The sequence below is a fragment of the Nocardia acidivorans NBRC 108247 genome (assembly GCF_001625085.1).
GTDB lineage: Bacteria > Actinomycetota > Actinomycetes > Mycobacteriales > Mycobacteriaceae > Nocardia > Nocardia acidivorans.
This window is the reverse complement of sequence record NZ_BDAW01000017.1, coordinates 1-57,671: the sequence shown is the minus strand read 5'-3', so window position 1 is coordinate 57,671 and position 57,671 is coordinate 1. Positions and strand designations below refer to the sequence as shown.

Genomic DNA, 57,671 nt, shown 5'->3' with positions numbered 1-57,671 from the left:
TCCCGCAATCGTTCCCGCCGCTATTGCAGCACCGCGTGCGGCAACCGCAATGCGGTGGCGGCGTATCGGGCCCGTCAGCGCTGAAAAGGCTTATCCCAGCGGGGGAATCCACCCGGGCGCGGTCGTCGCGGGCGACCCGATCGGCCACGGCGGCGAAGGACGGCAGCGGGACAGCCCTCGGCAATGCCTATCGGGCGGCCGCCCGCGCGGCGGCCAGTCCGACCACCCCGTGCACGTAGGTGTCGACGCCCAGCTGGATGAACGATTCCCGGGAGGTGATGTCGCCCAGGTCATTCCACGCGGCGAGGATATTGGGATACCGCTCGGCGGGGAGCTGGGCGTGCAGCGCCTCGGCCTGGGCGAGCAGGACCGCCCGGCGTTCGGGTTCGAGGGTGACGCCGGTGAAGAGCGGTTCATTGACCAGGCTCATGGCCGTGCGCGCGCCCTGGCGCGCCAATTGCGTCGCCTCGCCGATGTCGAAGCCCGCCCCGCGCAGCAGGCCGATGAGCCGCTCCATGAATTCGCGGCCGGTCTCGGAGTACACCACGCGGGGAATGATGATCGGCGCCGCACCCGGATTCTTCTCGATCATGCGCACGAAATCGGTGATGAGCGAACGCAATTGGCGATCCCACGGATCGTCCGGATCGGCCGTTATTCGCAGGTCGCGACATGCCCTGTCGCCCATGGCATTCAACAGTTCGTCTTTGTTCTCCACATGCCAGTACAGCGCCATCGGTGAGACGTCGAGTGCGTCGGCGAGCCGCCGGAAGCTGAGTCCGTCGAGGCCGCGGCGGTAGGCCAGCTCGAGCGCGGCTTCTATCACGGCATCGCGGCTGAGGCGTTGCCTGTTGATTTTCTCACGTCCGGCCATCGCTCAACTATACGCATGTACAGGCGAGTGTTAGCGTGCCCCTACGCTTTACGAGTCCAATGGGGGTCTCCGGAGAGATGACTATGAATACGCAAACGACCCTGCGTCCCTACGATGTGGTGCTGGTCGGTGGCGGGATCATGAGCGCGACGCTCGGTATCCTGCTCAAACACGTCGAACCGACCTGGTCGATTGCGGTCTACGAGCGCCTCCCCGAGCTCGCCGCGGAGGCCTCGGCGCCCTGGCACAATGCCGGAACCGGGCATGCCGGACTCTGCGAACTCAACTACACGAGTGAAAGGGCGGACGGCGGTATCGATATCGCCAGGGCGGTCGCCGTCAATGAGCATTTCCAGCAGAGCAGACAATTGTGGGCCTCCCTGGTGGAGGCCGAAATCCTGGGCAAGCCGGATACTTTCATCAATCCGGTCCCGCATATGACGCTGGTGCACGGCACCGACGATGTCGACTATCTGCGCCGCAGACATGAAACCCTCTCCGCGCACCCCCTTTTCAGCGCCATGCGGTTCAGCACCGAATCCAAGACCATCGAGGGCTGGGCGCCATTGCTGACCGAGCGGCGCGGCCTGTACGAACCATTCGCCGCCACCCGCGACACCACCGGCAGCGATGTCGATTTCGGTTCGCTGACTCGGCAGCTGTTCGCGCATCTGGAGGCTTCCGGGGTGGAGATCCACCGCCGCTCCGAGGTGCGCGGAATGCGCAAGAACAATGACGGCTCTTGGCAATTGCGCATTCACCACTTCACCGACAATGATCGCATCACCCGCTGGGTGGACGCGCGCTTCGTCTTCGCGGGCGCAGGCGGCTGGGCATTGAAACTGCTACAGGGTGCGGGTGTGCCGCAGGTGCGGGGTTACGGGCTGCTACCGGTGAGCGGCCGCTTCCTGCGCTGCGACAATCCGGCCGTGGTGGAGCGGCACGATGCCAAGGTGTACGGCAAGGCCAAGGTCGGCGCACCGCCGATGTCCATGCCGCACTTGGATACTCGCGTCATCGACGGGAAGCGCGCACTGCTCTTCGGCCCGTATCCGGGTGCGAATCCCAAATTCCTCACGCGCGGGTCGGTATGGGACGCGCCCGCCTCGCTGCGTTCGCACAATGTGGGTCCGGTGGCGTCGATGATCAAGGAGAATCCGGGCCTCATCTGGTTGCTGCTGTCGCAATTGACCGCCACCCGGGGCCGGAAGATGGCCGCGCTGCGCGAATTCGCGCCCGCCGCCGTCACCGGTGATTGGACCCTGATCAAGGCCGGTCAGCGCGCCCAGATCGTGAAGCGGGACGCGAGCGGCCGGGGCGCACTGCACTTCGGCACCGAGGTGGTGTCCTCCTCGGACGGGACCATCGCGGCGGTGCTGGGCGCGTCACCGGGCGCCTCCACCGCGCCCGCCATCCTGCTGGATGTGCTCGAGCGCTGCTTTCCGCGCTATCGCGGCCTGTGGGCCGAGCGGCTGCGCGAACTGATTCCCACGCTCGGCCTGAGTCTGGCGACCGATATGCGCCTGGCCCGGCAGACCATGTCGCGGACGGCGGAGATTCTCGGTCTGGTGGCGCCCGACAATCTGTCCTGACAGGAAGTGGACATGGACAATGCGCCCTCGCACCCGGTATGAAATTGGAACAGGTTTCACTTTTCTCAGGAGATGCGATGGACAGCGCCACCATGGGCGATCTGGTGATGGCGGGCTTCAAGAAGCTGGGCTTCATCCAATTCACCGGTATCGAGGCGGTCGATTTCGCCAGCGGCCGCAATGTGGTGAGCATGGCGCCCAAGCCCGAACACCTCAACCACAATGGCGATATGCACGCGGCGCTGCTGTTCGGCCTGGCCGAGACCGCGGCGATGGGCGCGTCCATCTCCGGCATCGTGGATTTGATGGGCGAGACCTTCATTGTCGCGCGGGACGGCCAGATCACCTATCTGGCGCGGGCCAAGGGAGAGCTCGGCCCGTTCATCGCGACCTCTGAACTCTCCGCCGAGCTCATCGCCCGGACGCGCTCGGATATCAAGGCGCGGAACGAGATCGAGCTCGAGGTGCCGGTGCTCATCGCGGACAGCACCGGAAAGGCCGTGGCCTCGGCGGCTTTCACCGCGGTGATCCGCCCCCGGCGCGAGTAGTACGACCACGGGAACGGGCCCGGCATTCGATGTCGGGCCGTTTTCCGTTGTGGCCGTTCAGCGTTCGCTGTCGAGCATGGCCATCTGCGCGTCGGCGTAGCGGCCGCCGGCGACCTGATCGGCGGGTACGGCCGCCTCGATGGCGGCCAGCTCCGCCTCCGAGAGCCGAATATCCACGGCGGCAAGGGCTTCGGCCCAGCGGTCGGGACGGCGCGCGCCGATGATCGGCACGATATCCGCACCGCGCGACAGTGCCCAGGCGATGGCCAATTGCGCCACGCTCACCTGATGTTCGGCCGCGATGGCGGCCAGCGCGTCCACCAAACGCAGGTTGGCGGTGAGGTTCTCACCCTGGAAGCGCGGGCTGTGCGCCCGGAAGTCGGTGGGTGCGAACTGTGCACCGCCGCGCAGTGAATCGCTGAGCAGTCCGCGCGAGAGCACCCCGTACGCGGTGATGCCGATGCCGAGTTCCCGTGCGACGGGCAGGATTTCGGCTTCGATACCGCGCGAGATCAGCGAGTATTCGATCTGCAGATCCACCACCGGGTGGACGGCTGCGGCGCGCCGCAGGGTCTGCGCGCCGACCTCGGAGAGCCCGATATGGCGGATGTATCCGGCTTGGACCAGTTCGGCCAGTCCGCCCATGGTCTCCTCGATGGGGATATTCGGGTCAAGTCGCGCGGGCCGGTAGATGTCGATGTAATCGGTGCCGAGCCGCTGCAGCGAGTAGGTCAGGAAATTGCGGGTGGCCGCGGGCCGGGTGTCGACCCCGACGAAGCCGCCATCGGGTCCGCGCATGGCCCCGTACTTCACGCTGAGCAGCACATCCTCCCGCTTGCGCTCGGTGAGCGCCTGCCGGATGAGCAGTTCGTTATGGCCCATGCCGTAGAAATCGCCGGTGTCGATGAGGTTCGCGCCGGAGTCGATGGCGGCGTGCACGGTCGCGATGGAGGTTCGCTCATCGGCGGATCCGTACATACCGGACATCCCCATGGCTCCGAGGCCGATCCGGGAGACGGCGGGCCCGGTCTTGCCGAGCTGGACGGTGTGCAGGTTGTTGGTCATGGGATAAACGATGCGCCGCCGCACCGGGGTCCGGGAGAGGACCGTTCATCCGGGGATCGCCGATCCCTGGATGCGGTGGCAGATACCTGGCCGGTGCTACGGACCCGGTGGGCGGCTCGACGGCGTGCCCGCTCCGGCTGATCGCACCGGACGCCTCGGAGACCGGTGCGCGGCCGGACGATCGGGCCGGTCGGGAGCCGGGGACCGGTAGTACCTGGATAGCTCGGCCCGGAGGCGGGAAACTGGTCTGGTGAACCGCGACGAACTCGCCGACTTCCTGCGCCGGCATCGGGAGGCCCTGCAACCGGCCGCCGTCGGCCTGCCCGAGGGGCCGCGCCGGCGTACGCCCGGCCTGCGCCGCGATGAGGTGTCCATGCTCGCGGGCATATCGACCGATTACTACACCCGGCTGGAGCAGGCGCGCGGTCCTCGGCCCTCCACGCAGGTGCTGGCCGCGCTCGCGCGGGCGCTGCGCTTCACCGACAACGAACGCGATCATCTCTACCATCTGGCAGGGCAGCAGCCGCCCGCGCGCGGCGGCGATACCCATGTCAGCCCGGCCATCCTGCACGTGCTCACCAAATTGGACGACACCCCCGCCTGCGTCATCTCGGATCTGGGTGAGGTGCTGGTGCAGAACCGCATGCACACCCTGGTCTCCGGCGATTTCTCCCAGCGCACCGGCCTGGACCGCTGTGTGCCCTGGCTCTGGTTCACCAGGCCCGCCGAGCGGGAGCGTTTCGCGGCGCAGGATCGGCCCGGCATGTCCCGGCATCATGTCGCCGGGCTGCGCGCCACCGCCGCGGCCCGCGCCGGCGCCGCCGATGTCACCGAGCTGGTGGCCCGATTGCGCGCTGTCAGTACGGAATTCGAGGAGCTCTGGAGTGCGCACGAGGTACGCCCCGAAGCCGGTCACGGCAAGCGCATAATCCACCCCGAGGTGGGACTGCTGGACCTGCTCTGCGAACCCCTACTCACCCCCAGCGCCACCCGCCAGCTCCTGGTCTACTACCCCCGCTCGGGCACCGACACCCAGGACAAACTGGACCTGCTCCGAGTGATCGGCACCCAAACCCTCACGCCGTGAAGCTCATTCGTGCGGGACTCCGCAGCGGCGTTTACGGGGTTTCAGGTGCAGGGGCGGGAGCGGGGGCGCGGGGATGCGCTGATCCGGGGTGTGCCCGGCGATATCCGGGAAGCGAGTGAGATCGTGTGCCTCCCAATCGTTTCGGGCCGCCTCGATCTCTTCGTGGCTGCGCGCCACGAAGTTCCACCACATGACCAGATCCTCGTCGAACGGCTCGCCGCCGATCAGCAGGGCGTGCGCGCCCGCGGTGCTGGTGATCGGGAGTTCGGCGCGGTCGCTGCCCAGGTAGAACAGGCTACCGGGGGCGGCGGTATGGCCGTCGGCGGTGAGTTCGCCCTCGATGACCAGGATGGCGTGCTCGAAATCCGGGTTCAGCGGCAGTGTCACCGCGGTTCCGGCATCCACCCGCAGATCCGCGCCGACGATCGGGGTGTACGCGGTGGCCGGTGAGGTCTGCCCGTCGAGCGAGCCGATCAGCACCGTGCCGCGCAGCCCGTCGCGCTTGAACTCCGGCAGCTCCCGGTGCTGTTCGAAATGCGGTGGGATGGCGGCGGTTTCGCCGGGCAGCGCGATCCACAGCTGGAGTCCGGCCCCGGATTCATGATCGGGCACCCGGTACTCCGAGTGTGCGATACCGCCCCCGGCGGTCATGATGTTCAGCTGTCCCGGCCAGATCTCCACATCCGACCCGACACTGTCGCGATGCCGGATGCGCCCGTTCAAAGGCCAAGTGACGGTTTGCAATCCGATATGCGGATGCGGATCGATATCGCTGCCGTGCGGTCGCGCGGTCGAGCCGGAGCCGAAATTGTCCAGGAAGCACCAGGCGCCCACGGTGGGCAGATCGCGCTGCGGCAGCGTCCGGAAGACGGTCACCCCGCGAACACCGCCGAGCGGTACCTCCCGGGCGGGGAAGCGCTCCGCGCGCCGTCCCGGCCGCCCGGACGATTCACACAGCGCCTCTTGGGGATTCGCCTCCAGATCGCTCATCGTTTGATGCCCTTTCCGACGACGTGCTCGTCATAGTCCGGGTGCTTGTCCAGCCAGGCCTTGATGAACGGGCAGCGGGGCACGATGGCCCGTCCGCGCGCGATCACATCCTCCACGGACTGCCGGGCCAGCGCACTGCCCAGTCCCTTACCGCCGAACGCCTTGTCCACCTCGGTGTGGATGAAGGTGGTGTCGCCATCGCGCTCGCGGTATTCGGTGAACCCGGCGAGCGAGTTGCCGTACCAGACTTCATAGCGGTGCTGCGCGTCATTGCGGACGACGGTCGCCACCACGGTTTGTTCGCTCATTGTTCAGTTCTCCTTCCGCACCCGCACCGGATGTCCGCTCAGGATCGAGACGCGATTGAACGCGCCGATGGTGGTCGCGGCCCAGATGAGGACCGACAGCTGGTCATCCGACAGGTGTTGCCGCGCAGCGGCGTACTCGCGCGCGATGCACTGTTCGTCCGGTATCGCGGTGACGGTTTCGGCGATGATGAGCGCGGCCCGCTCCTGGTCGGAGTACAGCTGCGGACTGCGCTGCCAGGCGTCCAGCACCGCGAGTTGCTGGGTGCTCACCCCGGCCTCCCGGGCGGCCCGGAAGTGCACGTCGAGGCAGAAGGCGCAGCCATTGAGCTGGGAGACGCGAACATTCACCAACTCCATCACCGCCCGCCCCAGATCGACTGCGGCAGCGGCGGTTCGGACGGCGGTGGCCACGCTGTTGAGCGCGTGATAGACCTCGGGTGTCTGCTTGTCTATCCAGACACGGTCATGGGATACGAGCGACTGCATAGTGGAGGCATAGTAAGCCGCCGAGATGAAACCCGCCCTCCGGTTCGCCGCGCGCGGCGTATTTTCTGAATCGAACCGTGTTCGGAATATCGGGCGGGTTGCCGGAGTTGGCAACCCAGCAGTATGTCGATCACGATCTCGGAGCGGCCATGAGCTCAACAGCGAGCGCCGGTGCGGTTGTCCGCACCCGCGTGCGAATTCCGCTGACCTTCGCAGACGGGTACGCCACCATCGCCGAGGCTGTCACCTTCGACGGCCTGGCCGACGGGCGCGAACACGTCGCCCTGGTGCTCGGCGAGCCCGCCGGCACCCCGCTGGTGCGGCTGCATTCGGAGTGTCTGACCGGTGATGTGTTCGGCTCGGCCCGCTGCGACTGCGGCCCGCAATTGCGCGAGGCCGTCGAGCTGATCAGCGAGGCCGGTGGCATCCTGCTCTATCTGCGTCAGGAGGGCCGCGATATCGGCCTCTACAACAAGCTCGACGCCTACGCGCTGCAGGACGGCGGCCTGGACACCTATCAGGCCAATGCCGCGCTCGGCCTGCCCGAGGACGCCCGCGACTACACCGCCGCCGCGCAGATGCTCACCGCGCTCGGCGTGGACGAGTTGGACCTGCTCACCAACAACCCCGAAAAGGCGCGCCAGCTCACCGGACTCGGCGTTCAGGTGGCGAGCATCGTACCCACCGGCGTGCACGCGACCCCGGACAATCTGCGCTACCTGCGCGCCAAGGTCGAGCACACCGGCCACACCATCAGCCTCGCGGGCTGACCGGGCGGTCCGGGAGGGTGTGCGAAAGGGCCTGTGGCGCTACGGTTTCACCACCGTGCGCCAGTCCGTCGCGTTCGGATTGCCCTCGTAGTGCGCGATCTTGCAGTCGAGGACGGCGATGGTCTGCTCGAGTTCCCTGATCTGGGCGAGCGCCTCCGCGCGGGTGCGATAGAACATCTCCAGGCGTTCGGGATAGGTGTGGTCCCCGGCGCGCACGAGTTCGGCGTAGCGCACCATATCGGCCACGGACATGCCGGTGCGGCGCAGTTTTCCGATGAGCGTGAGCCAGTCCAGGTCGCGATCGCAGAACCGCCGCTGCCCGGCGTGGTCGCGACCGACGGAATTGAGCAGGCCGATGCGCTCGTACCAGCGCAGGGTGTCGCGGGTGAGCCCGCTGCGCTCGGAGACCTCACCGATCGAATATCGCGGCAGGTCGTACTCGGCGCTCTGTGACGCGGACGGTTGGACGGGTGCGACCGCTGTGCCCATCGGCTCGCCTTTCTGTGCGGAGATACCGCCGACGCTAACTACCTGGAGTGCACTCCAAGCAAGCCCATTCTGCCGAAATTCGCTCCGGCGTGCCGGGGTGCGAGGTTGCCTCGACCCGGGACTCGGTGACCGGACGCGCCTACTCTGGGTGGCATGGCAAAAGAGATTGATCGGAATCGGGCGCGGTCGGCGCTGGAAACCGTGAAGGAACAACCGGTCATCGCCGCTATCGCGGCTCTGCCGGTGCTGGTGGTGCTCGGCGTGGTGTGGGCGCTGCTCGGGTTCTTCCCCGCGCTGCTCCTGCTGCTCGTGGCCGGGGGCGTGGTGGTCTGGCGGGGCAAACTACTCGGCTGAACCCCGTGGGTCGCGGGAGTCCGCGGTCCTAGCGCGGGACGTGGAAGGTGACCAGTTCACCCGTGCCCGGGTCGATCTCCGCCCACGGTCGATCGAACTCCAGGACGGCCAGCGCCGAGGTGGGGAATTTCGCGCTGAGTTCGTCCGCCGCCGCCGAATCCCGATTGGCGGCCAATTCCCATGCGGTCCACGGCATTCCGGGGGAGTGCCCGACCATCAACAGGGTCCGCACCGAATCATCGGTCAGCTGCGCCAATTCGATGAGCGCGTGCGGCGACGCCTCGTACATGGACTTCTCGTAGGTCACCGGTGCGGTGATGCCGGTCGCCGCGAGCGTTTCGCGCGTGCGGGTCGCGGTGGAGCAGAGCACCGCGTCGATGGGCGGCTGGGTCTCGCGCAGCCAGTCCCCGGCGAGTCCGGCCTCGCGCAGCCCGCGCGGCGCGAGCGGCCGTTCATGGTCCGCCACGCCGTCTGGGTAGCCGGATTTGCCGTGGCGCATCAAGATGAGAGTCCGAGCCATGTGCACTACGTTATGCTGCACCGCTCCACCTGCCGAGACCGGTCTCACAGCAAGCGATCCCGCTCCCGGCAGGAGACCCGCCTCACACTCGAGGCACACTGAAAGGTGCTGCCACACCTGCGTGCTGTGAGGTGCCGGAGCGCCGATATATTAGAACGTGTTCTACCGCCCTGCTCGAACCCCGAGCGGAGTAGCACCACGCGACTGTTTCGAGGATCTGCGAGATATGGCCTATGTGATCACGCAGCGTTGTTGCAACGACGCCAGCTGCGTACCCGAGTGTCCGGTCGATTGCATTCGTCCCACTCCGGAGCAACGCGAGTTCTCCACGACGGAGCAGCTCTACATCGATCCGGATACCTGCATCGACTGCGGCGCGTGTGTCGATGCCTGTCCGGTCGACGCGATCTTCTCCGAGGACGATCTGCTCGCCTCGCTGGCGCGGTTCAAGGACATCAATGCCGCGTACTTCGTCCGGCATCCGCTCGAATCCAACTTCGAGCCGCTGGTTCCGCCCACCCGCGCGCCCAAGGAGCTCGGCACGCTACGCGTGGCCGTCGTCGGCGCGGGTCCGGCGGCCTGCTACGCCGCCGAGGAGCTACTGCGCCGCGCCGATGTGGAGGTGGAGCTGTTCGACCGGCTGCCCACCCCCTACGGCTTGGTGCGCGCGGGCGTCGCCCCGGATCATCCGGGCACCAAATCGGTGTCGAGCCTGTTCGAATCGGCCTTCCGCCGCGACGCGCTGCAGTTCCGGCTCAATGTCGAGGTGGGCAAGCACATTTCGCATGAGGAACTGCTCGCGCACCACCACGCGGTGGTCTACGCGCACGGCGCCTCCACCGACCGCAGGCTCGACGTGCCCGGTGAGGATCTGCCCGGCAGCCACTCCGCCACCGAGTTCGTGGCCTGGTACAACGGCCATCCGGACTTCGCCGATCGCGAATTCGACCTGTCGGGTGAGCGGGCCGTCATCGTCGGCAATGGCAATGTGGCCCTGGACGTGGCGCGCGTGCTGACCGTCGATCCCGAGGAACTGGCCAAGACCGATATCGCCGATCACGCCCTGGATGCGCTGCGCCGCAGCAATATCCAGGAGGTCGTGGTGCTGGGCCGTCGTGGTCCGCTGCAGGCGGCCTACACCTCCTCGGAGTTCCTGGCACTCGGGCACCTGAAGGGCGTCGATGTCATCATCGATCCCGCCGAGCTGGAGCTGGATCCGGCCGGTCGGGCCGAACTGGACGATCCGGAGGTGGAGCCGTCGCTGGCCCTCAAGTACACCCTCGCCCGGGAGTACTCGGGCACCACGCCGACGCCGGGCAACAAGCGCATCGTCTTCCGCTACCTGGTCTCGCCGACCGCCCTCACCGGTGACGGCAAGGTCGAGACGGTCGAGTACGTGCACAACGAACTCGTCCAGGAGAACGGCAACACCGCCGCCCGCGCCTCGGACCGCACCGGCAGCCTGGACGCCTCGCTGGTGCTGCGCTCGATCGGCTACCGCGGTCAGCCCGTCGCCGATATCCCGTTCGACCAGAACCGGGGTGTGGTGCCGAATGTGGCCGGACGCGTCGTGGACGTCAATGGCGATCCGGTGCAGGGCGTGTACGTCTCGGGCTGGATCAAGCGCGGCCCGCGCGGCGTGATCGGCTCCAACCGCGTCGATTCGCAGGAGACCGTCGATCATCTGATCGAGGACTTCACCGCGGGCAAACTCGCTGCCCCGCAGGCGGATCGGGCCGCGCTGGACGCACTGCTCACCGAGCGTCAGCCCGATATGGTCGGCCGCGACGGCTGGAAGGCCATCGATCAGGCCGAGCGCACCGCGGGCAAGGCGGCCGGCCGCCCCCGGGTGAAGTTCACCAGCCTCGAGGACCTGCTCAAGGCCGCCAAGGGCTAGCCCCGGCGGTGCAACGAACCGTGGCCCACCCGAACCGGGTGGGCCACGGTCGTTTTCGCGGGTGCCGGGGTTACCGCGCGAGCAGGTTGATCAGCAGCCCGTCCTTGGCGCAGGCGGACGGCGCCTGGGCATCGGGCTGGGCATTGCAGCTCCAGCCGTCGATGGTGGCGACATCGGTATCGCTGACCGATCGCACGTACCGCGTCGCGACATCGATGGCCTCGGTGCAGCCGACGCGCCCGGCCGGGGTGCCGACGGCGATGATGGTGCGGGTGCCGCCGCCCGCATCGGTGACGGTGCCGCAGTCGGCATTGTCGACCGGGCCCGCGGTGATGGTCGGCGGGTTGGTCGTCGTGGGCGGGACCGGCGGATTCGGGGCGGCCGTACCGCGCAGGCCGATCAGGAACCCGTCCTTGAAGCAGATATGCGGAACGGTGTTGTCCGGCTGCGGTTCACAGGTCCAGCCGTCGACCTGCACGGCATCGCCGCCGCGGGTGGCGTTCACATAGTCGCCGGCGACCGTGATGGCCTCGGTACAGCCCGGAACACCGGCCTGATTCGAGTACGCGATCACATTCGCCGAAGCGCCGTTGGCCCCGGTGATCGGCCCGCAGTCGACGTCGGCGGGCGTGGGCGCGGGCGGAATGGGCGGCCGGGCCGGATTGGGGGACAGGGTCGGGCGCGCGGTCGGCAGCGCGGTCTGGCCCGAGGTGGTGGCGGTCGTGGTGGCCGACTTGGCGGTCGTGGTGGTGCTGCTCTTCGCCGAGTCCGAGGAGCCGCCGCAGGCGGCCAGCCCGGCGATCAGCAGCGGCGTGACGGCGAGCAGCGCATAACTGGCGGGTTTCATCCGGCGATCTCCTGTTCTCGACCACCTCGCGGCGATCGGCCTGTGCAGAGTGTGCCAGGCAAACATTCAGCGATCGCGATTTGCGATGGGAATGTCCGGCGAACAAGCGATTTCGAACCCGCGACTCACTCCGTGGGCAGCGGTCCGATTCGCACCGTCGTGGTGGTGATGCCGCCGACCACGAACCACAGCCGCAACACCGGATGCCCGGTCCGGTCACCCGGTTCGTACCGGCTGCGCACAGTTACGTGCTGCCGCGCCAGCACCGGTGCGATGTACTCGATGACCGCCCGGTGCGGTCCGGCCACCAGCTTCGGATAATCCACCAGGTACTGCTCCACGGCCTGCCAGTAGGCGGCATTGTTCACGTGGTTGTACTGGTCGATATCGGTGGCGCGCACCGGATAGGTCAGATCCGTGTCCGACTCCGGGGGCGTGTGATCGGTGAGCATGGGCCGCCAGCGCAGCCGGTGCTCACTGGTGGTGCGGGCGAGTTCGGCCAGGCCCTCATCGCTGATGCGGGTCGGCATATTGGTGAACTCGTTGATATTGATCCAGAAGCCCTCGGTCTCGATGAGACCGCCGTTCTCGCTGGTGATCCGCACCCGCATATTGGTCCACCGGGTCGACATGGCCGAACACCAGCGGGTCAACTCCACCCGCTCGGGCCAATGGATCGGGCGGACCACGTCCACGATGGTGCGCCGCACGATCCAGGCCGGGTCGGTGCGGTGGAAGAACCCGGAATGCATTTCCTCCCAGGCAATATCCTGCAAATAGCGGGCTACGGCATCGAACCGCAGCCGCTGATAGGGATCCACGTCGCCAGCCCGGACTGGCCACGCCGAGGCGAAGCCCATGCCCTCCTGGGGAAGCGGGGCGAGTGGCTGATCGACTGACACTTGGTGCTCCTCGCGCTGCACGGTGTGCCGCGTTTCGTGCGGTGCTTGCTGTGACATGACTTTACGGGGCGTGCGTCACACACTCGCGTCGAGTCGACTCATACTCCTATCAGTCCGGCCGACTTCTTCCCGGGGCATGACAGGGGAGAGTGTGGCCCGTAACCTTTTCCCGTTGCAAGACAGCACCATGGGAGGGTCGCGGGTGGCCAACGGGGACAGGGCCGGCTCGCGGTTCGGACAGTGCGAATTGCGGCGATTACTCGGCGTGGGCGGTATGGGGAGCTCTACGAGGCCTACGACTCCGTCCGCGATCGCGCGGTCGCGCTGAAACCGCTCGATATCGAACTCGCCAAATCCGCCACCTATGTGGAGCGCTTCCGCCGCGAATCCCGCACCGCGGCCCGCCTGCAGGAACCGCATGTCATGCCGGTGCACGACTGGGGTGAGGTGGACGGGGTGCTGTACATCGATATGCGCCTGGTCAACGGGTGCGACCTGCGTGAGCACCTGGCCGGGCGGGGCCCGCTGGAGCCGCGCCGGGCGGTCGAGGTGGTGGAGCAGGTCGCCGCCGCCCTGGACGCCGCCCACCAGATCGGACTGGTGCATCGCGATGTGAAACCCGCCAATATTCTGCTGACCGGCGAATTATTCGCCTATCTGGTCGATTTCGGTATCGCACACCGAATCCGACGCCCAATCGACGAGTACGGGCAGCGCCATCGGATCATTCGGATATATGGCGCCCGAGCGTTTCGAGCACAGTACGGCGGTCGCGCCGAGCGCGGATGTGTGCGCGCTGGCGTGCGTGCTCTATGAAAGTCTCACCGGTACGCCGCCTTTCAGGCCGACAACAATCTGTCCACCATTCGCGCGCACATGATGTCCGAGCCGCCGCGGCCCAGTGCCCGGCGTTGCCTCCGGGGTCATGACAGGCGGGCTCGCGGGCCGTAGCCTTTTCGGTGGGGCGGGACTCACACAGGGGAGGCGGCGCGACGTGGCCGCAGGAGACAGGGCCGGTCAACGGTTCGGACAGTACGAATTGCGACGCCTGCTCGGCGTCGGCGGCATGGGCGAGGTCTACGAGGCCTACGACACCGTCCGCGATCGCACCGTCGCGATCAAACTCCTGGATGTGGAGCTGGCCAAATCGCCCACCTATGTGGAGCGGTTCCGGCGCGAATCGCATTCCGCCGCCCGCCTGCAGGAGCCGCATGTCATCCCGGTGCACGACTGGGGTGAGGTGGACGGGGTGCTGTTCATCGATATGCGCCTGGTGCTCGGGCGGGACCTGAAGGCGTATATCGCCGCCGAGGGGCCGATGCCGCCGCAGCACGCGGTCGGCGTGGTGGAGCAGATCGCCGCGGCCTTGGACGCCGCACATCGGATCGGGCTGGTGCACCGCGATATCAAACCCGCGAACATCCTGCTCACCGGTGAACTCTTCGCCTACCTGGTGGATTTCGGGATCGCGCACACGGAATCGGATGCGCAGCTGACCAGTATGGGCAGCGCCATCGGATCGTTCGCGTATATGGCGCCGGAACGCTTCGAACACGACAGTGCCGCGTCGGCGAGCGCGGACATCTACGCGCTGGGCTGTGTGCTGTACGAAAGCCTCACCGGCGAAATACCTTTCAAGACCGACAGCAATCTCGCCACCATTCGCGCCCATATGATGGCCCCGCCGCCGCGCCCGAGCGCGCGCACCGGCGTGCCCGCCAGCTTCGACGACATCATCGCGACCGCCATGGCCAAGGATCCGGCCCGCCGCTACGGCACCGCCGGGCAGCTCGCCCGCGCCGCCCGGGTGGCCCTGCTGCACGCCGACGGTCAGGTGACCCGCACCTCGATCGGGCCGACCGTGGTGGTTCCCCCTGCGGGGCAACCATTTCCGCCGCGAAGCCCGCAGGCATCCGGCCCGTCCGGCTCCTCGGGTCCGGTCGGCCCCGGCGAGCACCCGTCGAGTTCGCTCGGTTACGGCGAATACCGTTCGGGTCCTGTCAATTACGGCGAGCACCCGTCGGGCACTGTCGGGTACGGCGACCATCGGTCCGGGCAGGTGGACTATCAGGCGTCGCAGCCGACCAGGTACGGCATTCCCACCATTCCGCCGCGTGAACATCCCTCCGCCCCACTGCCGCTGCCGCCCGCGCGGGAGCGCAGCACACTGCCCATACTGGTCGGTGCGCTCATCGCCGTGGTGCTCATGCTCGGCGGCACTCTGGGCTGGCTGTTGTTGTCCGGCAAGGATAATGGCGGTACCACGGCCGGGCCCGGAACAAGCCGCCCGGTGCCGAGCGGGCTGACCGCGAGCAATGTCACCACCGTGAACACCACCCACCCCGGCGCGACCACCGCGCCCGCCACCCCGGCGCTGCCCGCCTTCATCGGCTCCGTATCCGGCACGGACGCACAGGGTTTCGCGAGCAATCCGCGCTGCGATGCCGATAATCCCGCCTACGCCATCGGCCGCACCGCCGCCTCCCGGGTGCTGATCTGCCGCACCGGGGTGGGCCGCTACTACTACAAGGGCGTCCGCAACAGCGATGGCGCGGGCATCGAACTCGACGATCCGGTTCCGGACGGTTCGGGCGGCTTCCTGATCACCAATCCCGGCGACGGCACCCGCTACACCGTCACCGCCGCGGCGCTGACCATCGTCTCGGGTGGCAAAGTCGTCGCCGATGAGGCCATGATCGAATACGCGCACCGCTGACCCGCCGTGCTCGGTCGGCACGCCAACGGTGACACGCCGCCTGTGCATGGGTTACGTTCGGCGGAGTATCCAAAGCTGGGTTGATCGGAGTGATGGCATGCGTGCAGCCGTGGTGAGCAAGCTGGAAGGCCCCGAGAGCATCGAGGTGCTCGATATGCCGGAGCCCGCGGCTTACCCCGGCGGGGTGGTCATCGAGGTGCACGCGGCCGGTATCGCCTTCCCGGATGTCCTGATGACCCGCGGGCAGTACCAGATGAAGCCGCAGCTGCCGTACATCGTCGGCGGTGAGGTGGCGGGCATCGTCCGTGAGGCCCCGGCGGACGCGCACGTGCGGGCCGGTGACCGGGTGGTCGCGCTGACCCTGCTCGGCAATGCCGTCGCCGAAGTCGCGGTCGCCCCCGTCGACATGGTCTTCACACTGCCCGACAACGTCTCCCTGGAGGCCGGTGCGGGTGTGCTCTTCAACGATCTCACCGTGCACTTCTGCCTGACCAAGCGCGGCCGCCTGGCACCGGGCGAGACCGTGCTGGTGCACGGCGCGGCAGGCGGTATCGGCACCTCCACGCTGCGCATGGCCAAGGCGCTCGGCGCGGGCCGCGTCATCGCCGTGGTGAGCACCGAGGAGAAGGCCGAGGTGGCCCGCGCCAACGGCGCCACCGATGTGGTGCTCACCGACGGCTGGCTCGCCGCGGTCAAGGAGCTCACCGGTGGGCGCGGGGTCGATATCGTGCTCGATCCCGTCGGCGGTGACCGCTTCACCGACAGCATTCGCTCACTCGCCTCGGCGGGCCGGGTGCTGGTGGTCGGCTTCACCGCGGGTGATATCCCGACCGTGAAGGTGAATCGCCTGCTGCTCAACAATGTCGAGGTGATCGGCGCGGCCTGGGGTGAATGGGTCATGTCGCATCCGGGTTATCTGCGGGAGCAGTGGGAGCAGGTCGCACCGCTGCTCGCCAATGGCGATATCGCCCCGCCGGAGCCGGTGCTGTACAGCCTGGCGCATACCGCGGAGGCGGTGTCGGCGCTGGACAAGCGCACCGCCACCGGCAAGGTCGTGGTCACCCTCCGCTGAGCCGGATATCCCGTAGCGTGGGCGAATTGTGAAGCTCTCCAACCGGGTTCTGAACCGTACGCTGCTCGCGCGCCAGCACCTGCTGGCGCGCGGCACGCTCGGCGCGGCGCAACTCTGCGATCACCTGATCGGTCTGCAGGCGCAGGATATGCTGCCGCCCTTCCTCGCATTGTGGAGCCGCACAGTCGATTTCGACCCGGCCACCGTATCGGCGGCGCTGGACGACCGGTCCCTGGCGCGAATCACCCTGATGCGCGGCACCATTCACCTGGTCACCCCGCCGGACGCGCTGCGCATCGCACCGCATATCCAGCCGGAACTCGAAAAGATCCCGTTCCGTAAGGGATTCAACTACGGGGCCATGGTCGGCCTCGACCCGGACGAGGTGCGCGCGCACGGGGAGCGGGTGCTCGGCGACGAACCCATGTCCGCCGCCGAACTGCGCGCCCGGGCCGCCGAGCTGTACCCCGACCGCGATCCCGGCGCGGTACTGCAAACCTGGCTCTACCAGCTACCGGTCCTGCAGACCCCGCCGCGCGGTCGCTGGCGGGACAGCAGCCGCCCGGTGTGGTCCCGCGTCGAACCCTGGCTCGGCGCGCCCCTGGACCACACCTACCCCCTGGAAGAGCTGCTGCTGCGCTATCTGCGCGCCTTCGGCCCGGCCACCACCATGGATATGCAGACCTGGTCCAAGCTCACCGGAATGAAGGCCGCCGTCGCGAAACTCGGCGACCGCGTCCGCACGTACACCGACGACCGCGGCCGCACCCTGTACGACGCCGCCGACGCCGAACTCGCCGATCCCGAACTCCCGGCCCCGGTCCGGCTGCTCGGCTGGTACGACAATCTCCTGCTCTCCCACCAGGACCGCGGCCGCATCATCCCGGACGGCGTGGCCCCGCCACTACAGTCCTTCGCCGCCCAGGTCTCGCCGGTCCTGGTGGACGGCTACCTCTGCGGCATCTACAAGATCTTCACCACCGGCGACACCGCCCGCCTGCGCATCAGCCCGCGGCGGAACTGGACCGGGACAGAACAGGCCGCCGTCGAATCCGAAGCGCGGGCCCTGCTCAAGTTCGTCGAACCCGATCGCACACCCACCGTGGAAATCCTGCCCGCAGGCACGAACCTCAAGCCCTGAACCCTCCTCGTCAGCCTGAAGCCGCTTCGGCGCGCCCCGTTCGACGTTGCCCCTTCGGCGCGGCCCTCTCGACTCAGCCCTCTCGACTCAGCTCTCTTGTCATCCCGGCGCGGTTTTGGCCGGGATCCACCCGACCGGCTGGCACGCCGCAGGTGCGGATCCCGGCCAAAAGCATGCCGGGATGACGAGGGGCTGGTGTCGGGATGGCGAGGGGCTGGTGTCGGGATGACGGGATGGCACTGGATGCGGTCGGGGCGGTGGGCTGGGCCGAGAGGGTTAACTCCCATGCAACATCGGGTGGTTAGGCTCGGGCCACGGCGTTCATGGCTGCAACGGACGCATGTGCACCGCCTGGAAGGGGTGGGCGAACCAGCCGCATTTCCCGGAGGAATGCCGCATGGTGCCCGCAACAGCTCTGTCCGCAGTCATCGGTGACGTCACCGTCTACGCCGCCACCGACCAAGGCCCGCAATGGGTTTCGGGTCAGGATGTGGTGATCGAGGACGGTCGAATCGTCGCGATCGGTCCCGGCGCGGCCGATACCGGGAGCGAGAGTCCGCGCGCGGACGGTCGCGTCGGCCATCTCATTCCCGGATTCGTGAACACCCACACGCATTTGCAGCAGTCGATACTGCGCGGGGCGGGGGAGGGGCTGCCGCTGCTCGAATGGTTGCACTGCGTAGGCGAATTCACGGTGGCGGCGACGCCGCAGCAGACCTACCTCGCGGCGCTCGCGGGTGGTCTGGAACTGCTGCGCAGCGGGGTCACCACCGTGGTCGAGCATATGTGGCCGAGCCCGTCGGATCGGGTGCACACCGCCGCCCTTCGGGCCTTGCGCGAGTTGGGGATTCGGGTCGTCTTCGGCCGCGGTGTCGCCGATCGCCCCGACCCGACCCGCAAGTGGGGAATGGATCCCCGTCTGGTGCAACCGCTTTCGGAGGTCTTCGCGCATATCGACCAGCTGGACAAGGATCTCGCGGGCTCCCGGATCAGCACCGCGCTGGCGGTGCCCAACCCGCGCTGCCTGACCCCCGAGGGTATGGCGGCCGTGCGCGAGTACGCCGACGCCACCGGCAAGACCATCTCCATCCATCTGCTCGAGACCGACACCGATGAGGATATGTGCCGACTGCACGCGGACTGCTCGGCCGTCGACTACCTGGACGCCGGTGGTCTGCTCGGCGAGCGCACCCTCGCCGTGCACTGCGTGCGACTCGACGAATACGGCCGTGCCCGCCTGGCCGAACGCGGAGTCTCGGTGTCCTACAACCCGTTGAGCAATATGCGACTCGGCAGCGGCGTCGCCCCGATTCCCGACATGCTCGCCGCCGGAATAGGTGTCGGCCTCGGCGTGGACGGCGCGGCCTCCAATGACACCCAGGACATGCTGCTGGCCCTGCGCATGGGCGCGTATCTGCAACGCGCACAACATAAGCGGGCCGATCTGCTCGGTTTCCACGACATGATGCGCCTGGCCACCCGCGGTGCGGCCCGCGCGCTGGGCGATCCCGCGACGCATTCCGGTCTGGCCGTCGGTGACCGCGCGGACCTGACGCTCATTCGCTTCGACCGTGACTTCGCCTGCCTGCCCGCGCGTGATCCCGGGGCCATGCTGCTCACCACCGGTTCACCCCGGGTGGTGGACACGGTATGGGTGGACGGTGAACCGGTGATCCGCGACGGCCGCAGCACTCGGGTGGACGAGCGGGAGCTGGTCCGGCAGCTGACAGGCATGCAATAACAGTTAATTAGCTGGAAACAGACGCGCGATTGCATGTAATCGACATCTACAACACTGATCTCACGCACGAAGTGCACGCAATATAAGTGAGAGAAGGTGAGTGCGGTGGTCCTGCACGACACGGTGCGCATCCCGGCCGGGACAACGGCAACCGAACCGCCCGATACGGAGATCTCCTTCAGCGGCATCGGAAAGCGCTACGCGGACACCGGCTCCGGTGCGGTCGTGGCCCTGGCCGATATCGATCTGGCGGTGCGGCGCGGTGAATTCGTCGCCGTCGTAGGACCCTCCGGCTGCGGTAAGTCCACCCTGCTGCGCCTGGCCGCCGGTCTGGAACCGCCGACCTCGGGAACCATTGCGGTGCAGACCGATTCGGTCGGCTTCATCTTCCAGGAGGCCACCCTGCTGCCGTGGCGCAAGGTGCTGCGCAATGTGGAGCTCAGTGCCGAACTGCGCGGGATCGGCCGCACCGCCCGGCGCGAACGCGCCACCCGCGCCCTGGCCGCCGTCGGTCTCGCCGATTTCGCGGGAAAACTCCCCGGTCAGCTCTCCGGCGGTATGCGCATGCGGGTCTCGCTGGCCCGCGCCCTCACCCTGGAACCCGAGCTCATGCTGCTGGACGAGCCCTTCGGGGCATTGGACGAGATCACCCGGCTGGGCATGCAGGAGGAACTGCTGCGGCTCTACCGCGACAACGCCTTCACCGCGCTGTTCATCACCCATTCGGTCTCGGAGGCGGTCTTCCTGGCGGGCCGCGTGGTGGTCATGTCCGTCCGCCCCGGCCGGGTGCACGAGGTCATCGATGTCGACCTGCCGTATCCGCGCGGCCGGGAACTGCGCTTCGAGCCCGCCTTCACCGAACTGGTGGCGCGGGTCTCCCGATCCCTGAAGGAGGCTTCGTAATGGTCGGTCTCGCCGTCTCCGCCCCGGTGCTCACCCGGCCCGCGTGGCGCATTCCCTATCGCCTGCTGCGCAAAGCCATTGTGCCGCTGGTCTGTACGGGTCTGGCGCTGGGCGCCTGGTACACGGTCTCGCTGGTGCTGCTGGCCCCGGACCGCCGCTTCCTGCTGCCGCCGCCGCATCGGGTATTCGCCGAATCCCTCTCCGATCCGGCGAAATTGGAGGTGATGCTGCGCGCGCTGGCGGTGACCGCCCGGGTCGCGGTCACCGGACTGTTCTTCGCCACCCTGATCGGTGTCGCCCTCGGCGTGCTGATGAGTCAGGCCAAGGTCGTCGAACGCGTCGTTTACCCCTACGCCGTTGTGCTACAGGCAATTCCGGTGCTGGCCGTGGTGCCGCTCATCGGCCTCTGGTTCGGCTACGGACTGACCGCTCGCACCATGGTCTGCGTACTCATCGCGGTACACCCGATCATCGCCATGACCCTGTTCGGCATTCAATCCGTCGACAGGAACCTGCGCGAACTCTTCATCCTGGGCCGCGCGAATCGACTGCGCCGCTTGATTTCCCTGGAACTCCCGGCCGCGCTGCCGTCCATCATGGCGAGCCTGCGCACCGCCGCCGGGCTCTCGGTGACCGGTGCGGTCATCGGGGACATGTTCTTCGCCAAGGGAAAACCCGGTATCGGCACCCTGCTCGACACCTACCGCTCCCGGCTGCAATCGGAGGATCTGCTCGCCGCCCTGCTGCTGGCCGCCCTCTTCGGTGTCGCGGTCTTCGCCCTCTTCACCGCCGCCCAGCGCCTCACCGTCGGCCGCTGGCACGCCTCCGGCCGCTGAATCATCAACACCCTGTGGAGAACTCATGCACAACTCGCTGCGCGCGCTGAGCCTGGCCGCCCTCGCGACCGTCGTGGTCGCCACCGGCTCGGCCTGCTCCGATTCCGAAACCGATTCCGCGGCCGTACAACTGCCCGCCGCACCCGCCGAACAACAGCTCGCCGGAGCCTGCCCGGCCACCGTGGTGGTGCAGTTGCAGTGGGAACCCGAGACCGACTCCGGCCCCATCTTCGGCCTGCTCGGACCGGGCTATCACGTCGACTCCGACAACAACAAGGTCACCGGCCCGCTGGTGGTGGACGGTAAGGATACCGGCGTCAAGCTGGAGATCCGGGCGGGCGGACCGGCCATCGGCTTCCAGACCGTGCCCTCGCAGATGTACGTCGACTCCTCGATCACCCTGGGGCTCACGCATTCCGAACACGCCATCGCCGCCGCCGGCAAACAGCCCATTGTCGCGGTCACCACGCTGCTGAAGGGCAGCCCGCAGATGCTGATGTGGGATCCCAAGACCCACCCGGACTGGCACGGTATCGCCGATATCGGTAAAGCCGGTGTGCCCGTGGTGGTTTCCCAGGGACAGTTGTACCCGGACTGGCTGGTGTCGCGCGGACTGCTGCACGCCGGGCAGATCGACAACTCCTACGACAACGGCCCCTCCCGCTTCGTCGCCGACCCCAGCTTCGCCCAGCAGGGCTTCGCCAACTCCGAGCCGTACGTCTACGAGCACGAGGTGCAGGCGTGGAACAAGCCGGTCGGCTACCAACTGCTACGCGATGTCGGCTACGAGGGCTACGCCCGGACCGTGAACGTGCGCAAGGACAAGCTGAACGAACTGCGGCCCTGCCTGCTCAAGCTGGTCCCCATGATCCAAAGGGCCACAGCGCAATTCCGCGCCGACCCGGCCCATGTCAATGAGGTCGTCGTGGATGTGGTCGCCAAGAGCGCCAACTTCACCCCCTACAGCGCGGGCCAGGCCGCCTTCGGCTCCAAGACCCTCATCGACAGCGGGCTCATCGGCCCCGACGCCGACGGCGTGATCGGCAGCTTCGACGAGGCCCGGGTGCAGCGTGTGATCGACGAATTCGCGCCCATTCTGCGCAAGGGCGGTGCGAACGTCCCCGCCGGGCTCAGCGCCCGCGACCTGGTCGACAAGGAGTTCCTCGACACCGCCGTCACCGCCGGCTGACCACCGAAATCATCTACCGGACAAGGATTCCCATGAGCAACGACACCGCCGAAGTCGCGCGCGAGAAGCAGATGGGCGGACTCGGGGCCGAGGCCGCCCGCGATATCGCCATTATCGACCTCACCGACTTCGACGAGCGCCGCGCCGAGATCACCGACCAGCTCTGGACCGCCGCCACCGAGATCGGCTTCTTCCAACTCTCCGGCCACGGCATCCCGCGGGAACAGATGGACGCCGTATTCGCCCTCACCGCGGACTTCTTCGCCCTGCCCGAACCGGTGAAAGCGCAGTATCCGCTGGTCAAGGCCGACAATGCCGGATGGGAGAGCCTGAGCCAGGTGCGCCCCTCCATCGGCGTCCCGGACCAGAAGGAGTCCTACCAGATCACCCGCCCGCATATGACCGGTCGCTGGCCCAGCGAAGCCGAACTGGCCGGATTCACCACCGCCATACTGGATTTCGAATACCGCTGCTGGCAGGTCGCCATGCGGGTGCTGTCCTGTTTCGCCGACCGGCTCGGCCTGCCGCGCGAACACTTCACCGCCGCACACGATCCCGGCTCCGAGCAGTACCAATCCACCCTGCGACTGCTGCACTACTTCGCCGTCCCGCCCGAGCTGCGCGATGTCCCCGGCCGCTGGCGCGCCGGCGCGCACACCGACTTCGACTGCCTCACACTGCTTTTCCAGCGCGACGGCCAGGGCGGGCTCCAGGTCTGCCCCGGTAAGGAGATGGCCGAACAGCAGTGGACCTCCATCACTCCGTCGTCGGCGCTCATCACCTGCAATATCGGCGACATGCTCACCCGCTGGAGCGATGACCTGCTGCCCTCCAACTTCCACCGGGTGCGCAGTCCGGGCCGGGACGAATACCAGGGCGACCGCTACAGCATCGCCTACTTCGCACAGGCCGACCGCGATGCCGTCATCCAGGGCCCGCGCGGCGCCTACCCGCCCGTCACCGCCGCCGACTTCCTCGCCGAGCGCGTGCGGGCCAACTACCGGCCGCAAGGGTAATTTCGTACCGATCAGGAAAGGACCGCTATGACCGAACCGGACAGTGAGCTGCTCGGCCCCTCCGTACACCGGCAGCTGCGCCAGCTCGTGCTCTCCGGTGAACTGGCGCCGGGCGCACCGCTGAGCGTGCTGGCCCTGTCCGCACGGCTCGGGGTGAGCCGCAGTCCGGTTCGAGAGGCGGTACAGCAGCTCATCTACGAGGGGCTGGCGGTGAACGTCCCGCACGCGGGCGCACGCGTCGCCGTGGTGGACGACGACCAGATCCGCGATGTGCTCGCCGTCCGCTCGGTCCTGGACGGTCTGGCGGCAGCCGGAGCCGCCACCCGGGTCACCGAATTCGACCTCGGCAAACTCACCGCCATGCTCTCGGCCCAGGACGACAATCTGCGCGACAACGCCGATCCGGCCCGGGACACCGTGCTGGACTTGGAATTCCACACCTTCATCCGCGAACGCTCGGGCAATCGCACCCTCGCCGACGAACTCTCCCGCCTCGAGGCCCAGGCCCACCTCTACCGCGGCGACCTGTGGACCCACCCCCGCAACCGCCGCACCGCCCTGCGCGAACACCGCCGCATCCTCGAAGCCCTCGAATCCGGGCATCCCGGCGACGCCCGCGCGGCGGCCGAGGCACACGTCTGCGGGTTGATCACCCGCATGGATCGCCTCTGATCGCGGAGCGTTCGGGGTTCGGGGCGAAGCCCCGGAACCTGGCGGCGGCGTGCCGCGGGGATTTGGGGGCGCAGCCCCCAAGGCCCAGCGTCAGCGTCACTACACCGTTCTCAATGTGAATTGCGGTATGCCGGAGCCTTACTCGACCCCGCGGGGGTGAGGGTGCGCAGCAATGGCAGCGTGCGCTGGGTGACCACCGTCGACAGCACGATCACACTGTGCGACCGCGAGATCGACGCGCTGCGATCGATGCTCAACAGCACACTCTGCAATCCGGCATGCGAATCCGCGCCGATCCGGCACAGCACATCGCTGGATCCGGTGGTGGCATAGGCCTCGAGGACGCCGGGAATCGCCTCCAGATCGGTGGCGACCGCGTCCAGCGCACCCTGGGTTATCTCCAGTGTCACGAAGGCCTGCACATCGAATCCCGCTGCGGTGACATCGATCTGCGGATCGTAGGAGGCGATCACACCCGCCTCCTCCATGCGCGCGATCCGGGACTGCACCGTCGCGCGCGCGACTCGGGTGCGCCGCGACAGCTCCAGAATCCCAGCCTTCTGGTACTCGTGCATGGCGGTCAGGATGGCCAGGTCAAGTTCGTCCAGCTTGGCGGGCGTGCGTGCCATGGCGGGACCTCCGCTCCGGGTGATGAGGTATTCAAATTGTCCAGCACCAGCCCGGAAATGGTGGCGTAATTCACCAGGGTGTCTACGAGAAATCGCCGATATTGCTCAGCTGATCGCACGACGATTTCCTGGACACATGAGCATCGAGGTTGCTGGACAAGAGACCGAGGATCTCCGCCGACTGGTCGGGCTGATCGATCACGACGCCACCGCCGACCCCTTCCCCGTCCTCGGCTGGGACGCCCTGGTCTGGACCGTCGGCAATGCCACCCAGACCGCCCACTATCTGGAATCCGCCTTCGGCATGCGCCTGGAGGCGTACTCCGGCCCCGAGACCGGCAACCGCGATCACAAGGCCTTCGTACTGCGCAGCGGCGGCGCGCGTTTCGTGGTTCGCGGTGCGGTCGACCCCGGCAGTTCCCTGATCGCCCACCATGACCGGCACGGCGACGGCGTCACCGATATCGCCCTCGAGGTCCCCGATGTGGACCGCTGCATCGATTGGGCGCGCACGCACGGCGCCACCATCCTGGTCGAACCACATGACGAGACAGACGATTTCGGCACCGTCCGCTCCGCCGCCATCGCCACCTACGGCGAGACCCGGCACTCGCTCATCGACCGCTCCCGCTACGACGGCCCCTACCTGCCCGGATTCATCACCCGCCGTTCGGGATTCGAGCCGCGGGCCGGTGCGCCCAAGCGCGTGTTCCAGGCCATCGACCATGTGGTCGGCAATGTGGAACTCGGGAAGATGGACGAATGGGTCGAGTTCTACCGCCGCGTCATGGGTTTCGAGAATATGGCCGAATTCGTCGGCGACGATATCGCCACCGACTACTCCGCGCTCATGAGCAAGGTGGTGGCCAATGGCAACCACCGGGTCAAGTTCCCGCTCAATGAACCGGCGGTGAGCCGCAAGAAGTCTCAGATCGACGAGTACCTGGAGTTCTATCGCGGCCCGGGCGTCCAGCACATCGCACTGGCCACCGGCGATATCCTCACCGCGGTCGACACCCTGCGCCGCGAGGGCGTCGAATTCCTGGACACCCCCGACACCTATTACGAGGACGCCGAACTCCGTTCCCGCATCGGCCACGTCCGGGTTCCGGTGGCGGAGTTGCAGCGCCGTGGCATCCTGGTCGACCGCGATGAGGACGGCTATCTGCTGCAGATCTTCTGCAAGCCCATCACCGACCGCCCCACCGTTTTCTTCGAACTCATCGAACGGCACGGCTCGCTCGGCTTCGGCAAGGGCAATTTCAAGGCGCTGTTCCAGGCCATCGAGCGCGAGCAGGAGGCCCGCGGAAATCTGTGAGCCGCTGTTCACGGTCGCGTCGCGCCCTACCGCGCACGCGTCGGTAGAGTCTGCGGCATGCGGATGACATCGGCGATTGTCACGGGGTCGATCCTCGCGCTGCTGCTGTCGGCCTGTGGGGGAAATAGTGATTCGGGCACCCCGAGCGGACCTCTGCGCCCACCCCCGAAGGTGGCCACGCTGGGTCCGTTCGTGGGCGAATGCGGCCACCTCACCGACGACGAAGTGCGCGATCTCGGCGGGCTCGGCTCCGTCTCCACGGTCTTCAAGAACGCGGTCGGCTGCAATTGGCAGGCCGCCGGAATGACCTCGGCGAGTGTGACTTTCGCCTCCTATCGGGGCAGCCCCATCGATCGGGAGAAGGCGTGGGTGGCCAGCGTCGGCCGCAATCCGCAGACCATCGACGTCGGCGGGAAGAAGGGCTTCCAGGCCCTGGACCCGCGCGGCAGCGTCTGCGATCTCGCGGTGCAACTCGACGACGACTTCTTCGAATGGTCCATGTCCTACGGCGTCTTCGGTGCGGGCAATCTGGGCAATCCCTGCGACCGCACCCACAAGATGGCCGAACTGACCGTGCAGAGGCTCGGATGAACCGGCGACTTCGCGGCGGCGCCGCCGCGCTCGCGGTGCTGGCGGCGGGCACCCTGCTCAGCGGTTGCGGCAAGACCGTGTCCGGTACCGCCCTGCCCGCGGGCGGCACCACCGACGGCGGCGGCAAGATCAATACCAATTTCGACAAACTGCTCCGCGAATGCGAAGTGGTCTCGACCGACGACATCGGCAAGACCGTCGGTGAAGGCACCTACGTGAGCCCCTCCTTCAACGGAGCGGTCTGTATGTGGGATCTGGCGGGCGGGACCGCCGGAAGCGGCATGGTGACCCTCAGTTGGTACGAGGAGGGCTCGCTCACCAATGAGAAATCCAATAACGACAGGCTCGGCTATATGACCAATGACATAGCCGTGCAGGGCCGCCGTTCGCTGGAGACCCATCGCCCCAATGACCCCGATTCGTGCGGCGTCAGCGCACCCGCCGCGGACACCGGGATCGTGGGCTGGTGGGTGAATTATCGGGCCGGTTCCAGCCATGGCGATCCGTGCGAAGCAGCCCGCAAGCTGGTGGAGTTGACCCTCAACCTTGCGCGATAACCGCTCTACCAGGCTCGGTTCCCGGACCCCTTTTTGCCCCCTGTAAAGGGTGCGGGTATCGTGGACCGCTGTGCCCGGAAGCATTCGGGCAGGTTTGTGCGCAGTACGTAGGCCAGCGAGAGCGGCTGACCGTTCCAGCGTGCCCGGATTCCGGACACCGCGCTGCGCATGACACGCCCGACCTCGTGGCGAGGAAATACCACGGGAACTGGGCGAAAAGCTCGAATGACAAAGACATGAAGTTCCAGACACCTGGTTACTAATAAGGAAAGCCGGTCTATGCCAACCATCAACCAGCTGGTCCGCAAGGGTCGTCGCGACAAGGTCGCCAAGACCAAGACTGCGGCCCTGAAGGGGAGCCCGCAGCGTCGTGGCGTGTGCACTCGCGTGTACACCACGACCCCGAAGAAGCCGAACTCCGCGCTGCGTAAGGTCGCGCGTGTTCGCCTGACCAGCGCGGTCGAGGTCACGGCGTACATCCCCGGTGAAGGCCACAACCTGCAGGAGCACTCGATGGTGCTCGTGCGCGGCGGTCGTGTGAAGGACCTCCCCGGTGTGCGCTACAAGATCATCCGCGGTTCGCTCGACACCCAGGGCGTGAAGAACCGCAAGCAGGCTCGCAGCCGCTACGGCGCCAAGAAGGAGAAGAGCTGATATGCCACGCAAGGGCCCCGCACCCAAGCGTCCGCTGATCAACGACCCGGTCTACGGGTCCCCGCTGGTCACTCAGCTGGTCAACAAGATCCTGCTGGACGGCAAGAAGTCCACCGCCGAGCGCATCGTCTACGGTGCCCTCGAGCAGGCGCGCGAGAAGACCGGCACCGATCCGGTCGTCACCCTCAAGCGTGCGCTGGACAACGTCAAGCCTTCTCTCGAGGTGAAGCCCCGCCGCGTCGGTGGCGCCACCTACCAGGTGCCGGTCGAGGTCCGTCCGGGCCGCGCCAACACCCTGGCGCTGCGCTGGCTGGTCAACTTCTCCCGCGCCCGTCGTGAGAAGACCATGGTCGAGCGCCTGGCCAACGAGCTCCTCGATGCCAGCAATGGCCTGGGCGCTTCGGTGAAGCGTCGCGAGGACACCCACAAGATGGCCGAGTCCAACCGGGCGTTCGCGCACTACCGCTGGTGATTGGGCGCCTGGCCCCTCCTCGTGGATGGTCCGGGCGTCGAGTCACAGTCCGGCGCGGCACGCATGCGCCGCGCCGGGCGTTGACACAGTGATGACCGCTGGAGAAGCCAGGGTCGTTCCCGAAGATCCCAACTAGCTACGAGCGGGGAAGATTTCCGTGGCACAGGACGTGCTCACCGACCTCAACAGGGTCCGCAACATCGGCATCATGGCGCATATCGATGCCGGTAAGACGACGACCACCGAACGCATCCTCTTCTACACCGGCATCACGTACAAGATCGGTGAGGTGCACGACGGTGCAGCCACCATGGACTGGATGGCCCAGGAGCAGGAACGCGGCATCACGATCACGTCGGCCGCGACGACCTGTTACTGGAACGACAACCAGATCAACATCATCGACACCCCCGGGCACGTCGACTTCACCGTCGAGGTGGAGCGTTCGCTCCGCGTCCTCGACGGCGCCGTCGCGGTGTTCGACGGTAAAGAAGGCGTTGAGCCGCAGTCCGAACAGGTGTGGCGTCAGGCCGACAAGTACGACGTCCCGCGCATTTGCTTCGTCAACAAGATGGACAAGCTGGGTGCGGACTTCTACTTCACCGTCCAGACCATCAAGGACCGCCTGGGCGCCCGCCCGCTGGTGATCCAGCTCCCGATCGGCGCCGAGGACACCTTCGAGGGCATCGTCGACCTGGTCGAGAACAACGCCAAGGTGTGGCGTGGCGAGACCAAGCTCGGCGAGCAGTACGAGGTCGTCGAGATCCCGGCCGACCTCAAGGAGCGCGCCGAGCAGTACCGTCAGGAACTGCTCGAGACCGTCGCCGAGTCGGACGAGGCGCTGCTGGAGAAGTTCTTCGGCGGTGAGGAGCTCTCGATCGAGGAGATCAAGGGCGCCATCCGCAAGATGACCGTCAACTCCGAGCTCTACCCGGTGCTGTGCGGTTCGGCGTTCAAGAACAAGGGCGTTCAGCCCATGCTCGACGCCGTCATCGATTACCTGCCCTCGCCGCTGGATGTCGAGTCTGTGTCGGGCCATGCGCCCAACAAGGAAGACGAGATCCTGGTCCGCAAGCCGTCCGTGGACGAGCCCTTCGCGGCCCTGGCGTTCAAGATCGCGACGCACCCGTTCTTCGGCAAGCTGACCTACGTCCGCGTCTACTCGGGCAAGGTCGACTCCGGTGCTCAGGTCGTCAACGCGACCAAGGGCAAGAAGGAGCGTCTGGGCAAGCTGTTCCAGATGCACTCCAACAAGGAGAACCCGGTTCCCGAGGCCGTTGCCGGTCACATCTACGCGGTCATCGGCCTGAAGGACACCACCACCGGTGACACCCTGTCCGACGCGCAGAACCAGATCGTGCTCGAGTCCATGACCTTCCCGGACCCGGTCATCCAGGTCGCGATCGAGCCCAAGACCAAGGCCGATCAGGAGAAGCTGGGCGGCGCGATCCAGAAGTTCGCCGAAGAGGATCCGACCTTCAATGTGAAGCTGGATCAGGAGACCGGCCAGACCATCATCGGTGGTATGGGCGAGCTCCAGCTCGACATCTACGTGGACCGCATGAAGCGCGAGTTCAAGGTCGAGGCGAACATCGGTAAGCCGCAGGTCGCGTACCGCGAGACGATCACCAAGGCCGTCGAGAAGTACGAGTACACCCACAAGAAGCAGACCGGTGGCTCGGGCCAGTTCGCCCGCGTGATCATCGCTCTGGCCCCGCTGGTCGATGCCGAGGACGGCGCGACCTACGAGTTCCAGAACAAGGTCACCGGTGGTCGCGTTCCGCGTGAGTACATCCCTTCGGTGGACGCCGGTATCCAGGACGCCATGCAGTACGGTGTGCTCGCCGGCTTCCCGCTGGTCAACGTGAGTGCCGCACTGCTCGATGGCGCCTACCACGAGGTCGACTCCTCGGAAATGGCGTTCAAGATCGCCGGTGCGATGGCCCTCAAGGAAGCGGCCCGCAAGGCCGGTCCGGTGATTCTCGAGCCGCTCATGGCGGTCGAGGTCATCACGCCCGAGGATTACATGGGCGAAGTGATCGGCGACCTGAACTCTCGCCGTGGCCAGATCCAGGCCATGGAGGAGCGCAGTGGTGCCCGTGTCGTCAAGGCGCTGGTTCCGCTTTCGGAGATGTTCGGCTACATCGGTGACCTGCGGTCCAAGACCCAGGGCCGGGCCAACTTCTCCATGGTGTTCAATTCGTACGCAGAGGTTCCGGCCAATGTGTCGAAGGAGATCATCGCCAAGGCGACCGGCGAATAAGTCGGTTTCCAGTTCGACCCCCTGTAATACAAACCGCACTGCTGCAAAAAAGCACGCACTAACTAGTCCAGGAGGACAACAGTGGCGAAGGCGAAGTTCGAGCGGACGAAGCCCCACGTCAACATCGGCACCATTGGTCACGTCGACCATGGCAAGACCACGCTGACCGCGGCGATCACCAAGGTGCTGGCTGACAAGTACCCGGATCTGAACGCGGCCTTCGCGTTCGACCAGATCGACAAGGCTCCGGAGGAGAAGGCTCGTGGTATCACGATCAACATCTCCCACGTCGAGTACCAGACCGAGAAGCGTCACTACGCCCACGTCGACGCCCCGGGCCACGCTGACTACATCAAGAACATGATCACCGGTGCGGCCCAGATGGATGGCGCCATCCTCGTGGTCGCCGCCACCGATGGCCCGATGCCCCAGACTCGCGAGCACGTGCTGCTCGCGCGTCAGGTCGGCGTGCCCTACATCCTGGTCGCGCTGAACAAGTCGGACATGGTCGACGACGAGGAAATCCTCGAGCTGGTCGAGATGGAGGTCCGCGAACTGCTGGCCGCCCAGGAGTTCGACGAGGATGCGCCGGTCGTGCGCGTCTCCGGTCTGAAGGCGCTCGAGGGCGACCCGAAGTGGACCGAGTCCATCGTCGAGCTGATGAACGCGGTCGACGAGTCCATCCCGGACCCGGTTCGTGAGACCGAGAAGCCGTTCCTCATGCCGATCGAGGACGTGTTCACCATCACCGGTCGTGGCACCGTCGTCACCGGTCGTATCGAGCGCGGCATCATCAACGTGAACGAGGAAGTCGAGATCGTCGGCATTCGTGAGAAGACCACGAAGACCACGATCACCGGCATCGAGATGTTCCGTAAGCTGCTCGACAACGGCCAGGCGGGCGACAACGTCGGTCTGCTGGTTCGTGGCATCAAGCGTGAAGATGTCGAGCGCGGCCAGGTCGTCGTGAAGCCGGGCACCACCACTCCGCACACGGAGTTCGAGGGCCAGGCGTACATCCTGTCGAAGGACGAGGGCGGCCGCCACACCCCGTTCTTCAACAACTACCGCCCGCAGTTCTACTTCCGCACCACGGACGTGACCGGCGTCGTTACCCTCCCCGAGGGCACCGAGATGGTCATGCCCGGCGACAACACCGAGATGAGCGTCAAGCTCATCCAGCCGGTCGCCATGGAAGAGGGCCTGCGTTTCGCGATCCGTGAGGGTGGCCGCACCGTCGGTGCCGGTCGCGTCACCAAGATCAACAAGTAAGACTTAGCTCTTACCGAAAGGGCCGTTCCCCCCGCGGGGAGCGGCCCTTTTCGCTGTCTGCGAGACTGTGCCCGTGCGTTCTCCGCTGACCCTCGCCGCCGCCCAGCTCCCGTGTGTCCCCGGCGATATCGACAAGAATGTGGCGTCGCACGTCGCGGTGCTCGCCGAGGCGGCCGCATCGGGTGCGCGCCTGGTGCTCTTCACCGAGTTGTCGCTGGTCGGTTACGAACTCGGGCTGATCGCCGCGAATCTTCCGGAACTGGCTGTGCAAGAGGGTGATTCGCGTCTGGGCCCGTTGCGGGCGGCATGCGCTCGGTACGGGGTGTATGCCGTGGTCGGCGCGGTGCTTCCGGTCGACGGCGGATATACGCTGTCCGCCTTGGTCTTCGATGATCAGGGTGCTGTACGCCTCAGCTACGCCAAACATCACCTGCACGGTATCGAGAACGAAATGTTCATCCCCGGAACGGATTTCGGCCTTTTCGAACTCGACGGTCATCGGCTCGGCCTGGCCATCTGCGCGGATCTGAACTATCCGGAGCATGCCGCGGGCACCGTGGCCGCGGGCGCGGAGATCTATCTGGCCGGTGCGCTGTACCTGTCCGGCAAACAGGCCCGCCGCGATCTCCACCTGAGTTCGCGTGCGGCCGAGAATAATTGCTGGACAGTGCTTTCCGCGTACACCGGGGAATTCGAAGGCAATGCCACCACGGGTGGCAGTGGCGTCTGGTCGCCGGATGGTGTGCTGTGCGCCCGCGCGGAACCGGATGCCTCCCATCTGGTCTTCACGGTGCCGGATCAGTCCTGGTCGCCATCGGATTCCGCGCGGCCGTAGATGGGGTCGCCGTTCTCGTCTATCCAGTCGTTGACAGCGGTGCCTGAGACCATGCCGTCGGTGCCGGGCAGGATGGCGGTGGGTCGCCCCGTTTCGTAGGACGCGGCCATTTCGGCGGCTTGCCGGCGATGCTCGTCGGTTATCTCCGGCTCGGGGATGGTCGGGCGCGGCTCCTCGTTTTCCGTTGTGCTCATGGGGGAGACGTGCCCGGTGGGGCGGTGGGCAAACGTCAGGGGGCGGGGATGGTGCCGAGTGGTTGTGCGGTCGCGCCGAGCAGGCGGCCGGAGTCGAAGGCGGCCGCGGCGGCGGGCATGGTGCCGGGGCGATTGCTGGTCAGGACGCGGGTGGTGGCGGTGCCGGCGGTGGGGCGGCCCAGGGCGTCCATGCGGCGCAGGGTCTGCGCGGCAACGGCTTCGGCGCTGTCGAAGACGCGGATACCCGCCGGGAGGGCGGCGAGAATGGCATCGATGACCAGGGGATAGTGGGTGCAGCCGAGCACGATGCCCTCGGTGTCGGCGGGGGTGCGGGCGGCGGCGCCCGCGATGGCCTCGGTGATGGCGGGCAGATCGCCGCGGTCGATGGCATCGGCGAGGCCGTGGCAGGCGACGCCGGTGATCTCGGCATCGCCGCCGAAGCGGGCGATGAGGTCGGCCTGATAGGCGCTGGCGGTGGTGGCCGCGGTCGCCCAGACGGCTACCCGCCGGCACGCGGCGGCGGCGGGTTTGATGGCGGGCACCGTGCCGATCACCGGAACGCCCGGTCCGACCTCGGCGCGCAGCGGCTTCAGCGCGGTGACGCTGGCCGTATTACAGGGCACCACAATGACTTCCGCGCCTTCGCGCAGGGAGGCGCGGGCGGTGTCGAGCACGCGGTCGATGACCCACTGCTCGGGTTTGGGCCCCCAGGGCGCGCCGTCGGGGTCCATTTGCAGCAGCAGATCGATATCGGGGCGCAGTGTGCGCAACCACGCCCCCGTGGGCAGCATCCCCAGTCCGGAATCAATGAGCGCGACGATCACAGCTGTCACGGTAGTGAAAGGTCCGCCGAACTCGCGAACCGCGGGTCCGGATCGCGGCTTTACCCGGGAGGTAATTGGGTTCGGGTCGCGCCGGTTCTAGCGTTCGAAGGGGCCGCCGGGCGCGGCGGCCGCTTCGAACGAAGGAGTGTCTCGTGTCCGCCTACGGCTTCGCGCACCTGCGGGATCGGCGTCCGCATCCGGAGATCCTGGAGTACCTGGAGCGAATTCAGGGCACCCTGGATCCGTTCGGGGGCCGGTTCGTCATTCACGGCCCGCCGGTGGAGGTGGTGGAGGGGATTTGGCCGGGCAGCATGGTGTTGCTGGAGTTCCCGACCATGGATCAGGCCCGGGCCTGGTACCGCTCGCCCGCATATCAAGAGATCTTGCCTTTGCGCACCGATCACGTCGACGGTGACCTGCTCTTGATCGAGGGCGTCGGCCCGGACTACGACCCCCGCGAGCGCGCCGCCAAGCTCCGCGCGCCGTCGCTGCCGGGCTGAGCAGATCCTCCCGTCATCCCGGCATGTTTTCGGCCGGGATCCACATCCGCTGTGCTCCAGCGATTTCGGTGGATTCCGGCCGACAGTGCGCCGGAATGCCGGGCTGGCTCAGCCGACCGGCGATTGGTGCGTGGCCGCGAGCTCACCGCGCATCTTCATGACCTTGCCGGTCATGCCCGCGCCGACCACGGCGACGAGTGTGCCGTCGCGGAACAGGTGGGCCAGGAATTTGCGCCCCTTGTCCTCGACGATGCGCACCTCGTCGGCGAGCGCGGGGGTGCCGAGCACCTGGATCTTCACGTCGTATTGATCGCTCCACACGTACGGAACCCGCACGGCGGCAGGCGGTTCGGTGCCGACCAGGGCGGCGGCGAGCAGTTGCGCCTGTTCGCCCGCATTGGTCCAGTGTTCGACCCGCCGGTTGCGTCCGGTGTCGTGCAACCAGGCCGCCACATCGCCGATCGCCCACACGCCGTCCACACTCGTGCGCCCGACCTCGTCGGTGAGTACGCCGCCGCCGTCGGCGGGTGCGGCCAGCGGGATGCCGGAGTCGGCGAGCCATTCGGTGACCGGGATCGACCCGACGCCGATCACTACCAGATCGGCCTCGACCACACTGCCGTCGCCGAGCCGGACACCGCGTACTTCGGGCCGTGAATCATCCTGTGCCGCAGTCGAATTGCCTTCCTCGACCAGCAGCGCCTCGACGCCGACGCCGCAGCGCACATCCACGCCTTCCTCGGTGTGCATGCGTGCCACGAGTGCGCCGATCTCGGTGCCGAGGGCGGCGGCCAGGGGAGTGGGCTGGGGTTCGACCAGCGTCACCTCGACCCCGCGCGCCCGGAAGCTCGCCGCGAGTTCGCAGCCGATGAATCCCGCGCCGACCACGACGGCCCGGCTCGCTGTCGCGAGGTGTTGACGCATACCGTCGGCGTCCTTGTGGGTGCGCAGCACGTGGACGCCCGCGGCGTCCGGGAAGCTGGAAATGCGCCGGGGCCGCAGTCCGGTGGCGATGATCAGCCGGTCGTAGCCCAGGCGCTCGCCGGTGCTCAGGGTGACCTGCCGGGCTTCGGTGTCGACACCGGTGGCGGCGACCCCGAGCCGCAGGTCGATGCGGTTTTCGGTGAAGAATTCGGCGGGCCGCAGTGCGGTGTCGTCGGTTTCGCCGCGGACGAACTGTTTGGACAGCGGCGGCCGGTCGTAGGGTGCGCGGTTCTCGTCGCCGAGGAGGGTGAGTTCCCCTTCGTAACCTGCGCGTCGCAGTTCCTCGGCGGTCCGCAGTCCGGCGAGTCCGGCGCCGACAATTAGAACGTGTTCTACCGAGTGCGACATGCAGCTCACCATATCGGTTCCGCAGGGGCCTTGACGCTGTGTCACGCGCCACATCCGATCAGGTGCTGAATCGTAGCCGAGTATTTATTGATCGGGCGGTCAATCAGGACTAAACCGGAAAGTAGGACATATCCTCAGCCCTTAGGAGGCATCTCATGTTCACCGAAAGCCGTACCCACGCGGTGACCGTCATCCTCGGCGCCGTCGCCGCCCTGTCGCCCCTGTGGGTCGATCACAATGACAAGGGCCTGTGGTCCCTGGTCGTGCTCGGCGTGCTGATCGCCCTCACCGGTCTGGGCCTGATCGGTGACCTGTTCGGCGGTATCGCCGACTACGCCCTCGTTCTGCTGGGCGCACTGCTGTTCATCTCCCCCTGGGTGATGGACTTCGACTCCTACAGCGGGGCCTCCTGGACCGCATGGGTCGTCGGCGCGTTGAGCGTGGTCATGGCGCTGTCCGCCATGCCCGCGGTGACGGGACGTCTGCACCTGGGTGCCAGCCACTGATGCAGATGCGTCGACCGGGAGCGGGGCGCCGCCGGACCAGGAAGCTGGACGGCGACGCCCGTCAGCTCATTCTCGACGCCGCGGAAAAGCTTTTCGCGGCACAGGGATTCGATGCGACCCCGACGGCCGCCATTGCCGCGGCCGCCGAGGTCCCCAAGGGTTTGGTCTTCTATTACTTCCCCACCAAGGATGCGATTCTGTCGGCGCTGATGGCCGAGCGCGTTCCGTCGCAGCCCATCGACGACATCGATTCGCTGGTGGCGCCGGGTGATCCGGTGAAGAGCCTGGTGAATCTGGATGCGGCGCTGAATCTTCGCGATACCCGCTCCGGGGTGCTGCGGGTGATCATGTGGCGCGAGGCGGATACGCATCCGGATGTGCGTAAACAATTGCGGCGCATGCGCGATCAAATGCTCGACATCACCGCCCGGGTATTGCAGGCGAGCGCGCCGGATCCGGTGCAGCCCAATACATTGCGAGCGTGCGCGGCGGCCTTCGTCTCGGCCATGTTCGCGATCGCGAGTACCGATCGATTGCACGCGCTCGACGGGCTGACCCTGCCGACCTCCGAGGAGATCGTCCATGTGGCGCAGGTGGTGGCGGCGGGTATGACGCAGCTCGGCTGATGGCCGGATGGCCGCTGCACAAGGTCAGACTGATCAGCGCGGGGTGCGCGATCGTCGCCGGAACACCCACGGCCTCCGGGCCGGCGATGGCGGCGGCGATCGGCCTGGAGCGCGAGTGTCCGGATCGGCTGCCGATCAGTAAGCGGATGAATCAGCTCGGGGCTGGCGGCGCGCAATGCCATGGCCGACGGCTGCGCCAATGAGATCATGGCGATCGGCGCGGGGCACCGTGCGCGTGAGTTCGCCGCCGGCGCCTCGATGATCGATGATCCGGGGGTGCGGAAGGTGTTGCGGGCGGACAGTCTGGAGCTGTTCGACGGTGTGCCGAATATGCCGGTGTTCGAGTGGCATTCGCCGAGTAATCCGCTGATTCCGGTGGATGCGATTGTCAATACCGATCGGCGCTATTGCGCCGCCGGGGTGCGGTTGCAGAGGGATATGAACGCCTCACCCCGAACATCTCTTCGCCGCGGTGCTCGGTATGCCGTCGGCACTGGCCTGGGTGGATGCGCGTTTACGGGGTGAAACCGCCCCGCCGAATTGCTGATTGCCGTCAATCCCCCAATACCGTTGCTCGTGAATCGCTTTGGCCGCGGCCCGACTCGCATGGGCCGCGGCGGCACGGTAAGAATGTCGCCCATGGATGCCGATTTCACCACCGGGTTGGGTTCGTCCCAGAACTCCCGCCAGGAGAGCTACCGCCTCACCCACCCGGAGGGCTCCGACCAGGGCTCCTCCGCCAATCCGGTGCTGACCGGCATCGACACCGGCTCGTCGGCGGCCCTGGGCCGCACCGCCCTGGATCAGCCCGAGCATCCGGTGCAGTGGTCATCGCCGATGACACGCCGCACCAATGAATCCGACTCGCCGCAGCGGCGTTCGGTCCAGGATTTCGCGGCCGCCCCGCGCCTGTCCACCCCGGAGGTGGATACGCCCGCGCGGCGTTCGGTGCAGGACTTCGACGCCGTACCCTCCTTCACCGTCGAATACACCTCGGCGACCAATGGCCATTCGGGCCTGAACGGGCACGCGGTCGCCGAGTCCGATTCGCGGCGCACCACACAGGATCTCGAATCCTCCCGGCGCGCCGCCCAGGATTTGGAAGCCTCACTGCGCCGTGCCGCCGAGTTGGAGGCCGCCGTGCGCCGGGTCGCGACCGAGCCGGAGCCCGAACAGCGCCTGTCCGGTCCGGCGGGGGAGTCGGCCGGATACCTGTCCGCTCCGCCCGTGGAGTCCGCCGGGTTCCCGTCCGCCGAATCCGCGCCGCGCCTGTCCGGTCCGGCAGTCGAGTCCGCGGTGCGTCTGTCGGCTCCGGCCGCCGAACCGGCCGCGCGCCTTCCGCTTCCGGACGCCGAACCCGTCTCGCACCGGGCCGCTTCGGGAGGTGATGCGCCCGCGCATCGCTCCCTGTCCGATCTGAGCTCGTGGTCGAGTCATACCGCCATGGAGCAGAGCTCCTCGGGACATGAAGTGCGCGAATCGAATTCGTCCGCGCGCCGTTCCGCCCCGGAATCGAGCTCGGCGAATTCCACCTCGCATCGTGCCGCGCCGGAGTCGAACTCGGTCTCGCATCACGCTGCTCCCGAGGCGAATTCGTCCTCCGGCCGCCGGGCCGCCCCGGAACCCGAACTGCTACAACCGGATCCGATCGCCGGGGTTGCGCGGTCCCGGGAGTTTCGAGCCGAGAACGCTCCCGCTATCGATCTGCACCACATCATGCGACTGCTGGTGGCCAGTCATGATCTGGATGTGGCCGCACAGGCAGCCGAGGCGGGCGAGGGTTCGATCGAGAAGCTGGCGCAGGCCGCGCGCCGGACCCGCGGCGCGGCGGTGGATCTGGTCGCCGCCTGGTACGGCGGTCCGGATCACATGCGCAGATTCGGCGAGGTGCTGTTACAGGCCGCGGCTGAAACCGCTTGACGCCGAGCGCGTTCGGTACGCGATCACACCGCCGGTTGTACCCCGGGGTGATGGGAGCAGGTGCCGTGACGGTTCGGCTGAATGAACAATTGCCGTCCCCACGAATACCCGGCCGCGATTACCGCGTTCGGCGTGGGGGCGAGGGCGTGTCGGTGGGGTGCTCGATCATGGCGGCGTGACCGGTGAATTGACCGCGGCGGCGGTGCGGGCGGAATTGGCGAAGGTGGCCGATGCGGGGGATGCGGTGCACCTGCAACGGTTTTTCAAGACCGGCCCGGGTGAATACGGCGAGGGCGATGTCTTCCTCGGTGTGCGGGTGCCCAAGACGCGGGCGGTGGTGAAGTCGTTCGCCGGAATGCCGCTCGCGGAGATCGATCTATTGCTGGACAGCGCGGTGCATGAGCATCGATTGGCCGGGTTGGTGATTCTGAATGCGGAGATGGCGCGGGCCGGGCGCGAACGCGGTGCGAATGTGGCGGCGCAGCAACGGATCGTGGAGTTGTATCTGGCGGCGGTGCGGCGCGGGCGGGTGAACAACTGGGATCTGGTGGATGCCTCGGCGGAGTTCATTCTGGGTCCGTGGTTGCTGGAGCGGCCACGGGATCCGCTATTCGAGTTGGCGGACGCGGATTCGCTCTGGGAGCGCCGGGTGGCGCTGCTGACGACTTTCGCCTTCATCAAGGCCGGTGATACCACCACGACCCTGGAACTGTGTGAGCGATTCCTGGCCGATAGGCGCGATCTGATCCAGAAGGCCGTGGGCTGGATGCTGCGTGAAATCGGTAAGCGGGTGGATCCCGCGATTCTCACCGGATTTCTGGATTCGCATGCGCCCGCTATGGGCCGGACAGCTTTGAGCTACGCCACAGAACACCTGACTTCGGAGCGGCGAGCGCACTACAGATCGCTGCGCTGAGCTGGGTGATCGGCGAAATGCGTGGCAGCGGCGCGCACGGGGCAATCTATCTGTTCATTTTCAGTTAAGTTTACGTTAACCTAGCGCAATCATTCTGTGACTTGTCAAGAACAGACCGCACGTTCGGTTATAGCCGGACCTACTCGACCTCCATGCGGAATCTTCGCGGTCCGAGTTGCCCGCCGGCGGCGGTGTTCACAATACGAGTCAGCAGGTCACCAGATTGCGAAAACTGTTCCCCCTAGCCGTCCTCGCCGCGCTCACCGTGGCCCCCGTCGCCACCGCGCACGCCGATGCCCCGGGTGTGCCCGCGGAGCTGCAGCAGCCCGTCGCACAGGCGCAGCAGTTCGCCCGCACGCTGCCCGAGCCGCAGCAGGATCAGATCCGGCAGTACGTGCAGACGCTGCCCGCGCCGTACTCGGATCTGCTGCCGCCGACCTTCGCCGATGATCTCGACGGCTGGATCAAGAACGCCCTCTACGTGATGGGCAAGAACAACATCCCGGGCGATTACGACAGCATCTTCCGGAACATCATCCGCGAGTCCGGTGGCAATCCGCGCGCCATCAACCTCTACGACTCGAACGCGGCCGCGGGCATCCCGTCCAAGGGCCTGCTCCAGGTGATCGACCCGACCTTCCAGGCGTACCACGTGGAGGGCACCTCCTGGGACATCTACGACCCGGTCGCGAACATCACCGCGGCGTGCAACTACGCCGCGCACCGCTACGGCACCATCGCCAACGTCTTCTCGGCGTACTGAGGGCTGAGTGGCTGAGCGCCACAAAGCATTCGGCCGTCGTGTCGGGAATACGACGGCCGAATCCCGTTCGGTTCAGAACTGGATCTTCAGGCGATCAGCCGTCGGGCGCGCCTGGCAGCCCAGGATGTAGCCGTTGGCGATATCCTCCGGGTCGAGGATCTCGGCATTCTCCATCTCGACGGTCCCCTCGACCACGGTGCAGGCGCACGACCCGCATTCACCCTCGAGGCAGGAGTAGGGCACGTCCAGACCCTTGGACAGCATGATGTCCACCAGCGTCTGGCTGCGCGGCCAGCTGAGTTCGTGTGTCTCCCCGTCGAGTTCGACCTCGACGGTGGCCGCGTCGGCGGCCTCCTCCGCGCTGATCTCGGCCGGTGCGGTATCGGCGAAGGGGTCACCCGAGAGCGAGTTGAACACCTCGGCATGAGTTCGATTGCGCGGCACCTCGTTCTGGGCGAGCGCGTCGTGCACCCGATCCATGAACGGCTTGGGCCCGCACATGAACGCCTCGTATTTGGCGTAGGGCGCGGTGAGGGTGGCGAGCGCGTCGGCGGTCGGCAATCCCTGCAGCGGCTCGAGCCAGTGGATGACGGTGAGCCGCTGCGGATTCTTGTCCGCGAGTTCGCGCAGCTCCGCGGCGAAGATGACCGATTCGGCATCGCGGTTGGCGTACACCACCACGATGCGCCCGCTGCCCCGCGCGAGCGCGGACTTCAGGATCGACATGACCGGGGTGACACCGGAGCCCGCCGCGAACAGCAGCAGATCCTCGTCGAGGTTCTTGGGTGTGAAAACGCCTGAGGGCGGCAGTACTTCGATCTCGCTGCCCGCGACGAGGTTGTCGCACACCCAGTTCGAGCCGTAGCCGTCCACGGTGCGCTTGACGGTCACCTTGGGCTTGTCGTCGGTATGCGGTGAGCTGGCGAGCGAGTAGCAGCGCGCCACGGACCCGGTCAGGTCGCTGGGAATGCGCAGGGTCAGGAATTGGCCCGGCTGGTAGCTGAAGCGTTCGCGCAAGTCCTCTGGGACGTCGAATACCAGCGATACCGAATCGGCCGTCTCGTTGATGACCGCTGAGACTCGCAGCACCACAGACCGCGAGCTGTGCGGTACGTCGACGGTGGTCATAGTGTCCTCTCGAACCCGGCGCGGTGTGGGGTCCCGGCCCAGTGTGCCCAAACTAGAACATGTTCTAGTTTCACTATACGTGGCTGTCTCGCTGCCGGACAAGCTGAGCCTCGAGTCCGGCCACCAGCACATCCATCGAGAAGTCGTACGAGTACTTCCCGCGCAGGTCGCCCAGGTGCTTGATGGCGCGCTCCACGGCCTCGGGCAGCACCCGGTCCTGCAGTGCCCCGCGATCACGCGGATTCACCTTGCTGCGACCGAACAGGTAGGTGTGGATGGTCGCGTACGCGGCCAGCACATTGCGCTCGTCGAATCCGGCATCGAAGAGTATCTCCATCACCGCGGCGATGAGATCGAGCTGTTTGCCGAGCATCTGCTCGATCAGCACATCGCCGAGTCCGGGATGGCGGCGCAATTTCTCGTCGATCTGATCGATGAGATCGCGCAGTCGCATTTGCCACGGCCCGAATTCCGGTGGCTGCTTGCGCACTCCGGTGAGTGCGGCGGTGGCGACCAGGTCGAGTAGCTCGCGTTTGTCCGCGACGTAGTAATACGGGGCCATCGGGGAGACGCCGAGTTCGCGGGACAGACGGCGCATGGAGAGTTTCTCCACCCCGTCCTGTCGAACCACCCGCAGTGCCGCTTCGACGATCTCTGCTTCGGAGAGAGTGTTACTCCCGCCCCCGCTTGTCTGCATACGTCCGACTCCCATACCACCTCGACCACTCATCGGTGGGCATCGTGGGACCGGATTCGAAGTCCCCTGCCTGTTCACCTGCCGGTTTTTCTGCCTCCGCAGTCTAGAGCGCCGTATGTCGGAGCGGTTCCGCTGTGGGTGGCGCATACGGATTCGCGCAGTATCTCCGGGACTGAGCGGCGCGCCAATCATGATTGCCACCCGTGTGCTGACTTAGCATTCCAGGAATGCGCCATGATCGCCTTCCCGATGGTTTCGGGGTGCGGATCGATCCCAGGGTGCGCACTTACTCCGGTGGACGGTTCCTGGTCGGCGGCTCGCCGAACCGGTTGCTCCGACTGGCGCCGGAGGCTGCGGCCATGATCGGTGACGGGTACCTCGAGGTGACCGACCCTACGTCGGCTCGGGTTGCCAGACGTCTACTCGACTCGGGGGTGGCGAATCCGCGTCCGCGCCTGTTGCCTTCGCTGGAGGATGTGACCGTCATCGTCCCGGTGCACAACGACCCGGACGGGCTGAGCCGGCTGCTGTCGGCGCTGCGCGGGTACACGGTGATCGTGGTGGACGACGGTTCGGATCGGCCGGTGCAGATTCCGCCCGGGCGCGGCAACCGCTGCCGGGTGACGGTGCTGCGCCGGGATCGGCGGCACGGTGCGGCGGCGGCCCGCAATTTCGGATTGCGCTGCGCGGCCACCGAATTCGTGGCGTTCCTGGATCCGGACGTGGTGCCGCGCACGGGCTGGCTGGAGGTGATGCTCGGGCATTTCAGCGATCCCAAGGTGGCGCTGGTGGCCCCGCGCATTCTGGCCATGGATCCGGATTCCACCCTGCTGGCCCGCTATGAGCACACCCGCGGTTCACTGCATCGCGGTCGGCGCGAGTCGGCGGTGCAGGCGCACGGTCCGGTGCCGTACGTGCCGAGCATCGCGCTGCTGGTGCGCCGCCTGGCCCTGCTGGCCGAGGGCGGTTTCGACGAGGCCATGGCGGCGGGCGGGGATATCGACCTGTGCTGGCGGCTGGATCGCGCGGGCTGGCGGCTGCGCTACGAACCGGCCGCCCGGGTGGCGCACAGCAATCCGGTGTCGCTGCGGAAATGGTTCGCGCACAAGGTGACCCATGGCACCGGTGTGGCCCCGCTGGGGCAGCGGCACGCGGGAATGGCCTCCCCGCTGTCGATTCCGATCTGGACCGCGGTGACGGCGCTGCTGTTCGGCACGCTCACCCGCTGGGGTGCGGCGGGCGGCGTCGTGACGCTGGTGCTGACCCTGTTCCGATTGCGCCGGGTCTTCGCCGAACTCGACAATCCGACCCGGGTCTCGGCCATATATATGGCGCGCGGTTTCTCCGGCGGTATGTGGCGGCTGGCTTCCTCGCTGTGCCGGCACTATTGGCCGGTGACGCTGCTGGGCATGCTGTGCTCGCGCCGCATTCGCCATCTGGCGGTGACCATCGCGGTGGCGGACGGTCTGGCCGACTGGTTCATCCATCGGGAGGCGGGCAGCCTGGATCCGACCCGCTATGTGCTGTGCAAGCGGCTCGAGGATGTCGCGTACGGCACCGGCCTGTGGTGGGGCGCGGCCAAGCTGCGCGATGCCGCCGCACTGCGACCCACCCTGCCCCCCAACTGATTTCGCACTATTCGAGTGCTCTCGAGCACGCCGGCATTTGTCGCCCGCCGGTGTGCTTGTCGCTGCGGGTGTATTCGATCGGCTCGCTGAGCGTCACGCTCGCGACCTGATTCAGCAGCGCCGTGCACACCACCCGCCTCCCCATCCGGGCCGGTCCGGGTCACGGTCTCCCGCGTGCGCGCGGTGATCTCGCCATCGGTGAACCGGTGCGGCGCGGTCGGTCGATATCCTCCACGCTTCGTGCTTACACCGTATGACTCGGGCTCGTGGGCGTTCGGCGATTAGACGGGGCTCACATTCCGCGTGGCTCGGTTTCGGATGTGACCTGCGGGACAAAGCTACGGCTTCGTGGTTGTGCGCGGTAACCCGTAGGTACTCTTTGGGTTCGGAAAGAAAGGCAAATGGTCAGCAATCTCGCAGGTGGGAGCAGTCCGCAGCACGGTGCCGAACCGGGCACTCAGTTGGGTGCTCTCGAGGCCTATGCCGCGCAAGCCCACGGATATCTCAGTGTGGGCGGCGAACAATTGGGTCAGCTGCCTGGTTTGTTGCGACCGATGGTGCTCGAGTCGTGGTTGCGCAGTGTGCGCGGCGGCGTCGATCCCATGGACGACAACGACGGCCGCGGACTGCGCGGCGCTGATCTCGAACGCTATCGGGATGCCCATCCGATCGCGGCTGTCATGCCGCTGGTCGACAAGCTGCTGTTGCGCGATGCCACCAGCACGGGTCTGATCGTGGTGATCGCCGATCAATTCGGCCGGGTGCTGTCGGTGCACGGCAATACCGATCGGGTGCAGGCCGCGGCCGATGCCGGTCTGCGCGAGGGCAACGATCTGAGCGAGCGCCGGGTGGGCACCAATGCGGTGGGCCTGGTGGTGCGGACCGGCCGGGCGGCCTGGATTCACGGGCCGGAGCATTTCCTGCATCGCATGCATCAGATCACCGGAGCGGCTGCGCCCGTTCATGATCCGGACGGCCGCCTGGTGGGCGTGCTGATGATCGCCGGTGGCGTGCGGGTCGCGCGCCCGGAGATTCTGGCCCTGGTCAAGGCGGCGGCGACGGCGGCGGAGATGGATTTGCTGCTGGCGGCGGTGCGTTCGGGTCATGATCGCCGTTCCGGTGCGGACGCGCCGATGCCCGAACGGCTGGGCCTGGAGGTCCTGGGTCTGGGGCAGCCGCAATTGACCGTAGCGGGTGAGCGAGTTCCGTTGTCGCAGCGCCACGCCGAGATCCTGCTGCTGCTGGCCGAACATCCCGAGGGGCTGTCCGCCGATCATCTGGCGCTGCTGCTCGATGACGCCGATCTGGACAACGCCACGATTCGTGCCGCCATGTCGCGGTTGCGCTCGGTGGTGGGGCCGAATGTGTTCGGTTCGCGCCCTTACCGTTTGCGGGTTCCGGTGGCCACGGATGTGGAGGCGTTGCGGGCCGCCCTCGATTCCGGGGACGTGGACGCGGCGGTGCGGCTGTACGCGGGTCCGGCGCTGCCGCGTTCGAATGCGCCGGGAGTTATAGACATTCGCGATGAATTGCGGGTGCGGCTGCGCACCGCCGTGTTGCGTTCCGGTGAAGCCGCCGTCCTGAGCAAATGGACCGCGGGTGCGGAAGGTCGGGACGATGCGGCCGCCTGGGCGGCGTATCGCGCCACGGTGGACCGCGATTCACCGCTGTATTCGCAGATCGAGGCGAAGATCCGCGTGCTCGATCGGCGCATGGGCGCCGATGCAACGCAGATGCAACGTTTCGACTCATAGTCTTCGCAACCGAAAGTGCGCTCGGTCACACCTGGGCCTCGCCATGTGGTTGCACCCACATTCTTCGCGGTCTGCGCGTAATCTCCGAAACCAACTAGACGCTCGTCCAACTTTTTTTCGGGAAAAAGTTCCGTTTTATTCACTTTGCCCCTAGTCTTCGCAATGCACGGACCGGCATCCGTGTGATGCAGGTGACAGGGCATCGCTCAGGAGAGTCGGCGAGCGCAGCTCGCCGGTGAAGTTGGAGGAGAACAGAGAGCACGACAATCCGATGCGGATGGCCCGGAGGCAACCGCATCCCCGGCCGCGACACGACGGGCACCCGGCCGGTACGAGCACATAGGAAATCACGCGCGAAAGCGTCATCCCCGACGCCGCGCATTCGTCGAATCACCCAGGGCAGTGCGGTCTTCCGCGGCCTGGCATCCGGTACCCCACCGGTGTGCCCAGGTCTATTTCGTGATGCCCGAAAGCGTTCGGCCACATAGCAATTCGGGCAAATCGAGGAGGCTCTGGTGCAGGGTACGGAGTTGGGTGGTTTCGGACCGGGCAGCGATCGGGCGGTGGGCGGCACGCCCGCGCCGGAGGCCTTCGAACTCACTCCCGGTCAGCTCGGACTCTGGTACGCCCAGCTGCTCGATCCGGACGTGCCGATCAATGTCGCGCAGTACCTCGATGTGCGCGGCGAGCTCGACGCCGCCGCCCTGGAGCGGGCCTGCGGCGACGCCATCCGTGAGTTCCAGGCCGTGGTCGTGCGCCTGATCGAGGTCGACGGTCAGCCCCGCCAGATCGTGGATCCCACTCTGCCCGTGGCGGTTCCGTACCTGGACCTGCGTGAGCACGCCGATCCGGTGGCCGCGGCCCGGGAGTGGATGCACGCCGACTTCTCCGCACCCGTGGATCTGCTGCACGATCGGCTCTTCGCCGGTGCGGTGCTGCACGTCGGCGAGGAGCACTACTTCTTCTACCTGCGCTGCCATCACATCCTGTTGGACGGCTACGGCGCGCTCACCATCACCATGCGCATTGCCGAGCGCTACAACACCCTGGTCGCCGGTGGCGAACCGGCGACGATCGATCCCGGTGCGATGACGGCGCTGGTCGAATCCGAACAGCGCTATCGGGCGAGCGCGGAGTTCGACGCCGATCGCCGGTACTGGGCGGATCGGGTGCACGGCCTCGAGGCCACCACCCTGGATCGCCGTACCGCCCCGGCCGCCCCGGCCAATCTGCGGTTCGGCCGGCAGTTGCCGCAGCGGGTGCTGGATCGGATCAATCAGGTTGCCCGCGAGCGTGATTCGAAGACCGCCGTGGTGCTGCTGGCGGCCTTCGGCGCCTATTTGGCCCGTCTCACCGATCAGCGTGAAGTGGTACTCAGCCTGCCGGTGACCGCGCGCACCGATGAGTACACCCGGCGTTCGGCGGGCATGCTGTCCAATATCGTGCCGCTGCGCCTGGCCGTCGGCGACGACGCCACCTGGGGAGATGTTCTGGCCGGGACCCGCCTGGAACTGTCGAACGCGCTGCGGCATCAGCGGTATCGGCACGAGGACATTCGCCGCGACGCCGATCGCGAGGGTCAGCAGACCCGGCGCGCGCTGTTCGGTCCGCTGGCCAATTTCATGCTCTTCGATCTGGCGCTGCCGTTGGCGGCGGCGACCGCGCGGTACAACGTGCTGACCACCGGTCCGGTCGAGGATCTGAGCCTGCAGGTGTACTACGCCGACAGCGATCAGGTGCACCTGGAGTTGGAGGCCAATCCGAACCTGTACGGCGGTGACGATCTGGCCCGCCATCACGCCCGCTTCACCGGCTTCCTGGAGCGCCTGCTGGAGCTGGATCCGGCGACGCCGCTCGGCGTGGTGCCGGTCATCACCGAGCTGGAACGCGAAGTGAGCCTGCGGATTTGGAACGACACCGGGCGCGACCCGGCGGATTTCGAACCGCCGGTGGCGGCGGAGTCGACGCTGGTCTCGCTGTTCGCGGCGCAGGCCGCGCGGACGCCGGGCGCGGTGGCGCTGCGGTACGCCGGGGAACCGGCCCTGCAGCTGACCTATGCCGAACTCTCGGGTCGGGTGAATCGTCTTGCCCGGCGCCTCATTTCCCTGGGCATCGGGCCCGAGACCATGGTGGCGCTGCACCTGCGCCGGTCGCCGGAACTGGTGACGGCGCTGTACGCCGTGCAGGCGGCGGGCGCGGCGTATGTGCCGCTGGATCCGGATCATCCGGCCGATCGCACCGCGCATATAGTGGCGACCGCGCGCCCGGCGGTGGTGCTGACCAGCGTCGCCGACCGACCGGCCGGCGACGTCGAGGCCCCGGTACTCGTATTGGACGAGCTGGCATTGGACCGCTACTCCGGCGCGCCGCTGCGCGACACGGAACTGCTTGCGCCGCTGCGTCCTTCGAATACCGCGTACATCATCTTCACCTCGGGCTCGACCGGTCTGCCCAAGGGCGTGGCGGTCACGCATCGCGGCATTGTGAACCGGCTGGCGTGGATGCAGTCCGAGTACGGGCTGAACTCCGATGATGTGGTGCTGCAGAAGACCCCGGCCACCTTCGATGTGTCGGTATGGGAGTTCTTCTGGCCCTTGCAGATCGGCGCGACGCTGGTGGTCGCCACCCCGGACGGGCATCGTGATCCCGGCTACCTGGCGGAAACCATTGTCCGCGAGCGGGTTACGGTCGCGCACTTCGTGCCCGCCATGCTGGCCGTGTTCCTCGGTGAGCTGGTGGCGGCCTCGGCGCGGGAGATGCGCCTGCGCATGGTCTTCGCCTCCGGTGAGGTTCTGCCCGCCGCGACCGCGCAGCGCCTGCGCGCGCTGACCGGTGCGCGCCTGCACAATCTGTACGGCCCCACGGAGGCGGCGGTCGACGTCACCTTCCATGAGGTCACCGACTTGGATACCGAGGTGGTGCCGATCGGCGCACCCGTATCCAATACCCGGCTGTACGTGCTCGATTCACGTCTACGGCCGGTCCCCGTGGGGACCCCGGGTGAGCTGTATCTGTCGGGGGTTCAGCTCGCCCGGGGCTACGTGGCGCGACCCGGTCTGACCGCGGAGCGCTTCGTCGCCGATCCGTTCGTCACCCCGGACGGGCTCAGCGATGCGGGCGAATTGATGTACCGCACCGGCGATCTGGTGCGCTGGACCGCACAGGGCGAACTCGTCTACCTCGAGCGCACCGACTTCCAGGTCAAGCTGCGCGGTCTGCGCATCGAACTCGGTGAGATCGAAACCGTGCTCGCCGCGCAGGATTCCGTGCGTCAGGCGGTCGTCGTGGTGCGCGATGAGCAGTTGGTCGCCTACCTGGTTCCCACTCGTGGTTCCGGCACGGTGGATGTGGCACAGCTGCGTATCGCCGCGGCCGCCGCACTGCCCTCCTATATGGTCCCGTCGGCCTATGTGCTGCTGGATGCCTTGCCGCTCAATGCCTCCGGCAAGTTGGATCGCCGGGCGCTGCCCGCACCGGAGCCGACCGTCACCGTATACCGCGCTCCCGTTTCGGTGGTCGAGCAGTCGGTGGCCCGGGTCTTCGGCGAGGTGCTCGAGCGCGAGGGTCTCGGACTGGATGACGATTTCTTCGCCCTGGGCGGCAACAGCCTGATCGCCACCCGGGTGGCGGCGCGGATCAGCAGTGATCTGGGTTGCCGGATCGGGGTGCGCGAGCTGTTCGGCGCGCCGACGGTGGCCGCGGTGGCGGAGCTGATCGAGCGGCAGTTCCTCGACGACGATGTCGAATTCGGCACGGTAGTACCGGAATTGGCGGTACGCGAGCGCCCCGCCGTGCTGCCGCTCTCGCCCGCGCAGCAGCGCATCTGGTTCCTGAATCGCTTCGCCACCGGCAGCGCCGACTACAACATGCCGTTCGTACTGCGCCTGCGCGGTGAGCTGGACGTGGCCGCGCTGCGCGCCGCCATCGCGGATGTGGTGGGGCGGCACGAGGTGCTGCGCACCGTCTTCCCGCAGATCGCCGACGGACCGTGTCAGCGGGTGCTCCCGGCGGCGGCGCTGCAATCGCGGGCCGCGCTGGAGTCGCTCGCGGACCGGCTGCTCACCGATGCCGCGGTCGAGGAATTCGACGCTGCCGAACTGGGACTGATCGCGGGTACCGATCTGGTCGCCGCCGCGGAGCCGATCGCCGCCGCGGATCTGGATGCCGAGCTGCGTGCGTTCGCCTCGCGCGGATTCGATCTGGAGACCGAGATCCCGTTCCGCGCACGGCTTTTCGATATTCACGACACCGACAATGCGGGTGACGCCGACAACTCGGGTAAATCAGACGAAGCAGACTTCGCACTCGCCGTGGTGCTGCATCACATCGCGGCGGACGGCCTCTCGCTGCCCGTGCTGGCACGGGATCTGGTGGCCGCGTACACCGCTCGGCTCGCCGGGCATGCGCCCGGCTGGGCTCCACTGCCATTGCAATACGCCGATTACGCCCTGTGGCAGCGCGAGCGTCTCGGCGCCGCAACCGATCCCAACTCCCTGCTGGCCCAGCAGCTCGAATACTGGACGCGCACGCTCGCCGGTGCGCCGGAGCAGTTGGACCTGCCCACGGATCGCCCGCGCCCGGCGGTGGCGAGCGGTCGCGGCGGAACCCACCGGTTGGAAATACCGGCCGGTCTGCACTCTCGAGTGCTGGAAACCGCTCAGGAACACGGGGTTTCGTCCTTCATGCTGCTGCACGCGGTGCTCGCGGTGCTGCTCGCGCGCCTGTCCGGGGGCGATGACATTGTCATCGGCACCCCGGTCGGCGGGCGCGGTGAACGCGATCTCGACGAACTGATCGGTATGTTCGTCGGTACCCTCCCGCTGCGCACCCGGATCGACACGCGCGCCACCTTCGCCGAATTGCTGAGTGCGGTACGGGAATCCGATCTGGCCGCCTTCGCACACGCCGATGTGCCGTTCGAGCAGCTGGTCGAGACGCTGAATCCGGCGCGCTCGCAAGCGCGTCATCCGGTCTTCCAGGTGACGCTGTCTTTCACCGGTGTGGGGAATGTCGGTGTCGAACTGCCCGGATTGCTTGCCACGGCGGGTACGCTGGACACCGGAGTGGCCAAGTTCGACCTATCGATCGCGGTCACCGAAAGCTTCGCCGGTGCCGGTCCCGGGGAAGGTCCGGCACCGGCGGGGATCCAAGCGGAGTTCGCTTTCGCCACGGACCTCTTCGACTCCGCCTCCGTCTCCGTGCTCGCCGCGCGCTTCCTGCGCCTGCTCGAGGCCGTCACCGCCGCCCCCGCGACCGTGGTCGCCGATCTCCCACTGCTCTCCCCGCGCGAATACGCCAACCTCACCACCCGCACCGGCGGTCCGGCCACCGCCACCGGTCTGCTTCCCGATGTGCTGGCCGAGGCCGCCGAGGCGGATCCGGACGATATCGCCGTCTGTGATGAGCGCCGAGCGGTCACCTATGCCGAACTCGATGCCGCCTCATCGCGTTTGGCGCGTGTGCTGATCGATCGCGGAATCGGTCCGGATGATCTGGTCGCCATTGGCGTACCCCGTTCCATCGAACAGGTCACCGCCGTCTGGGCCGTGATCAAGTCCGGTGCGGGCTGGTTGCCGGTGGATCCGGCCTACCCGGTGGACCGCATCACCCACATGGTCACCGACTCGCGCGCGGTGCTGGGCCTGACCACGGCCGCGGCCCGCGCCGCACTGCCCGGTCCACTGCCCTGGCTGCTGCTGGATGATCCCGAATTCCGCCGTGCCTGTGCGGCTTTCGCGGACGATCAGATCACCGATGCCGATCGGGTGCGCCCGCTGCACGCACAGCACATCGCGTACGCCATCTACACCTCCGGCTCCACCGGTCTGCCCAAGGGCGTGCTCGTCACGCACGAGTCGCTGGTGAGTCTGGCGGCCGAGCAGACCGTGCACTACTTCGGCCATCCGGGCGCGCGGGTGCTCAGCGTCGCCTCGCCGTCCTTCGACATCTCGGTCGCCGAGTTGTTGCTGGCCGTCAATTCCGGCGCCACCCTTGTGATCGCTCCGGCCGGTGCCACCGTCGGTCAGGAGCTCGCGGATTTCGCCCGCGCCCAGCGGGTTACGCATCTGGCCATGACTCCGTCCGCCGCCGCCTCGCTGGATCCGGGGGAGCTGCCGGATGTGCAGTCGGTGGCGGTAGGCGGTGAGGCCGTTCCGGCGGAGCTGGTGCGCCGCTGGGTCGAGGCCGGGCGGACCATCGTCGACGCCTACGGCCCGACCGAGACCACCGTCATCGTGAATATGTCGCAGCCGCTGCGCGCGGGTGAGCCCGTCCACGTGGGCCGCCCGATCCGCGGTGTGCGCGAATGGGTGCTCGATGCCGCGTTGCAGCCGGTGCCGGTCGGGGTGATCGGTGAGCTGTACGTCGCCGGACCGCAGTTGGCGCGCGGCTATCACGGCCGCCCCGAGCTGACCGCGAATCGTTTCGTGGCCTGCCCGTGGGCTCCGGGCGAGCGCATGTACCGCACCGGCGATCTGGTGCGCTGGGCCGCCGACGGTTCGGTGATCTATGTGGGCCGCAACGACTCCCAGGTGAAGGTGCGCGGCTACCGCATCGAACTCGGTGAGATCGAGTCCGCGCTGGCCGCGCACGAGCAGGTACGCCAGGCCGTGGTGATCGTGCACAACGATGCCGTGCGCGGCGATCAGCTCGCCGCCTACCTGGTTCCCGCCGACCCCGTCGCGGGCGTACGCACCGAGACGGTCCGGGCAAGTCTCCAGGGCCGGTTGGCCCCGCATATGGTGCCCGCCGCGTTCACGGTCATCGCCGAGCTGCCGATGACCCCGAACGGCAAACTGAATCACCGCGCCCTGCCCGCCCCGGAGTTCGCGGTCCGCGACTTCCGGGCGCTCACCACCTCGGCCGAGCGCCTGGTGGCCGCCGCCTTCACCGAGGTGCTCGGCGGCAGCGCCGCCATCGGCGCGGATGACGACTTCTTCGACCTGGGCGGCAATTCCCTCATCGCCACCCGCCTGACCGCCCGCCTCGGCGCGGCCCTGGACGCCCGCGTCCCGGTGCGCCTGATCTTCGACGCCCGCACGGTCGCCGAATTGGCCGCCGCCCTGGGCGAATTCGCCGGTACCGGCGGACGGCCGCCGCTGGTCGCGGGGGAGCGCCCGGACGCCGTGCCGCTGTCCTACGCGCAGCAGCGCATGTGGTTCCTGAATCGCTTCGACACCGCCTCGGTGGCCGACAACCTGGTCGCGGCCATCCGCCTCTCCGGCGATCTGGATCGCGAGGCCCTCGCCGCGGCGCTGCACGATGTCATCGAGCGGCACGAAACCCTGCGCACCATCTACCCCGCCACCGACGGCCTCGGCCGCCAGCAGGTGCTCCCGCTCGCCGAAGCGGCCGTCGGCCTGCTCACCGAGGATGTCGCGGCGGCGGATCTGAACGCTCGCATCCGTGAGTTGGCCCTCGCGCCATTCGCCGTCGACCGCCAAGTCCCTTTGCGCCTCAACCTGTTGCGCGTCGTGGCTTCGGGGGGCGTGCGCGATTCGGCAGTCGAGATCGTGGGCGACAGCGCCACGATCGGCGGGATCGATCCCGCCGTGGTTTCGGCTGTCGCGGCCGCCGCGACGACCGAGCACATGCTGGTCTTCGCGGTGCATCACATTGCCGCAGACGGTCTGTCGGTCGCGCCGCTGACCTTCGATCTGATGGCCGCATACGCCGCGCGGCGCCGGGGTGAGGCTCCGCAGTGGGCTCCGCTGCCGGTGCAGTACGCCGATTACGCGCTGTGGCAGCGGGAGTTGCTCGGGGACGCCGATGCGCAGGAGTCGATGCTGGCGCAGCAGATCTCGTTTTGGCGGGCAGAGCTGTCCGGCCTGGCTCCGGAACTGTCGCTGCCGCTGGATCGGCCGCGTCCGGCCACCGCCTCGGGGCGTGGCGCGCGGTACGAGTTCACCCTTGACGCCGGGCTGCACGATCGGCTGCGCGAGATCGCGGAGCGCTCGAACGCCTCGCTGTTCATGGTGGTGCACGCGGCCCTGGCCACACTGCTCGCCAAGGTTTCCGGGCAGTCGGATATCGCGATCGGCACCCCGGTCGCGGGGCGCGGTGAGCAGGCGCTGGACGGCCTGGTCGGCATGTTCGTCAATACGCTCGTCCTGCGCACCGACGTCGCGCCGCGAAATTCGTTCGCGGAGTTGGTGACCGCCGTCCGCGATACCGATCTGCGCGCCTTCGCGCACGCGGATGTCCCGTTCGAGCGGCTGGTCGAGGCGCTGCACCCGGTGCGCGCGCAGGGTCTGCATCCGCTGTTCCAGGTGGTGCTGGACTTCCAGAACATCGCGGGCGCGGCCCTCGAACTGGAGGGTCTGGAGGTATCGCGGCTCGATATCGACACCCATACCGCCAAATTCGATCTACAGCTCTCCATCGGTGAGCGGGCGGACGGTGGCTTGGCCGCCGTATTCACCTACGCCACCGATATTTTCGATGCCGCGGGCATCGCGGCACTGGCTCGTCGTTTCGAGCGCGTGGTCGCGGCGGTCGCGAACAACGACCTGCTGCCGGTCGGCGATATCGAGGTCCTCGATGCCGACGAGCGCGAGCTGGTGCTGCACGAGTGGTCGGCCACCGGTCCGGATATCGCCGAAACCGGAACGCTGGCGGATCGTTTCGCCGCCGCCGCGCTGATCGACCCGAACGCCACCGCCGTCCGTTCGGGCGACACCACCCTCACCTACGCTCAGCTCGACGCCCGCGCGAACCGGCTGGCCCGCCGCCTCGCAGCCGCCGGTGTAGGACCGGAATCACTCGTGGCCGTGGCGCTTCCGCGCAACACCGACCTCGTCGTCGCGCTGCTCGCGGTGCTCAAGTCCGGTGGCGGTTACCTGCCCATCGATCCGAACTACCCCGCCGATCGCATCGAGTACGTGCTCGATGACGCCCGCCCGGTGTGCGCGCTCACCAGCGCGGCCGCGAATCTGCCCGCGGGTTGGTTCGGCGGTCCGGTGCTGGATCTCGATTCCGCCGACCTGTCCGGTTATTCGGATGCCCCGGTCACCGATGCCGATCGTCGCGCACGCCTGAATCCCGCGAACACCGCCTATGTCATCTACACCTCGGGTTCCACCGGCCGCCCCAAGGGCGTGCTCATCCCGCATCTGAATGTGGTTCGGCTGCTGGACAATACCCGGCGGCACTTCGAATTCGGACCGTCCGATGTGTGGACCATGTTCCACTCCTACGCCTTCGACTTCTCGGTGTGGGAGCTGTGGGGCCCGCTGCTGTCCGGCGGCAGCGTGGTGGTGGTCGACTACTTCACCTCGCGTTCGCCGCACCAGTTCCGGGAACTGCTTGCCGCCGAGCGGGTTACGGTGCTCAATCAGACCCCGTCGGCGTTCTATCAGCTGATCGCCGCCGATCAGGCGCAGGCCGATGACCTCGCGCTGCGGGTGGTGATCTTCGGCGGCGAGGCCCTGGAGCCGCAGCGGCTGCGCGACTGGTTCGCCCGGCATCCGCAGGCTCCGGCGCTGGTCAATATGTACGGCATCACCGAGACCACGGTGCACGTGTCGTACCGGCCGATCACCGCGGCCACCGGTTCGGCCAGCGTTATCGGCGGTGCGCTCCCGGGACTGGTTGTGCGCGTGCTGGATTCGCGCCTGCGTCCGGTTCCGCCGGGTGTGCCCGGCGAAATCTACGTCTCCGGTGGGCAATTGGCGCGCGGCTACCTGTCGCGTCCGGCGCTCTCGGCGAGCCGCTTCGTGGCGGATCCGTACGGTCCCGCCGGTACGGCCGCCTACCGGACCGGTGATCTGGCGCGCTGGACCGCGACCGGGGAACTGGAGTACCTGGGCCGTGCCGATCAGCAGGTGAATCTGCGCGGCTTCCGGGTGGAGCTCGGCGAGATCGAGGCCGCCCTGCTGGATGAGCGGGGTGTGCGGGAGGCGGCCGTGGTGGTCCGGCACGACGATATCGTCGCCGAGGACCGCATTGTCGGCTACGTGGTGGCCGAGGCCCATATCGACACCGCGCTGCTGCGCCAGGCCGTCGCCCGGCGACTGCCCGAACACATGGTGCCCACCGCCATCGTCGTCATCGATCGAATTCCGTTGACCGTCAATGGAAAGCTGGATCGCACCGCATTGCCCGCCCCGACCTTCGAGGCCGCCGCCTACCGGGAACCGGGTACGCCCGCCGAGATCGCGGTGGCCGAGGTCTTCGCCGAACTGCTCGGCATCGACCGGGTCGGCGTCGATGACGATTTCTTCGCGCTCGGCGGCAGTTCTCTGCTGGCCGCCCGCGCGGTCGCCCGTATCGGCGCGGCCCTGGACTGTGCGATCCCGGTGCGCGCGCTCTTCGAAACCCGCAGTGTGGCAGCGCTTGCCGAGTACGCGCGGGAACTCTCCGGTGCGGGCGCGCGCAAGGCATTGCTGCCGCGCATGCGTCCGGAGCGGTTGCCGCTGGCCCCGGCCCAGCAGCGCATGTGGTTCCTGAACCGGTACTGGGCCGCCGAGGAGACCTCCGGCCCGGGTGCGGCCGCGGACAATATCGCGCTGGTCATCCGCTTCTCCGGGGTACTCGATGTGATCGCGCTGGCCGGTGCGCTGGCCGACCTGGTGCGGCGCCACGAAACCCTGCGCACCGTCTACCCCGACGGCGTGGACGGTCCGGAACAGGTGATCATGCCCGCGGCACGGAGTGTTCCGACGGTGATCGCCGAGCGGATCGAGGAATCCGAACTGGATGCGCGGCTGATCGCCGCGGCCACCCACGGCTTCGACCTGACGCGCGAAACCCCGCTGCGCACCGAGCTTTTCCGGCTCTCGGACACCGAACACGTGCTGGCCCTGGTGCTGCACCACATCAGCGCCGACGGCTACTCGCTCGGCCCGCTGGCCCAGGATCTGATGGCCGCGTACACCGCGCGCCACACCGGCCAGGCCCCGGCCTGGCAGCCGTTGCCCGTGCAGTACGCGGATTACGCGCTGTGGCAGGCCGAGGTGCTCGGTTCGGATGCCGATCCGGAATCCGAGGCCGGCCGCCAACTGGCCTACTGGCGATCCCGGCTCGCCGGATTGCCCGAACAGCTGGACCTGCCCGCCGATCGCCCGCGTCCCGCGGTGTCGACGCACAGCGGTGGTACCCACCACTTCACGGTGGACGCCGGACTGTACGGCGAGCTGGCGGCCCTGGCGCTGAAGTTGGACGCCACCATGTTCAGCACCGTGCACGCCGCATTGGCGGTACTGCTGGCCCGCCTGTCCGGGACCACCGATATCGCCATCGGCACCCCGGTGGCGGGTCGCGGTGAACAGGCCCTGGACGGCCTGGTCGGCATGTTCGTCAACACCCTGGTGTTGCGCACCGAGATCGACCCCGGCACCGGCTTCGACACCCTGCTCGGACAGGTGCGCGCCGGTGATATCGAGGCCCTCTCACACACCGATATTCCCTTCGACCGCGTGGTGGAGGTCCTGGCTCCCGCCCGCGCGCAGAACCGGCATCCGCTGTTCCAGGTGGCGCTGACCTTCCAGAACTTCCCGGTGCCGACCCTGGAGTTGCCGGGCCTGCGAGTGCTGCCCGCGCAGATCGAGGCGGGTATCGCCAAGTTCGATCTCCAGTTCACGGTGACGGAGACCTTCGCCACCGCGGGGCGCACCGCGGGTCTCGATATCGAGATCACCTATGCCACCGACCTTTTCGAGGCGGGCAGCATTGCCGCGCTGGCCCGGCGCTTCGAACAGGTGCTGGCGACGGTCGCCGCCGACAGCATGATCGCAGTCGGCGATATCGATCTGCTGTGCTTCGACGAACGCCGCCGGGTGCTGACCGAATGGAACGACACCGCCCGCGATCTCACCGCCGAACTGCCGGAAGGTGCTGCGGCGAACCTGGTTTCGCTGTTCGAGGTACAGGCGCTGAACACCCCCGATGCGATCGCCCTCGTCTTCGAGGACGCTTCCTCCGGTGGTGCGCGCGCCGAACTCACGTACGCCGAGTTCGCCGCCCGGGTGCACCGGCTGGCCCGGCACCTGATCACCCGGGGCGTCGGCGCGGAATCGCTGGTCGCCCTGGCGATTCGCCGATCGGTGGATCTGGTCATCGCCATGTACGCGGTACTGGAGGCCGGTGGCGCATACGTGCCCCTGGATCCCGATCAGCCCGCCGACCGCATCGACCATATGCTGGATATCGCCCGCCCGGCGGTCATCCTGACCACGGCCCGCGAGGCGTTCACCACCGCTGGCGATACGCCGGTTCTCGATATCGGTACCCTCGATCTCGAGGGCTGCCCGGCAACGCCGATCACCGATTCCGAACGCGG

At 67.4% G+C, this 57,671-nt stretch carries 49 protein-coding genes and 1 pseudogene (1 of these 50 running past the window's edge); 35 read left to right on the top strand and 15 right to left on the bottom strand.

Annotated features, from left to right (window positions below):
• Nucleotides 1-84, top strand: partial view of a CGNR zinc finger domain-containing protein gene (locus tag NA10_RS11215; RefSeq protein WP_067566957.1) — the final stretch only. The gene continues 447 nt to the left of window position 1, outside the view; only the last 84 of its 531 coding nucleotides appear in the window; the start codon falls outside the window, past its left edge; it ends in the stop codon at nt 82-84.
• 103 nt (nt 85-187) lie between these two features.
• Here the strand turns inward: NA10_RS11215 and NA10_RS11210 are convergent, their stop codons facing one another.
• Nucleotides 188-874 (bottom strand): TetR/AcrR family transcriptional regulator, encoded by a 687-nt coding sequence (locus tag NA10_RS11210; protein WP_067566955.1) that lies wholly within the window; start codon nt 872-874, stop codon nt 188-190.
• 83 nt (nt 875-957) lie between these two features.
• Between NA10_RS11210 and mqo the strand changes: the two genes are divergently transcribed.
• A complete protein-coding gene (gene mqo / locus NA10_RS11205) occupies nt 958-2,466 on the top strand; it encodes a malate dehydrogenase (quinone) (protein WP_067566953.1) in 1,509 nt (502 codons plus the stop codon).
• 77 nt (nt 2,467-2,543) lie between these two features.
• A complete protein-coding gene (locus NA10_RS11200) occupies nt 2,544-3,014 on the top strand; it encodes a PaaI family thioesterase (RefSeq protein ID WP_067566951.1) in 471 nt (156 codons plus the stop codon).
• Nucleotides 3,015-3,071: 57 nt separating this feature from the next.
• Here NA10_RS11200 and NA10_RS11195 read toward each other — a convergent pair whose 3' ends face one another.
• Nucleotides 3,072-4,079 (bottom strand): aldo/keto reductase, encoded by a 1,008-nt coding sequence (locus tag NA10_RS11195; RefSeq protein ID WP_067566949.1) that lies wholly within the window; start codon nt 4,077-4,079, stop codon nt 3,072-3,074.
• A 250-nt stretch (nt 4,080-4,329) separates the two neighbouring features.
• Here NA10_RS11195 and NA10_RS11190 point away from each other — a divergent pair, with 250 nt between their 5' ends.
• Entirely contained in the window at nt 4,330-5,166 is an 837-nt protein-coding gene (locus NA10_RS11190) for a helix-turn-helix transcriptional regulator (protein WP_067566947.1), read from the top strand.
• Nucleotides 5,167-5,169: 3 nt separating this feature from the next.
• Here the strand turns inward: NA10_RS11190 and NA10_RS11185 are convergent, their stop codons facing one another.
• The 3 genes from NA10_RS11185 to NA10_RS11175 are packed head-to-tail and all read right to left on the bottom strand — an operon-like array spanning nt 5,170 to nt 6,950.
• Nucleotides 5,170-6,156, bottom strand: a complete 987-nt coding sequence (locus NA10_RS11185; protein WP_067566945.1) for a pirin family protein — start codon at nt 6,154-6,156, stop codon at nt 5,170-5,172.
• Nucleotides 6,153-6,464 (bottom strand): GNAT family N-acetyltransferase, encoded by a 312-nt coding sequence (locus NA10_RS11180; RefSeq protein WP_067566943.1) that lies wholly within the window; start codon nt 6,462-6,464, stop codon nt 6,153-6,155. The genes NA10_RS11185 and NA10_RS11180 overlap by 4 nt, the downstream gene beginning before the upstream one ends.
• A gap of 3 nt (nt 6,465-6,467) precedes the next feature.
• Nucleotides 6,468-6,950: a carboxymuconolactone decarboxylase family protein gene (locus tag NA10_RS11175; RefSeq protein WP_067566941.1), complete on the bottom strand. Its 483-nt coding sequence runs from the start codon at nt 6,948-6,950 to the stop codon at nt 6,468-6,470.
• 149 nt (nt 6,951-7,099) lie between these two features.
• On the opposite strand from NA10_RS11175, the gene NA10_RS11170 reads away from it, so the two are divergent.
• Nucleotides 7,100-7,720, top strand: a complete 621-nt coding sequence (locus NA10_RS11170) for a GTP cyclohydrolase II (RefSeq protein WP_067567099.1) — start codon at nt 7,100-7,102, stop codon at nt 7,718-7,720.
• Between the two features lie 39 nt (nt 7,721-7,759).
• Here the strand turns inward: NA10_RS11170 and NA10_RS11165 are convergent, their stop codons facing one another.
• Nucleotides 7,760-8,209, bottom strand: a complete 450-nt coding sequence (locus tag NA10_RS11165) for a MerR family transcriptional regulator (RefSeq protein WP_067566939.1) — start codon at nt 8,207-8,209, stop codon at nt 7,760-7,762.
• A gap of 153 nt (nt 8,210-8,362) precedes the next feature.
• Here NA10_RS11165 and NA10_RS11160 point away from each other — a divergent pair, with 153 nt between their 5' ends.
• A complete protein-coding gene (locus NA10_RS11160; RefSeq protein WP_067566937.1) occupies nt 8,363-8,563 on the top strand; it encodes a hypothetical protein in 201 nt (66 codons plus the stop codon).
• 28 nt (nt 8,564-8,591) lie between these two features.
• Here the strand turns inward: NA10_RS11160 and NA10_RS11155 are convergent, their stop codons facing one another.
• Nucleotides 8,592-9,083: a SixA phosphatase family protein gene (locus NA10_RS11155; protein ID WP_067567097.1), complete on the bottom strand. Its 492-nt coding sequence runs from the start codon at nt 9,081-9,083 to the stop codon at nt 8,592-8,594.
• A gap of 226 nt (nt 9,084-9,309) precedes the next feature.
• On the opposite strand from NA10_RS11155, the gene NA10_RS11150 reads away from it, so the two are divergent.
• The gene (locus tag NA10_RS11150; protein WP_067566935.1) at nt 9,310-10,980 is read left to right on the top strand and encodes an FAD-dependent oxidoreductase; all 1,671 of its coding nucleotides are present in this window, start codon (nt 9,310-9,312) and stop codon (nt 10,978-10,980) included.
• 70 nt (nt 10,981-11,050) lie between these two features.
• On the opposite strand, the gene NA10_RS11145 is transcribed toward NA10_RS11150, so the two are convergent.
• Together NA10_RS11145 and NA10_RS11140 are read right to left on the bottom strand one after the other, a co-directional pair.
• Nucleotides 11,051-11,827, bottom strand: coding sequence for a hypothetical protein (locus NA10_RS11145; RefSeq protein ID WP_067566933.1), 777 nt, complete (start codon nt 11,825-11,827; stop codon nt 11,051-11,053).
• Nucleotides 11,828-11,952: 125 nt separating this feature from the next.
• A complete protein-coding gene (locus NA10_RS11140) occupies nt 11,953-12,729 on the bottom strand; it encodes an acyl-[acyl-carrier-protein] thioesterase (protein ID WP_067567095.1) in 777 nt (258 codons plus the stop codon).
• A gap of 187 nt (nt 12,730-12,916) precedes the next feature.
• Between NA10_RS11140 and NA10_RS11135 the strand changes: the two are divergent.
• From NA10_RS11135 to NA10_RS11090, 10 genes and pseudogenes are all read left to right on the top strand, one after another.
• Nucleotides 12,917-13,641 (top strand): annotated as a pseudogene (locus tag NA10_RS11135) (serine/threonine-protein kinase); the annotation flags it as partial.
• Nucleotides 13,642-13,723: 82 nt separating this feature from the next.
• Entirely contained in the window at nt 13,724-15,445 is a 1,722-nt protein-coding gene (locus tag NA10_RS11130; protein WP_067566930.1) for a serine/threonine-protein kinase, read from the top strand.
• 97 nt (nt 15,446-15,542) lie between these two features.
• On the top strand, nt 15,543-16,517 hold the full coding sequence (locus tag NA10_RS11125; RefSeq protein WP_067566928.1) for an NADPH:quinone oxidoreductase family protein: 975 nt from the start codon (nt 15,543-15,545) through the stop codon (nt 16,515-16,517).
• A gap of 28 nt (nt 16,518-16,545) precedes the next feature.
• A complete protein-coding gene (locus NA10_RS11120) occupies nt 16,546-17,658 on the top strand; it encodes a winged helix DNA-binding domain-containing protein (protein WP_067566926.1) in 1,113 nt (370 codons plus the stop codon).
• A gap of 397 nt (nt 17,659-18,055) precedes the next feature.
• Entirely contained in the window at nt 18,056-19,399 is a 1,344-nt protein-coding gene (locus NA10_RS11115; protein WP_067567093.1) for an amidohydrolase family protein, read from the top strand.
• A 105-nt stretch (nt 19,400-19,504) separates the two neighbouring features.
• A complete protein-coding gene (locus NA10_RS11110; RefSeq protein WP_084514538.1) occupies nt 19,505-20,302 on the top strand; it encodes an ABC transporter ATP-binding protein in 798 nt (265 codons plus the stop codon).
• Nucleotides 20,302-21,138, top strand: a complete 837-nt coding sequence (locus tag NA10_RS11105; protein WP_084514528.1) for an ABC transporter permease — start codon at nt 20,302-20,304, stop codon at nt 21,136-21,138. Before NA10_RS11110 ends, NA10_RS11105 begins: the two co-directional genes overlap by 1 nt.
• A 25-nt stretch (nt 21,139-21,163) precedes the next feature.
• Nucleotides 21,164-22,327: a nitrate ABC transporter substrate-binding protein gene (locus tag NA10_RS11100; RefSeq protein ID WP_067566924.1), complete on the top strand. Its 1,164-nt coding sequence runs from the start codon at nt 21,164-21,166 to the stop codon at nt 22,325-22,327.
• A gap of 32 nt (nt 22,328-22,359) precedes the next feature.
• Nucleotides 22,360-23,343, top strand: coding sequence for an isopenicillin N synthase family dioxygenase (locus NA10_RS11095; protein ID WP_067566922.1), 984 nt, complete (start codon nt 22,360-22,362; stop codon nt 23,341-23,343).
• A 27-nt stretch (nt 23,344-23,370) separates the two neighbouring features.
• Nucleotides 23,371-24,015 carry a GntR family transcriptional regulator gene (locus tag NA10_RS11090; protein ID WP_067566920.1) on the top strand — a complete coding sequence of 215 codons (645 nt, stop codon included), beginning with the start codon at nt 23,371-23,373 and terminating at the stop codon, nt 24,013-24,015.
• A 110-nt stretch (nt 24,016-24,125) separates the two neighbouring features.
• On the opposite strand, the gene NA10_RS11085 is transcribed toward NA10_RS11090, so the two are convergent.
• Entirely contained in the window at nt 24,126-24,644 is a 519-nt protein-coding gene (locus tag NA10_RS11085) for an Lrp/AsnC family transcriptional regulator (protein WP_067566918.1), read from the bottom strand.
• 136 nt (nt 24,645-24,780) lie between these two features.
• Between NA10_RS11085 and hppD the strand changes: the two genes are divergently transcribed.
• From hppD to NA10_RS11045, 8 genes are all read left to right on the top strand, one after another.
• On the top strand, nt 24,781-25,962 hold the full coding sequence (gene hppD / locus NA10_RS11080; protein WP_067566916.1) for a 4-hydroxyphenylpyruvate dioxygenase: 1,182 nt from the start codon (nt 24,781-24,783) through the stop codon (nt 25,960-25,962).
• A gap of 57 nt (nt 25,963-26,019) precedes the next feature.
• Entirely contained in the window at nt 26,020-26,553 is a 534-nt protein-coding gene (locus tag NA10_RS11075) for a DUF3558 domain-containing protein (RefSeq protein WP_067566914.1), read from the top strand.
• A complete protein-coding gene (locus NA10_RS11070) occupies nt 26,550-27,110 on the top strand; it encodes a DUF3558 domain-containing protein (RefSeq protein WP_067566912.1) in 561 nt (186 codons plus the stop codon). The genes NA10_RS11075 and NA10_RS11070 overlap by 4 nt, the downstream gene beginning before the upstream one ends.
• 279 nt (nt 27,111-27,389) lie before the next feature.
• Nucleotides 27,390-27,764, top strand: a complete 375-nt coding sequence (rpsL, locus tag NA10_RS11065) for a 30S ribosomal protein S12 (protein WP_014353064.1) — start codon at nt 27,390-27,392, stop codon at nt 27,762-27,764.
• 1 nt (nt 27,765) lies between these two features.
• A complete protein-coding gene (gene rpsG, locus NA10_RS11060; RefSeq protein WP_014353063.1) occupies nt 27,766-28,236 on the top strand; it encodes a 30S ribosomal protein S7 in 471 nt (156 codons plus the stop codon).
• Nucleotides 28,237-28,393: 157 nt separating this feature from the next.
• Nucleotides 28,394-30,499: an elongation factor G gene (fusA, locus tag NA10_RS11055; protein WP_067566910.1), complete on the top strand. Its 2,106-nt coding sequence runs from the start codon at nt 28,394-28,396 to the stop codon at nt 30,497-30,499.
• An 81-nt stretch (nt 30,500-30,580) separates the two neighbouring features.
• Entirely contained in the window at nt 30,581-31,771 is a 1,191-nt protein-coding gene (gene tuf / locus NA10_RS11050) for an elongation factor Tu (RefSeq protein WP_067566908.1), read from the top strand.
• A 73-nt stretch (nt 31,772-31,844) separates the two neighbouring features.
• Nucleotides 31,845-32,606, top strand: coding sequence for a carbon-nitrogen hydrolase family protein (locus tag NA10_RS11045; RefSeq protein WP_067567087.1), 762 nt, complete (start codon nt 31,845-31,847; stop codon nt 32,604-32,606).
• Here the strand turns inward: NA10_RS11045 and NA10_RS11040 are convergent.
• Nucleotides 32,570-32,800, bottom strand: a complete 231-nt coding sequence (locus NA10_RS11040) for a hypothetical protein (RefSeq protein WP_067566906.1) — start codon at nt 32,798-32,800, stop codon at nt 32,570-32,572. The genes NA10_RS11045 and NA10_RS11040 overlap by 37 nt on opposite strands.
• A 35-nt stretch (nt 32,801-32,835) precedes the next feature.
• Entirely contained in the window at nt 32,836-33,624 is a 789-nt protein-coding gene (locus NA10_RS11035) for a glutamate racemase (RefSeq protein ID WP_067566904.1), read from the bottom strand.
• A gap of 152 nt (nt 33,625-33,776) precedes the next feature.
• On the opposite strand from NA10_RS11035, the gene NA10_RS11030 reads away from it, so the two are divergent.
• Nucleotides 33,777-34,124: a DUF1330 domain-containing protein gene (locus NA10_RS11030; protein ID WP_067566902.1), complete on the top strand. Its 348-nt coding sequence runs from the start codon at nt 33,777-33,779 to the stop codon at nt 34,122-34,124.
• Nucleotides 34,125-34,232: 108 nt separating this feature from the next.
• Here NA10_RS11030 and NA10_RS11025 read toward each other — a convergent pair whose 3' ends face one another.
• Nucleotides 34,233-35,456 (bottom strand): NAD(P)/FAD-dependent oxidoreductase, encoded by a 1,224-nt coding sequence (locus NA10_RS11025; protein WP_067566900.1) that lies wholly within the window; start codon nt 35,454-35,456, stop codon nt 34,233-34,235.
• Nucleotides 35,457-35,611: 155 nt separating this feature from the next.
• On the opposite strand from NA10_RS11025, the gene NA10_RS11020 reads away from it, so the two are divergent.
• From NA10_RS11020 to NA10_RS38585, 6 genes are all read left to right on the top strand, one after another.
• The gene (locus NA10_RS11020) at nt 35,612-35,962 is read left to right on the top strand and encodes an SPW repeat protein (RefSeq protein WP_067566898.1); all 351 of its coding nucleotides are present in this window, start codon (nt 35,612-35,614) and stop codon (nt 35,960-35,962) included.
• Between the two features lie 5 nt (nt 35,963-35,967).
• Nucleotides 35,968-36,588 carry a TetR/AcrR family transcriptional regulator gene (locus NA10_RS11015; RefSeq protein WP_067567085.1) on the top strand — a complete coding sequence of 207 codons (621 nt, stop codon included), beginning with the start codon at nt 35,968-35,970 and terminating at the stop codon, nt 36,586-36,588.
• Between the two features lie 180 nt (nt 36,589-36,768).
• Complete coding sequence (locus NA10_RS38590) at nt 36,769-37,113, top strand: lipase family protein (protein WP_067566894.1); 345 nt, start codon at nt 36,769-36,771, stop codon at nt 37,111-37,113.
• A gap of 114 nt (nt 37,114-37,227) precedes the next feature.
• Entirely contained in the window at nt 37,228-38,508 is a 1,281-nt protein-coding gene (locus tag NA10_RS11000; RefSeq protein WP_067566892.1) for a hypothetical protein, read from the top strand.
• A 175-nt stretch (nt 38,509-38,683) separates the two neighbouring features.
• A complete protein-coding gene (locus tag NA10_RS10995; RefSeq protein ID WP_067567083.1) occupies nt 38,684-39,424 on the top strand; it encodes a DNA alkylation repair protein in 741 nt (246 codons plus the stop codon).
• A 223-nt stretch (nt 39,425-39,647) separates the two neighbouring features.
• Nucleotides 39,648-40,187: a transglycosylase SLT domain-containing protein gene (locus NA10_RS38585; protein WP_245677144.1), complete on the top strand. Its 540-nt coding sequence runs from the start codon at nt 39,648-39,650 to the stop codon at nt 40,185-40,187.
• Between the two features lie 72 nt (nt 40,188-40,259).
• On the opposite strand, the gene NA10_RS10985 is transcribed toward NA10_RS38585, so the two are convergent.
• Together NA10_RS10985 and mftR2 are read right to left on the bottom strand one after the other, a co-directional pair.
• Nucleotides 40,260-41,315 (bottom strand): ferredoxin--NADP reductase, encoded by a 1,056-nt coding sequence (locus tag NA10_RS10985; protein WP_067566887.1) that lies wholly within the window; start codon nt 41,313-41,315, stop codon nt 40,260-40,262.
• Nucleotides 41,316-41,388: 73 nt separating this feature from the next.
• Nucleotides 41,389-42,012 carry a mycofactocin system transcriptional regulator MftR2 gene (mftR2, locus tag NA10_RS10980; RefSeq protein ID WP_084514526.1) on the bottom strand — a complete coding sequence of 208 codons (624 nt, stop codon included), beginning with the start codon at nt 42,010-42,012 and terminating at the stop codon, nt 41,389-41,391.
• 227 nt (nt 42,013-42,239) lie between these two features.
• On the opposite strand from mftR2, the gene mftF reads away from it, so the two are divergent.
• From mftF to NA10_RS10965, 3 genes are all read left to right on the top strand, one after another.
• Complete coding sequence (gene mftF, locus NA10_RS10975; protein WP_067566885.1) at nt 42,240-43,640, top strand: mycofactocin biosynthesis glycosyltransferase MftF; 1,401 nt, start codon at nt 42,240-42,242, stop codon at nt 43,638-43,640.
• A 401-nt stretch (nt 43,641-44,041) separates the two neighbouring features.
• A complete protein-coding gene (locus NA10_RS10970) occupies nt 44,042-45,394 on the top strand; it encodes a GAF domain-containing protein (protein WP_067566883.1) in 1,353 nt (450 codons plus the stop codon).
• 515 nt (nt 45,395-45,909) lie between these two features.
• The coding region (locus NA10_RS10965) for a non-ribosomal peptide synthetase (RefSeq protein WP_245677143.1) at nt 45,910-57,671 on the top strand (11,762 nt) is incomplete at its 3' end.

Coding starts and splice junctions, on each gene's coding strand:
- NA10_RS11165 (WP_067566939.1), bottom strand. CDS start 8,209: ATGGGCACAGCGGTCGCACCCGTCCAACCGTCCGCGTCACAGAGCGCC.
- hppD (WP_067566916.1), top strand. CDS start 24,781: ATGAGCATCGAGGTTGCTGGACAAGAGACCGAGGATCTCCGCCGACTG.
- NA10_RS11180 (WP_067566943.1), bottom strand. CDS start 6,464: ATGAGCGAACAAACCGTGGTGGCGACCGTCGTCCGCAATGACGCGCAG.
- mftF (WP_067566885.1), top strand. CDS start 42,240: ATGCGCCATGATCGCCTTCCCGATGGTTTCGGGGTGCGGATCGATCCC.
- NA10_RS11115 (WP_067567093.1), top strand. CDS start 18,056: ATGGTGCCCGCAACAGCTCTGTCCGCAGTCATCGGTGACGTCACCGTC.
- NA10_RS11155 (WP_067567097.1), bottom strand. CDS start 9,083: ATGGCTCGGACTCTCATCTTGATGCGCCACGGCAAATCCGGCTACCCA.
- NA10_RS11095 (WP_067566922.1), top strand. CDS start 22,360: ATGAGCAACGACACCGCCGAAGTCGCGCGCGAGAAGCAGATGGGCGGA.
- rpsG (WP_014353063.1), top strand. CDS start 27,766: ATGCCACGCAAGGGCCCCGCACCCAAGCGTCCGCTGATCAACGACCCG.
- NA10_RS11195 (WP_067566949.1), bottom strand. CDS start 4,079: ATGACCAACAACCTGCACACCGTCCAGCTCGGCAAGACCGGGCCCGCC.
- NA10_RS11125 (WP_067566928.1), top strand. CDS start 15,543: ATGCGTGCAGCCGTGGTGAGCAAGCTGGAAGGCCCCGAGAGCATCGAG.
- NA10_RS10970 (WP_067566883.1), top strand. CDS start 44,042: ATGGTCAGCAATCTCGCAGGTGGGAGCAGTCCGCAGCACGGTGCCGAA.
- NA10_RS11015 (WP_067567085.1), top strand. CDS start 35,968: ATGCGTCGACCGGGAGCGGGGCGCCGCCGGACCAGGAAGCTGGACGGC.
- mftR2 (WP_084514526.1), bottom strand. CDS start 42,012: ATGCAGACAAGCGGGGGCGGGAGTAACACTCTCTCCGAAGCAGAGATC.
- NA10_RS11210 (WP_067566955.1), bottom strand. CDS start 874: ATGGCCGGACGTGAGAAAATCAACAGGCAACGCCTCAGCCGCGATGCC.
- NA10_RS11100 (WP_067566924.1), top strand. CDS start 21,164: ATGCACAACTCGCTGCGCGCGCTGAGCCTGGCCGCCCTCGCGACCGTC.
- mqo (WP_067566953.1), top strand. CDS start 958: ATGAATACGCAAACGACCCTGCGTCCCTACGATGTGGTGCTGGTCGGT.
- NA10_RS11025 (WP_067566900.1), bottom strand. CDS start 35,456: ATGTCGCACTCGGTAGAACACGTTCTAATTGTCGGCGCCGGACTCGCC.
- rpsL (WP_014353064.1), top strand. CDS start 27,390: ATGCCAACCATCAACCAGCTGGTCCGCAAGGGTCGTCGCGACAAGGTC.
- NA10_RS11075 (WP_067566914.1), top strand. CDS start 26,020: ATGCGGATGACATCGGCGATTGTCACGGGGTCGATCCTCGCGCTGCTG.
- NA10_RS38590 (WP_067566894.1), top strand. CDS start 36,769: ATGGCCGACGGCTGCGCCAATGAGATCATGGCGATCGGCGCGGGGCAC.
- NA10_RS11185 (WP_067566945.1), bottom strand. CDS start 6,156: ATGAGCGATCTGGAGGCGAATCCCCAAGAGGCGCTGTGTGAATCGTCC.
- NA10_RS11150 (WP_067566935.1), top strand. CDS start 9,310: ATGGCCTATGTGATCACGCAGCGTTGTTGCAACGACGCCAGCTGCGTA.
- NA10_RS11070 (WP_067566912.1), top strand. CDS start 26,550: ATGAACCGGCGACTTCGCGGCGGCGCCGCCGCGCTCGCGGTGCTGGCG.
- NA10_RS11175 (WP_067566941.1), bottom strand. CDS start 6,950: ATGCAGTCGCTCGTATCCCATGACCGTGTCTGGATAGACAAGCAGACA.
- NA10_RS11000 (WP_067566892.1), top strand. CDS start 37,228: ATGGATGCCGATTTCACCACCGGGTTGGGTTCGTCCCAGAACTCCCGC.
- NA10_RS11085 (WP_067566918.1), bottom strand. CDS start 24,644: ATGGCACGCACGCCCGCCAAGCTGGACGAACTTGACCTGGCCATCCTG.
- NA10_RS11040 (WP_067566906.1), bottom strand. CDS start 32,800: ATGAGCACAACGGAAAACGAGGAGCCGCGCCCGACCATCCCCGAGCCG.
- NA10_RS11105 (WP_084514528.1), top strand. CDS start 20,302: ATGGTCGGTCTCGCCGTCTCCGCCCCGGTGCTCACCCGGCCCGCGTGG.
- NA10_RS11090 (WP_067566920.1), top strand. CDS start 23,371: ATGACCGAACCGGACAGTGAGCTGCTCGGCCCCTCCGTACACCGGCAG.
- NA10_RS10985 (WP_067566887.1), bottom strand. CDS start 41,315: ATGACCACCGTCGACGTACCGCACAGCTCGCGGTCTGTGGTGCTGCGA.
- NA10_RS11170 (WP_067567099.1), top strand. CDS start 7,100: ATGAGCTCAACAGCGAGCGCCGGTGCGGTTGTCCGCACCCGCGTGCGA.
- NA10_RS11160 (WP_067566937.1), top strand. CDS start 8,363: ATGGCAAAAGAGATTGATCGGAATCGGGCGCGGTCGGCGCTGGAAACC.
- NA10_RS11020 (WP_067566898.1), top strand. CDS start 35,612: ATGTTCACCGAAAGCCGTACCCACGCGGTGACCGTCATCCTCGGCGCC.
- NA10_RS11200 (WP_067566951.1), top strand. CDS start 2,544: ATGGACAGCGCCACCATGGGCGATCTGGTGATGGCGGGCTTCAAGAAG.
- NA10_RS11145 (WP_067566933.1), bottom strand. CDS start 11,827: ATGAAACCCGCCAGTTATGCGCTGCTCGCCGTCACGCCGCTGCTGATC.